Here is a 56,257-nt window from a genome sequence, read left to right as displayed (position 1 = left end):
AGAAAAACGCCACCGCCGCCGAGTTCTTCACCGGCGGCCGCGGGTTCTCCGGACCGCAGAACGGTATCGCCATCGCCGGCGACTACCTGTCGGCCGCGAGCTTCCTGGGCATCGCGGGCGCCATCGCGGTCTACGGCTATGACGGCTTCCTATACTCCATCGGGTTCCTGGTGGCCTGGCTGGTGGCACTGCTACTGGTGGCCGAATTACTGCGCAACACCGGCAAATTCACCATGGCCGACGTTCTGAGCTTCCGGCTCAAACAACGCCCGGTCCGGGTCGCCGCGGCCACTTCGACGCTCACCGTCTCGCTGTTCTACCTGCTGGCCCAGATGGCCGGTGCCGGCGGCCTGGTGGCCCTGCTGATGAACATCAACAGCCGTGCCGGGCAGTCCGTCGTCATCGCCGTCGTCGGCATCCTGATGATCGTCTATGTGCTCGTCGGCGGTATGAAGGGCACCACCTGGGTGCAGATCATCAAGGCGGTGCTGCTGATCGCCGGCGCCGGTTTCATGACGGTGATGGTGCTGACCAAGTTCGGGCTGAACTTCTCCGAGATCCTGACCTCGGCGCAGACCGCCATCTCCGGCGCCACCACCGAGGGCGTGGCCGGCCGTGACGTGCTCGCCCCCGGTGCGCAGTACGGCGGTTCGTTGACCAGCCAGATCAACTTCATCTCGCTGGCCCTGGCGCTGGTACTCGGCACCGCGGGCCTGCCGCACGTGCTGATGCGGTTCTACACGGTGCCGACCGCCAAGGAGGCCCGGCGCAGCGTGGTCTGGGCCATCGCCCTGATCGGCGCCTTCTACCTGTTCACCCTGGTGCTCGGGTACGGCGCGGCGGCCCTGGTCGGCCCGGACCGCATCCTCGGCGCCGCCGGCGGCGTGAACTCGGCGGCCCCACTGCTGGCCCTGGAGCTGGGTGGCGTGGTGCTGCTGGGCATCATCTCCGCGGTCGCCTTCGCCACCATCCTCGCCGTGGTCGCCGGCCTGACCATCACCGCCTCGGCCTCGTTCGCGCACGATATCTACGCCTCGGTGCTGAAGTCGCACGAGGTGACCGAGGCCGAGCAGGTGCGGGTCTCGCGCATCACCGCGGTGGTGCTGGGTGTGCTGGCGATCGGCCTGGGCATCCTGGCCAACGGCCAGAACGTCGCGTTCCTGGTGGCGCTGGCCTTCGCCGTCGCCGCGGCCGCCAACCTGCCGACGATCGTGTACTCGCTGTACTGGAAGCGGTTCAACACCCGAGGCGCGCTGTGGAGCATGTACGGCGGCCTGATCTCCACCATCGTGCTGATCATCTTCTCGCCGGCGGTGTCCGGTACGAAGACGGCGATGATCCCCGGCGCGGACTTCGCCTGGTTCCCGCTGGCCAACCCGGGCATCGTGTCCATCCCGCTGGCGTTCGCACTGGGCATCATCGGCACGCTGACCTCCAAGGACACCGGTGACCCGGCGGTCAACGCGGAGATGGAGGTCCGGTCGCTGACCGGTGTGGGTGCGGAGAAGGCGGTGGCGCACTAGGCGACCCGGAATCGCCGGGATCGGCGGCGGTGGTTCACACCCCTGTGAACTACCGCCGCCGGTTCGTGTTCCGCTGCTGTCCTCAGGTGAGGGTGGCAGACAACGCGCCCCGCACCGATTCCAGTGCGGCATCGGGGTTGTCCCAGAACACCATGTGGCCGGCGGACGGCACCTCGACCAGTTCCGCATGCGGGTTGGTCTGCTCGACCTCCCGCACGCTCGCGGCCGGTACCACCGGACTCTGTGCGCCGTACACGAAGACAGTGGGCGCCGGCACCGCGGGCCACGTCGCGAAGAAGTCCTCGGTCTCGAAGCCTCGATGGGTGGCGACGATGGCGTCTTCGGAGCAACTGGCCAGCCACCTGGCACGCAATTCCTGTTCGCGCCGGGGCCACCGCGGCCACGACTGTGCCACCTCGTCGGCCGTCGTCCCGTTCCGGGCCTGCGCCAGTTGGGCGAGGAACATGTCCAGCGTCGTGGGATAGGGATCTCGACCGGGTCCGCTCGTCGGCGGATCGACCAACACCGTCCCCCGCAGCGGGACCTTGGCCCGCGCCGCTGTCAGCGCGGCTATCCGGGCACCCATGGAATGCCCCAGCAGCACGGGGCGATCCAGCGCAAGTCCACCGATGACGGCTTCGGTGTCCTCGGCGTACGCGTCGAGGTCGTAGTCGTCACCGTCATCGGACAGTCCGCGCCCGCGGACGTCGACGACTATGGGTCGCACCAGATCGGTGAGCCGCCGCGCCACGAAGTCCATGCAGATCGCCGGGCTGGTGATACCCGGCAGTATCACGGCCGGAGGAAGTTCTCCGCCATAGTCCAGCACATGCAGACGAAGTTCTGCCGAGCGCACCCACCTGCTGACCGCGGGGACATCTGCCAGGTCTGCCAACGCGTCCTGGCGTATGCACCGACCGACCGCCCTGCCGGTCACGACGGACTCACCGTGGCAGCGGACGCCAACTCGCCCAGATAGCCGATCGCATCGTCCAAAGTGATGACGTCACCGTACTTCTCCTGGATATCGAACAAGTTCGCCTCGTGCGGTCCTGGGGCGCGGTCACCGACACATTCGCGAATCACCAGGACCGAGAATCCCGACTGCACGGCGTCGACCACGGTCGCACGGACGCAGCCGCTGGTGGTAGCTCCGCAGATCAGCACCGTATCGCACCCATGAGCGACCAGCGCCGACGCCAGCGGGGTGCCGAAGAACGCGGAGGCACCCTTCTTCACGATCTGCTGATCCTCTTCGCGCAGCGGCAATCTGGGATCGAGGGTCGATTCCGGACTGCCGACTCGGAGGTTTCGCATGCCGGTAGCCTTGCCCAGCCAAGTCACCACCGACCCGTTGATCTCGGCGGGCGTGTAGGCAATCGTGGTGAACACCACCGGCACACCCGCCGCCCGACCCGACTCGATCAGTTGCCCGGTGCTCGTGACGACGTCGGTGAGGTCGGTGCCGGTCGGGAATCCAGCCTCGGTGAATCCGCAGCTGAGGTCGACGACAACGATCACCGGTCGCCGGCCACGGCGCACCGCGGCACCGAAACCGGCCTGCTCATAGGTGTCGTCGGTCGCTGCTCCATACCGGCCGGTCATGGCGCGACGCCTTCGGTGTCGAATGCGCCGCTGAGCAGACGCCCCGCGTTGGGAACCAGCGGCCGAAGCCCCAGGCGGCTCAGAATCGAGTACGTCGTCGCGACCGCTGCCGTCAGCACCGGCAATCCCGCCTCGTCCTCGACGGGCTGCACCGCGGCCAGCGAGGGCATCTGGACACAGGCCGAGAGGACCAGCGCGTCGGCATTGCTGAGGTCCAGCTTCTTGTAGTGCTCACGCAGGTCCGCCGGGTCGAGTCGGGCGACTGCCAGGTTGTCCGATACCTCAAGGCTGTGCGCGCTGACCACCTCGACCCCGGCGTCCTCGATGTAGTCCACGACGAGTTTCGTGAGCGGCTTGAGGTAGGGCGTCAGGATCGCCACCCGACGCGCTTTGAGGGTCTCGATTCCCTCCAGAAGCGCTCCGGCACTGGAAATCACCGGCGCGTCGGCGCCCTCGCTCCGCAACGTCGCAGTGATCTGATCCTCCGCGACACAGTGGTGACCGGGTCCCTGCGCCATGATCGCGACCAGACAGGCGGTGCTCACGACGTCCGGGCGGGCGTCCGCCATTTCCAGCGCAGCTCGCTCGGTCTGAGAATTCATGGCACGCAACCCCTCTGGCGTCACGTGCTGCATGCGCATCCGGCTGGTGTGGAAGACGAAATCGTCCTCGGGGATGACGCCTTGCCGGGACCGCAACATGCGTGGCAGCTCGGTCTCCATCGTCAGGTTCGAACTCGGCACGATCATGCCGATGTGGTGCACAGTCATGTGTCAAGCGCCTTTCGAGGCCTGCGCCAGCGTCGCCTTGTTATAGCCCGCTGCGGATTTGTAACTGTCCAGGATGGCGTGGATCTCCTCGGTCGTGATCACGTCTTCCACCCGCTCGAAACGTTGGTAGTCCGTGCGCGTCTCCACGACCTCGATGAGGTGGTCCGGTGGGGTGGAGCGGTTCTTCAGGACCAGCGCGTTGGCAGCGTCCCGGCGGGCCAGCTCATACCGGACCAGTGCCGCAGCCACATCGGACTCCTCGGCAATCGCGTCGGCAAGGGCGACCGTGTCGAGAATCGCCTGCATCGCGCCGTTGGATCCCCGAGGAATCATCGCGTGCGCGGCATCGCCGACAAGCGTGACGTGCCCGAAGGTCCAACGGTCCACCGGATCTCGGTCCGACATCGGGTACTCGAGGATGGCCTCGGCATTCCTGATCAAGGCCGGCACATCGAGCCAGTCGAACGTCCAGTCCGCAAACGCGGGCAGCACATCCTCGACCCGTCCCGCGACACTCCAGTCGACCGGCCCCGACTCCTCTTGGCGAATCTCGGCGACCCAGTTCACCAGCTGATTGCCGTCGGGCAGATTACGGATCGGGTAGATCACCATCTTGCCGCGGTCGACGGTGCCGATCCGGAGATGTGAACCGCCCGAGGCGATCGGCGGGTGAATCGTGGTCCCCCGCCACATGTTCACACCGGTGAAGACGGGTGCGCCCTCGTCGGGATAGAACTGCGCACGGATGCTGGAATGGATTCCATCGCAGGCGATCACCGCCCGGCCCGATTGCGACGGTAGGGGTTCCTGACTCTGCGAGTCGACGAAGTGCACGACGGCGCCCTCCGCGGTCTCCTCCACACCGGTGCTGGTGTGTCCCAGTGTCACGGCGTCGGCGCCGAGCCGCTCCACCACGGCGTTGTAGAGCACTTCGTGCAGATCGGCACGGTGGATCAGGAACTGCGGGTACTCAGAGGCAGCGGGGTCGGTGTGGACGAACTGCCCCTTGCTGGTGACGAAGCAGGATTCCTGGAAAACGACGGCGCGCTTGCGCAATTCTTCCAGCAGGCCGAGCTCCACCAATGCCTTCGTGCCGTGTGGCAGCAGCGAGATCCCCACTCCGAGCGGCCGGAGCGCGGGGGCCGCCTCGTACACGTGGCACGCAACACCCCGCTGATAGAGGTGCAGGGCGAGGCTGAGTCCAGCGATCCCGCCGCCGACGATCACAATTCGGTCATCGAGCATCGATGTTGACACCTTTCTTGGATACAAAACGAGATCAGAGGCGCCCGAATAGCCGGAGCGCGTTCTCGCCGAGCACACCGTCGAGGTGTTCGGCAGAAACGTTCGCCCGAACGAACTCCAGGGCCTTGCGTGAGGAGAAGTACGGGAAGTCGGTCGAGAACAGGATCTGCTCTGCCGGCACGATCTTCATCAGCAACTCCAGCGTCTCGGGCTCATTGCAGACCGTGTCGAAGTAGAGGGTCTGCAGATACTCCCGGAAGGAGCGCTTCATGTCGGGCCACCATCCCTTGGTCCGGTACACCTCCAGGCGACCGTGCAGGTAGGGCAAGGTGCCACCGGCATGTGGATGCACGATCTTGAGGTTCGGGAACCGATCGAGCACGCCACCGACGATCAACCCCATCGTCGCGAAGCTGGTGTCGAACATGTAGCCGAGCGACACCTCCATCCGGTACGGAAGCGCCTTGGGTGACCGGAATGTTCGGGTTGGATGCAGCAGCAGCGGCACACCGAGGGCTTCGACCATCTCGTACAACGGGTAAAGACGTTCGGTGGCAATGGTTTCCCCAGCCACATTGCCGGGCACCATGATCCCGCTGAGGTTCAGCCTGCCAGTGGCGTCCTCCAGAACCTTCATGGCCGCGGTGACGTCGCCGAACGGAAGATGGGCGAGCCCGATGAAGCGATCGGGGTAGGTGACCTCCGCTCGGCGCATCTCCTCGTTGAGCAATGTGCATAGTTCGGCGGCTTCACCGTGGTCGCGGTCGCTCAGGTCGCCCGCGATCGACGCGCTGACGACCGCGGTGTCGATACCCGAACTGTCGAGCACCTTGACCTGGAAATCCAGATCCGTGTGACGCGCATCGTACTTCCAGATCTCGTCTTCGGAGACCTCGTACAGGTAGCCCTCGTCGGTCCGCGAGGCGCGCGGGTAGTCGGTGCGTCCCAGGTGCAGATCGATCAGCGCGGGCGGGTGCCAATGCCATTGGCAATCAACGATCATGGAGCCGGGGCTTCCTCTCTTCCGGTGGGACTCGGGTCACTGCTGGTCGTTGAGCAGTTCGACGGCCTTCTCGGCAGGCTTGATGTCGACGATGTCCTCATAGCTGAGTTCCAGCGCGGACGGGTCGAGCTGACCGGCGCGCACAGCGACCTCGAGGTCCGTCTTGACCGTCTCGGGTGAGAGCGTCGAGATGTCGGTGGGCCACACACCGAATTCGTTGGCGCGGTTCCAGTTCACCTCCAGGGTCTCCTTGGCTGGAGCAGGATCCATCGCTTCGTTGGACCACTCGGTGTAGGCCTCGAAATCCTCCAGGCCCACCTTGTTGGCCTCGAGTACCGAGGCGCAGAATGCCGCGGCACGATCCTGGTTGTTGTCCAGCCATTCCTTGGTGGCGGCATATACGAAGCCCACCGAGTTCATGTCCTCGGCAACGACGCTGAGGGTGTTGACGTCATCGCGCTGCGCCTTGAGTTGGGCGATCTCGAACGGATCGAGCACGGCGACCTGAGCTTCCCCGGAGGCCAACGCCGCGAGCCGGAGGCCGCCGTCCTCGAGGATCTGCACGTTGGGCAGGTCGGCAACCACGATGTCCAGACCGTTCGCCTCGAACACATGGTTGAACACGTGGTCCACCAGACCGCCTGGACTATCGACGGCGACAGAGACATTCGGGTCGGTGAGCTGCTCGATGCTGGTAACGTCGCCGATTCCCACCACCTCATCGGTAAGCGCCCCCTGAATGGGGCAGAACAGCCGCAGGTCGTGCCCCTGCTGGATGGTCTTGACGAAGGCGGTGAACGATCCCGTCACGACCTCCGCGCGGTCCGAGAGCAGCAGTTGCACCGCGGTGGCATGGGAGGACAGCTCCGTGATGTCGTCCTTCTTCTGGTCGAGACCGAACTGTTCGCCAAACCGCCAGGGGCCCTGTGCCTGGGGCACGTAGGCATCTCCCGAGGTGCTCCAGGCGACCTGCACCGAACGCAGCTTCCCGCTGGCGTCCGCTTGCTCCTGTGAGGTGGGGCTCGAACAAGCGGCCAGGGAGGCCGCGGCGCACGCGGCAGCGACGATGGTCCACGGACGGGAATTGAAAGTACGGGTTACTGACGTCATGACGATTCCTAATCGATTGGAGGGGTTGGGTTTTCCAGATGTGGGCCCGACGTCGTCGAACAGGCCCGTTGCCTTATTGGTTCAGGCTGTTTTCCACGCGAGCAGCCGGTTCTCTCCTGCTTTCGCCATGGACATGACGAGCGCCCCCAGCACCGTCAACACCAGTACGGCCGCATACAGGTGGTCCAATTCGAACGAACTCCCCGCCTTGATCATGTAGAGACCCAGGCCCTCCGCCCGCAGGAACAGATCCGCGATCAGCGCACCCTGAATGCTGCGTCCCACAGACATCCGGATGCCGGTCAGGATGTACGGTCCGGCCCAGGGGATCAGGATGCGCGCCATCATCGCCCGCGGAGTCACCTCGAAGGCCCGCGCCATCTCCATTACCTCGTCGGGTACCTCGCGCAATCCCGCTGCGGTGTTGATGATTACGATGAAAATGCAGAACAGTACGGTGAACGCGATCTTCGCCGTGGTGCCCATCCCGAAATAGATCGAGATCACCGGGACCAGCATCACCAGTGGTGCCGCGAAGCCGATCTTTACCAGCGGATCGAGCACAGCGTTCCACGCGTCGTAGTAGCCCATCAGCGCGCCGACCGCCACGCCGAGCACGGAGCCCACCACGACACCGATCAGGGCGATCAATAGTGTCTGTGCCGCAGCGGCGGGTAACGCTCCGTTGATGCTCTCCGACCAGGTAGCGGCCAGTATCTCCGACGGCGGCAGCAGCCAGAAGAGGTCGCCGTAGGTTCCGGCGATCTGCCAGATCGTCAGTGCCGCCAGCACCGCAGTCACCGAGACGGCCATCAGCCCGTACTTCGTATCCAGCTTGTTCATCACTGGCCTCCGGCCTTCGTCGTCCCACGGAGCAGACGGGTCTCGATCAGATAGAGGATCTTGTCCGCGAACAACGCGATGGCAATCACCAGGATGGCCAGGGCGAAGTAAAGATCGAGCTCACGCAGCGCGCCGAACTGCCGCAGCAGGTGGCCTGTTCCGATGGAGATCCACAACTCGGCGATCACCATCCCCTTGATCGCCATGCCCAGACCCAGGCGCACGCCGGCCACCACGAACGGCGCGGCCGCTGGCAGGTATATCCGGGTGTACATGCGCCACCTGCTGGTGCAGAAGGCATTCGCCATCTCCGACAGCGAGCCCTCCACGTACCGGACGCCGGCCGCGGTGTTCATGATCGGGAAGAACACCGCGAAGAAGACCACTACCGACACCAGGTAACCGAGCTGTGCACCGAAGATGATGATCAGCAGGGGCAGCAGCGACTCCTTGCTGGTCACGTACAGCGCGTTGACGAACGGGGTGAGCGCCGCGTCCACCACTTTGGAGGCACCCATCAAGGCGCCCAACGGGATGGCGATCGCCAGCGACAGTACGAAGCCGATGATCAGCTGCTGGATGCTGACCGCCAGCGTGGCGGTGTAACCCGCGCTGACCAGTTCGGGCATCGCAGCCAATACCTCGGGGATGGTCGGCAGGAAGAACGGCCCCTGGATCATGGCCGTGATCTGCCACACCGCGAGTATCCCGCCATATGCCACGACGCGCATCCAGAAATGCTTGCGCTTCTTCGACATCGACGGGCGCTTGCCCTCGGTGCCCGGCTCACCGGATGGGCGCTGCGACTCCTCGACCGCAGTGATGGTCACTGGCGGTCCTCTCCGGCAGAACCCGTCAGGTGCAGGCAGCGCAGGACCTCACCCTTGAGCTTGGCGAAATCGGGCAGCGCCCGAATCTCCGGATTCCGCGGCCGGGGCAGGTCGACATCGAAGACCTCGCTGATCCGACCGGGCCGAGCGCTCATGACGATCACCTTGTCGGCAAGATAGAGCGCCTCTTCGATGTCGTGGGTGACGAACACGACGGTCTTGTTGTCGCGCTCCCACAGATTGAGCAATTCTTCCTGCAGTTTCATCCGGGTGAGGTCATCGACCGCACCGAACGGCTCGTCCATCAACAGGATCTTGGGATCGATCGCCAGCGCCCGGATCAGACCGACCCGCTGCTGCATACCGCCGGAAAGCTGCCCCGGATAGTGCTGCTCGAAGCCCTCCAGTCCCACCACTTTCATCCAGTGGGTGGCCGTCTCGCGGCGTTTCTCCTTGGGTACGCCCAGGTTCTCCAGGCCGAACTCGACATTCGCCAGCACCGAGCGCCACGGCAACAGGTTATAGCGCTGGAACACGAATCCGATGTCCAGGGTTGGCTTTTCGATGGCCGTGCCGTTGAGCAAGACCCGGCCTGAGTCCGGCTTCTGCAAGCCGTCGATGATTCTGAGCAGAGTGGACTTTCCGCAGCCACTGGGGCCTACGATGCAACAGAAGGTGCCTGGCTCGATGGTGAGACTGAAGTCCTCCAGCGCCTGCACCCGCCCCGACCGCTTGGTCTCGAACGTCAGACTCACGTTCTGGATGTCGACCTGAGCCGCGTGATTGATTCCTTCGCCAGGCCGGTTTGTGTCGAGTTGTATTGTCATAGCGAACCTTTCCGAGCGAAGTAGAGTGCCGTTGGTTTGGTCATGGGTTAGACCGCTCATCGTCGATCAGGTATCCGTTGACGACAACTGGCGCCCCGTCGAGCTCAATGGTGCAGCCGCGCATGGCGATATCGAGGTGCGCGTAGGAATCCCGCCCGAGATATGGATGCGGGCCGGTCGACCAGAGGAAGTTGCCCGCGTAAGCGCGGGCGTCCATTCCCATTATTTCGTGCTTGGAGTACATCGCGGTGGCGAACCAGTCGGCCGATCGCATAAGACCCCAGCCCATGTGACTGAGGTAGCGCGCCCACTTGTCATTCGAATCGATGAAGTATTGCTCCAGCATCGCCGCTTCACCACCGCCGCTGACTTTTTCGATCTGACCGGCCACCACCGACAGCCGGACCGCGTCGCGTACGTACTCCTTGAACGGCAGCAGGATATCTCCGGGCGCCAACACAACTGTGCCCTCGCTGATCTGGGGCCAGCACAGCATCATCGTCGACGGCCAGTGGTCCCACCGGCCCGGATCATCGGCGAAGCCGGTCTGGAATCCTGGGTGCGCGTTGGCCATGTCCACCGTCAACTCGGTGCCGTGCGACGACCTGACCACCATGGTCGCGGCGGCCTCGGCCGCGGCGACGGCCGCCAGTGCGCGGTCTTTGTCCCCGGGCGTCGGCATGTTGCGGATGAGCACTTCCGGCGCGTCGCACACGAAGATGATGCGCGTACCGGCGGCGAGGATGGACTGCTGCGCCGGGGCGTGGATGAAGCCCTCACGGGTGAGGTCCACTACCAGATCGGCGTTCTTCAACAGTTCCTGGGCAACGTTGTCCTGGAGCACGGAGACCAGACCGGGTCCGGAACCGGTGTGGGTCGAGGGTGTGGGGGCTGCCGATCCCCCGGGCACCACCGCTGAGATAACGTGTGCTCCCAAGGATTTGGCTGCTGCGAAGGTGGCGGACACATAGTCGGATCTACTGCTGGGTTCGGAGAGAATCACCACGTGCTCGCCGTCATGCACCTTGCACAGCTCGAGTTCGGCGCGAAACGTCGATACAAGGTCGACGCTTTCGAAGTCGATCATCAAGATTCCTCAGTTCATTACGTTTTCAGGCGATTCGGACGTCAGTACTGCGGGGGCGAGCTGTGCGGCCGTGGCGTTCTTGACCGAACGACGCATGGCAAGCGAGCGCAGGTAGGGGATTTCGGACCGCGCCACGTCCATATCCGCGAGATCGACCTCGCAGGTCACCATCCCCTCTTCCCGGCCGAGGCCGGCCATCACTTCGCCCCGGGGGCCGACGATCCGACTGTGGCCGGCGAACTCGCCGCCTCGGCCGTCACTTCCGGTAAGTCCGGCAGCAACCAGGAAGCACCCGTTCTCCAGCGCTCGCGAGCGGGTCATCAGCTCCCAGGCATGTAACCGAGTGAGTCCGAAAGCGGCTGGTACCGCGATGAGCTCAGCACCTCGGAGTACCAGTTCACGAACCATCTCGGGGAAGCCCGCCTCGTAGCAGATGGCGACACCGATAGTCCCGACATGCGTCTTCACCACGACGCCTGTGCGGTCGCTCGCGGTCAGCACTTCCACTTCAGGCCCCCAAAGGTAGCCCTTGTCCGCTGTTCCCAGCACCCCGGACGGGCCGATCACATAGGCACGATCGGTGAAGTCACCGGATTCCGTCCGCACATACACGGCCGTGGCGATCACCAGGTCGAGCTCAGCTGCGAGCGCGATGAGTCTGCGCACGGTAGGCCCCAGCGGCGGTTCGGCGTATGCGGTGTCGAAGACGTATCCGTTGCCGAACAGCTCGGGCAACACCACCAGCTGCCCTTTCCCGCTCCTGCCGGCCCGTAGTTCCTGTTCCACCCGCGCCAGGTTGCGGTCCCAATGACCGATTTCGGCATTTACCTGCACACCGCCCACAGTGATCTGTCGCCCACCTGCGAGATGCATCAGGACCCTTTCCATGCTGTTGCGCAACCGATCCTGCAAGCGGTTGCACAGCCGATTGACCCCAAGACTGACAGCAGTCGGAACCCTCGTCAAGCGCTACGGGCAAATTGTTGCAACAGGAAATGACCGGGGGAATCGCGCAACACGGACGTAACATCTCGCCATCGAGCCAGTTAGAGACCTTTGAGACATGGATCACGTCGCCGCTACAGCAAACATCAGCCACGTCAATTAGAAGGAGGCCTGGCCACGCGATCAGACGCACTACCCAGGACTCTTGTCGAGGTACATGCCAGTATTGCGCTACCTTTGCGCGAACGGTTGCCTGCGCTTATCCGGACGTGGGACGGGAGATGGGAGGAGATCTGGTGGCGGAGCGAGAAACGCCCAGCGGACCGGTCACCCTGCGTACCGTCGCCGAGGCCGCGGGCGTTCATATATCCACCGTCTCGCGGGCCCTGCGGCGCGCCGCCATGCCGGGAGCAGATGTCAGCGCCGCCGACGCGCGAATCGCAGCGCTGGCCAAGGAACTGCGCTATGTCCCGAATCCGAACGCCGCCAGCCTGACCACCAACCGATCAACGACGATCGGCGTGCTGGTGCCGCACCTGACCGATATCGTGCTGTCTCTGGTTTACGACGCGATCGAAGGCGAAGCGGATCGTGCCGGATATGAGACGTTCGTCGCCAACACCCACGATGAACCCATGGAGCAGATGCGCCGGTTCGAGCTGTTGATCGGGCGGCGCGTCGATGGACTGATCCTCGGCGATGCCCATCTCGATGGGACGAATCTCGCAGAGCTACAACGGCGAAAGGTTCGATTCGTCCTGGTTTCCCGGCGCAGCCCAGGCCATTTGTCAGTATGCGGCGATGACTACCGTGGCGGCAGGCAGATCGGCGAACACCTTGCAGCACTTGGACACACCGACGTGGGAATCATTGCGGGGCCGGCTTGGGCGAGCACGAGTGTCGATCGCGTCGCCGGGTGCGTCGATGCGCTCGCCGAGGCCGGAACGATTGTGCCGCGATCCAACATCCTCGAACTCGGCTTCGATGCGGAGCACGGTCATCGCGGCACCCTCGAATTGTTGGAGCGGCAGCGCCCCCCGACTGCGATCTTTGCGGTGAACGACTTTTCAGCCATCGGGGTGATGGGCGCCCTACGGGCGGCGAAGCGACGTCCGGGCGCGGACGTCGCCGTCGCCGGGTACAACGATGTGCCGGTGGCTGCCGAACTCATGACGCCACTGACCACCATCAGAAGTCCGCTGGCCGAAATGGGTGTTCGTGCGGTTCAGACGTTGCTGACCGTCCTGCACGGCCTGCCGACACTATCGACGACGCTGCCGACCGAACTGATCGTTCGCGAGTCCACCACCGGCTGACAGCCAAGTTGCGTCGCCTGGGCGACCTCCGCCGACATCTCGCACCACAAGCGCTCACACCACGAGGTGAGAAATTGTGCCACGAACAGCGTCCAAGGCGCTTGGCGGCACACCAGATCAGCGACTTATCGAGGTGCCGTGAACGAAAACGCAGGTCGACGGCCCGGAGCAGGTAATAGCGGGACTACCGGGACATCGCGCGATCGCTAACCGCTCTTACGACGGAACTCCCGGCGGTTCTCCACCGCGCCGTGGGCCTTCGACTGCTTGCGGCCGCCGTCAGCGTGCGATGTCCCCGCGGCGGCCTGCGACTTCTTCCGTTCCAGCGCCTCCCGGAACTTACGCTTGTTGTCGTCTTCCGGTGTCTCGTCGGCCATGGGTTCAGCGTAGCCCCGCGCGCCCGATAATCCTCGCGCAAGCGCTCGTCAACGCCGTCCGGGCGGCATCCCGTACAGATGCGAGATCGGCAGGGTCATCAGTACCCGGCGGTCATCGACCATCGCCCGGCGGTAGTCGTCCCAGTCCGGATGCTCCCCGGCGATGTTGCGGTACAACGCGATCAGCGCCTCGACGGTGTCATCATCGGGTGCCCCTGCGGGCGCGGTCAGCACCGCGTCGCCCTCGGCGACGGCGTAGGCCCACCCGTCGTCGGAGGACACGTGGATGGAGGCGCGGGGGTCGCGGCGCAGATTGCGGGTCTTGGCCCGTGGTTCGGTGATCGAGACCTGGATCGCCATGTGGGGCGCGTCGAAGTAGTAGGACACGTTGGACAACTGCGGCCGGCCGTCCCTCTTGATGGTGGCCAGCACTCCCAGCGAGTTCCCGCTGATCAGTGCCAACAGCTTGTCATCGAAAACCAGGCGCCCCATGCCACGAGCGTACGACTCTACGATCGGTGACATGAGTGGTCTGACCGGGATCGACGGGACGAGTTTGGAGGGCGTGTCCGCGACCACGCTCTGGACCTTGCACAATCGCGGCACCGAGGCCAAGCGCTCCGACGGGGTGATCCGGGATCCGTGGGCAGTCGCCCTGCTCGATGCCATCGCCTACGACTACCGCAAGTTCGGGAAACCCAATCAGTCCCACGCGTTGCGCGCCCGCGCCTTCGACGCCGCGACCACCGAGTACCTGACCGCGCATCCGAAGGCGTCGGTGGTGGCCCTGGCCGAAGGCCTGCAGACCAGTTTCTGGCGGCTGGCCCGGGCCGGCGTCGCCGACGAATTGACCTGGTACTCCGTGGATCTGGAACCGGTGATGGAACTTCGCCGACAGTTGCTGCCACGCAATGACCGGATCGTCGAGCTGGCGCAGTCCGCCCTGGACCGTAGCTGGATGGACCGGGTGAACACCGACAACGGGGTGTTCATCACCGCCGAGGGCCTGCTGATGTACCTGGAGCCGGAGGACTCGCTGAGCCTGATCGCCGATTGCGCGGCCAGATTCCCGGGCGGGCGGATGATGTTCGACTCGATCCCGCACTGGCTCAGCAAGCGCACGTTGGCCGGGCTGAAGCTCTCGGACCGCTACCTGACCCCGGCGATGCCGTTCGCGATGACCGCCGATGAGGGCCTGGCCCTGGCCGGCACCGTCGACGGGGTGCGCAGCGCACGCGACATCATCCTGCCGCCGGGCCGCGGCGCGTGGCGGCTCGCCGGCAGCACCGCTGTGGACCGGATCGGCGCGTTCCGCCGGAACCGACCGAGCATCACGCTGCTGGAGTTCGGCCGATGACCCGCTACGCGGCGTTCCTGCGCGGGGTGAACGTCGGTGGGGTGTCGCTCAAGATGGCCGATGTGGCGGCGGTGTTCACCGACGCCGGGTTCACCGAGGTGAAGACGATCCTGGCCAGCGGCAACGTGCTGCTGAACAGTTCCGGGTCGACGGCGGCGGTACGCCGCACCGCCGAGGCCGCACTGCGCGACGCATTCGGGTACGACGCCTGGGTGCTGGCCTACGACATCGACACCGTCGCCCGGATCTCGGCGGACTATCCGTTCGAGCGCGAGGTGCCCGAACACCATTCGTATGTCACCTTCGTCAGCGATCCGCCCGTTCTCGACGAGCTGGTGACGCTGGCCGCCGACGCCGGTGAGACCGCGGCCCGCGGTGACGGGGTGCTGTACTGGCAGGTGGCCCGATCGGCGACGCTGACCTCCGCGATCGGCAAGACGATGGGCAAGAAGCGCTACAAATCCTCGACCACCACCCGCAACCTGCGGACGCTGGAGAAAGTGCTGCGCTGAGCCCGCCGGTACATTCGCCTCCATGAGTAAATCCCCCACCAGCAAGGCCGACGGCACCGTGTTGACCGGAGTCTCCGAGACCGCCCTGCTCACGCTGCTGGTCCGGGCGACCGAGGCCCGCAGGCCGGATGCGATCCTGCGCGACCCGGTGGCCATCGAACTGGTCGACGCCATCGACTTCGACTTCGCCAAGTTCGGTCACGTCCGCCGCCAGGACATGGCCCTGCGCGCACTGGCCTTCGACCGCGAGTCCTCGAAGTACCTGCGTGATCACCCCAAGGCGACGGTGGTGGCGCTCGCCGAGGGACTGCAGACCAGCTTCTACCGCCTCGACGCATCCGGCATCGGCAACGAATTCCGTTGGCACACGGTCGACCTCCCGCCGATCGTGGCCCTGCGCGAGAAGTTGCTGCCGCCTTCGGACCGGATCTCGGTCAGCGCCCAGTCCGCCCTGGACTACAGCTGGATGGACGAGATCGACACCGAGCACGGGGTGTTCATCACCGCCGAAGGTCTGCTGATGTATCTGCAGCCCAGCGAGTCACTCGGCCTGATCACCGAATGCGCCAAGCGCTTCCCCGGCGCGCAGATGATGTTCGATCTCCCGCCGTACTGGTTCGCGTGGTGGGCGCGCAAGGGTCTGTTGCGTCCCTCGCTGCGCTACCAGGTGCCGCCGATGCCGTTCAGCCTGTCGGTGGCCCAGGCCGCTGACCTGGTCAACACCATCCCCGGCGTCCGGGCCGCCCATGATGTGCCGCTGCCGCCCGGCCGTGGCGCGGTGCTCAACGCGCTGATCTGGGCCGCGCACCGGTTGCCGGTGCTGGATCCGGTGCGCGGGGTGACCACCCGACTGGAGTTCGCTTAGACCGCCACCGGTACCGCGCTGAAAAACCGCAGACCGGGATCGGCGACCGGGCCGTTGCGCAATACCTGGGCGTCGATGGTGTAGTTCATCGTCATCCGCCACGGACCGCGGACCCCTTGGCGCGGGATCTCGTCGACGGCGCGTTGCACGTACCCGGCGGCGAAGTCCAGCAGCGGCTTGGTGGGCATGCCCGGATCCTCGGGTTCCGGCCGGACGTGGGTGAATCCGCGCTCGTCCATATGGGTGAGCAGCCGGCAGAAGTGCTCGCAGAGCAGCCCGACCTTCAGCGTCCAGGACGAGTTGGTGTAGCCGAACGCGAAGGCGAAGTTCGGCACCCCGCTGAGCATGATGCCCTTGTAGGCGACCGTCCGCGCGAAGTCGACCGGCTCGCCGTCCACGGTGAGCGTGATGCCACCGAACAGCTGGACGTTCAAACCCGTTGCGGTGACGATGATGTCGGCGTCGAGTTCGCGACCGGACTCCAGCAGCACACCGGTCTCGGTGAAGGTCGCGATCCGGTCGGTGACCACCGAGGCGCTGCCGTTGCTGATCGCGTCGAACAGATCGGCGTCGGGTACCGCGCACAACCGCTGATCCCATGGGTTGTACCGCGGGCTGAAGTGCTCGTCGACCGGGTACCCGTCGGGCAGCTTGGCGGCGTTGATGCGGCGGATCAGCCGACGCGCCGCGGTCGGATACCTCTGGCAGAACGTGTACACCGCACGCTGTTTGGCGATGTTCTTGCGGCGGGCCAGGGCGTATCCGCGGTCCTCACCGAACAGTCGGCGGGCGGTGTTCGCGAAGCTGTCCTTGGCCGGCACCGGCATCACGTAGGTGGGTGAACGCTGCAGCATGGTCACGTGCCCGGCGGTCTCGGCCATCGCGGGCACCAGCGTCACCGCGGTGGCGCCGCTGCCGATGACCACCACCTTCTTACCGGTGTAGTCGAGGTCCTCGGGCCAGTGCTGCGGGTGCACGATCTGCCCGGTGAACCGGTCGCGCCCGGCGAACTCCGGTGTGAACCCCTGGTCGTAGCGGTAGTAGCCGCCGGCGCAGAACAGCCAGTTGGCGCTGAAGCGCAGCAGTTTCCCGTCGTGCTCGACGTCGACGACCCAGCGGGCGTCGGCGCTGCTCCAGGCCGCGTCGACGACCCGGTGGTGAAAGCGGATGTGGGACTCGATGCCGTTCTCGTCCACGGTCTCGCGCAAATAGGCGAGGATCTTGTCCGCGGTGGCGATGGCGTGGTCGTCGCGCCAGGGTTTGAACTCGTAGCCGAACGTGTGCAGATCGGAGTCGGATCGAAGTCCGGGATAGCGGAACAGATCCCAGGTGCCTCCGGTGCTGCCCCGGGATTCCAGGATGGTGTAGCTGCGATCCGGGTGATCGCGCTGCAGGTAGTAGGCGGCCCCGATCCCGGAGATTCCGGCACCGACGATCAACACGTCAACTGATTGCATGGCCTGCTCCTGTCCGCAAGGGCGATCGATGTATCGATCGTCGCGCCCCGCGGCTCCGCCGACCAGGTCAGAACACACCTGTTCACCGGTTTCATAGTGCACAGTGCACCACCAACCTAGGGTGGGGTGATGGCCGAAGAACTGCCGTCGCCGCGGGTCCGGGAGTTGATCCGGCAATGTGCGCAGATCGTGGTCAACGCCCGGCCGGAATGGCTGGACGAACTCGACCGGGCGGTGCTCTCGGCGAACCCCGCGCTCGCCGCCGATCCCGAGCTCGCCGCGGCGGTGAGCCGCAGCAACCGGGCCAACCTGTTCTTCTGGGCGACCGCCAACGTCCGCGACCCGGGTGCACCGGTACCACCGAACACCGGGCCCGAGCCGCTGACCATCGCCCGGGAGCTGGTGCGCCGCGGCATCGACGCGTTTCCCCTCGACGCCTACCGGGTGGGCGAGGGCGTGGCCTGGCGCCGGCTGATGGAGATCGCCTTCGAGCTGACCTCCGAGCCCGCCGAGCTGCACGACATGTTGCAGGCTTGCTCGCGTTCCATCAGCGCGTTCGTCGATACGACGCTGGCCGGTATCGCCGCCCAGATCGAACTGGAGCGCGACGAGCTGACCCGCGGCAGCCTCGCCGAGCGGCGCGAGACCGTCAACCTGTTGCTGGAGGGCGCCCCGATCCCCCGGGACCGCGCCGAGCACCGGCTCGGGTACGCGCTGACCGGCCGTCACACCGCCGCGGTCGTCTGGACCGATCATCCGACCGGGGACCCGGCGCGGCTGGATCGCGCCGCCGAGGCGGTCGGCCGGTCCGGCGGCGCGCGGCCGTTGAGTGTGCTGGCCAGCACCGCGACCCGCTGGGTGTGGACGCCGGGTGGTGTCGACGCCGGCGCGGTGGCCGACTCGATCGCGGGGTCCCCCGATGTCCGGGTCGCCATCGGTACCACCGGCGACGGGGTGGGCGGATTCCGGCGCAGTCATGTCGAGGCCATCACCACCCAGCAGATGATGGCCCGGCTGCATTCACCACAGCAGGTCGCGCAGTTCACCGAGGTCGAGCTGGTCTCGCTGATCACCGCAGACCCCGACCGGGCAGCCGAGTTCGTCGGTCGTGTGCTGGGCGATTTCGTCGGCGCTGCGACCGAATTACAGGACACGGTAAGGGTTTTCGTGGCCAGTCAATGCAACGCGTCGCGTGCGGCGGCCCGGCTCTACACGCACCGCAACACCCTGCTGCGCCGGCTGGCGCGCGCCGACGAACTGCTCCCGGCTCCGCTGGCCCGGTGCAGCGTCGACGTGGCCGTCGCACTGGACGTGCTGCGCTGGACCGGTTAGCCGGTCTACAGCCACGTTCAGTCGAACGCAGCGTCCAGGTAGCGCAGCGCGTCGGCCTTGCTGAGCCCCTGGGCCCGGGCCGTTTCGGCAAAGGCGTGGGCGGCGGCGGCCATCGCATTGTCGGCGGGGTCGACGCTGGCCACGAAAGTCCCGAACCGGCCCCGGGTTTCGAGGACACCAGCGGTTTCCAGCTCCCGGTAGGCACGGGCGACGGTGTTCACCGCCAGTCCGACCTGGCCGGCGAGATCACGGACCGTCGGCAGCCGGGTCCCGGGCGTGAGACGGCCGTCGCGCACACCATCGATGATCTGCGTCCGCAGCTGATCGAACAACGGGGATCCCGCCTGGTGATCCAGCCGTACCCACTCCCCCAGACCTCCCACGTGCCCAGTATGTCGCACGCACGATATTTTGGTCAGGTGCGAGTGACGTTGCTGAGCGGTGCGGGCATGTCCGCCGAGAGCGGTGTGCCCACGTTCCGCGATGTCGAGACCGGCCTGTGGGCACACGTCGATCCCTACGAGATCTCCAGCAGTGACGGCTGGCAGCGGCACCCGGAACGGGTGTGGGCCTGGTATCTGTGGCGGCACTACATGATGGGCGCGGTCGACCCGAACGCCGGCCACCGGGCGGTGGCGGCCTGGGAGGACTACGCCGAGGTACACGTCGTCACCCAGAACGTGGACAACCTGCACGAGCGGGCCGGCAGCAGCCGGGTGTATCACCTGCACGGCAGCCTGTTCGAGTTCCGCTGTGACCGGTGCCAGACCCCGTACACCGGCGAGCTTCCCGCCATGCCGGAACCGGTCGAGGTCGTCGATCCGCCGCGCTGTTCGTGCGGTGGGCTGATCCGGCCCAATGTGGTGTGGTTCGGCGAAGGCCTGCCCGATGACGCCTGGGATGCCTCGGTGCAGGCCGTGGCCAAGGCCGATGTGGTGATCGTGGTCGGCACGTCGTCGGTGGTCTATCCGGCGGCGGGTCTGCCGGAGGCCGCGCTGGCCAATGGCATCCCGGTCATCGAGGTGAACCCGCAGGAAACCCCGCTGTCGGCGGCGGCCACCGCGGTGGTGCGGGAATCCTCGGCGACCGCGCTGCCCGACCTGCTGCAGCGCCTGCCCAAGCTGCTGGGCTGACTACGCCGGTCGGCCGGCGCGCCCGATCGCGAACTCGGTGACCGGGAGCGGCACCCAGGCCGGGAAGGTCTGTTCGCGCCGGGCCGTGGCCACTGAGAAACCGGCCGCGGCGATCGACGCTTCGGTGTTGCGGTGGGTGTGGCAGTTGCCGAGCAACCGCGGCCACACCGTCGCGTCGGCCACCTTCTGCAGCGTCCCGCGCGCTCCGACGCCGGCCACATGTTCCAGGTACCGCAGCTCGCCACCCGGCTTGAGCACCGAATACAACTGGCGCACAACGCTTTCGGGATCTTCGACCGAGCACAGCACCAGCGAGCACACCACGGCGTCGAAGGACTGGTCTTCCTCGAAATCCTCGATCGCGGCGGTACTGACAGTCACGGGCACCGGCGCGGTGCGGGCGGCCTTGCGCGCCACCTCGGCGAGTCGGCGCTCGGGTTCCAGCGCGACGACCTCGGTGACACCGGCCGGGTAGTGCGCGAAGTTCGTGCCGGTTCCGGCACCGACCTCCAGCACCCGGCCGGTCAGGCCGGCCACGTTGGCCACCCGCAGCCGGCGCAGCGATTCCGGTTCGTGCCCGGACAGCGCGATCCACAGCCGGGCGAAGAAGGGATTGTCCACGAAATCACTCATTGCAGTTCCTTGAGTTTGGCGAGTTTCTCGACGGCCGCCGCGGGCGCCAGATCGGCCCCGATGTAACCGGTGGCGATGTGGCCACAGCATATCGACCGCAACACCCGGTCGGTGAACTCTTCGGCGTCTCCCCATGGCAGGTAGGGCTTGGCGATCAGCAGCGCCGCGACGCCGTGCGCGGCGGTCCACAGTTCCAGCGCGGCGGCCGTGGAATCCCCACGCGGGTAGACGCCCTCGTCCATCAGCTGCTCGATCGTGGCGCGCATGTGTACGAATGCCGAACTGGCCAGCGTCATGTCGACGTCGCTGTCGGGCCGGCCCTCGCCCATGGTGGCGATGCGGTACAGCTCGGGGGTCTGCCGCGCGAACCGCACGTAGGCCAGCCCCTGTGCGCGCAGCACCTCGATCGTCGAGGTCTGCTCGGCGGCGACGCGCTGCATCTCCTCGTCGAGCTGCTCGAAGTACCGGGCGCAGACGGCGTCCAGCAGCGCGTCCTTGTCGGCGAAATGCAGGTAGATCGACGGTGAGGTCACCCCGACCCGTTGTGCCACGGCGCGGATCGCCACCGCCTTGGCGTGCCCGGTCTCCAGCAGCAGCTCGGTGGCCGCGTCGAGGATCTCGTCGCGCAGCTGCTCACCGGAGCCCCGCGCGGCTCTGCGGCGTCTGGGTGCTGGCTGGGACACGCTAACCAGTGTCCGCCGCCGTCACCGGCCGCTTGTCCCGGTGGTCGGCCTCGGGGTCACCGGATTCGCTGATCCCGATCCGGGCATGCAGCCGGGCCAGCGGAGCCGGCGCCCACCAGTTCCACCGGCCGAGCAGGTGCATGAAGGCCGGTACCAGCACCATCCGTACCAGGGTGGCGTCGACCAGCACCGCCAGCGTGAGCCCGACCCCGAACATCCGCATGAAGGACACTTCCGCGGCGATCAGCGCCGCGAACGAGATCGACATGACCAGCGCCGCGGCGGTGATCACCCGGCCGGTGCGGGCCAGCCCGAGGGCCACCGCCTCGTCGTTGTCGGCGTAGGCCGACGATCCGGCCCTGTCGGCCTGCGCCAGCCAATTCTCGCGGATCCGGGCCAGCAGGAACACCTCGTAGTCCATCGACAGGCCGAACGCGATGCAGAACAGCAGCACCGGCATGTTGGCCACCAGCGTGCCGGTCGGGGTGGTGCCCAGCGCCCAGAGGTGGCCTTCCTGGAAGATCCAGACCAGCGCCCCGAACGCGGCCGTCAACGAAAGAATGTTGAGGGCAATGGCTTTCACGGGGAGCACGAGGCTGCCGGTGAGCAGGAACAGCAGGCCGAAGGTGATGATGGCGATCAATCCGAGCACCCACGGCAGCCGGTCGGTGATCGCCGCGACGCTGTCCCGGTTGATCTGCGCGATCCCGGTCAGCTGCACGTCGTGCCCGCCCGGCACGGCCACCGCGTGCAGGGCGTCGAGCTGGTTTTCCGACGCGTCGGAGAACAGCGGTGCGTTGCTGCTGACGGTGAGGAAAGCGCTTCCGTCGGCGACGCCGGTCGCCGCCACCGGCGGTCCGGTCCTGGCGCCGTCGACGAAGGTGCCGGTGGGTGCCGACACGGAGGTCACGGCCGGCACCTTCGACAGGTCGGCGGCGTAGCGCTCGAGGTCGGCGGGAGTCAGGCCGTGCGCGTCGGGGACGACGACGCTCACCGCGGTCGCCGAGTTGTCCACGTAGTCGTTGCGCAGTTGGTCACCGACCTGGTGCGCCGACGCCGACGCGGGCAGCACCCGGTCGTCGGGGAAGCCCCATTTGACGCCGAGGAACGGCGCGCCCAGCAACAGCAGCAGGGTCACCACGGCCAGCCCGAGCGGGACGGCGCGGCGCATCACCCGATGCGTCCAGCGGTACCAGAACTGCTGCTCGACGGGTTTGGGTTCCTCGTCGGCCTTGCGGAACAGCCGGCGCACGTTGAGCGCGTCCATCCGGTCGCCGAGTAACCAGATGGCCGCCGGGGTGACGACGATGGCGGCCAGCGCCGCGAAGCCGACGGTGGCCACCCCGGCGTAGGCGAAGGATTTCAGGAAGTACATCGGGAACAGCAGCATCGCCACCATGGACAGCGCGACAGTGGTGGCGGAGAACACCACGGTCCGCCCGGCGGTGGCCATGGTGCGGATCAGGGCCCGTTCCCGCGGGACGCCGTCGGCGAGTTCGTCGCGGTAGCGGCTGATGATCAGCAGGGTGTAGTCGATGGCCAGGGCCAGCCCCATCGCGATGGACAGGTTCAGCGCGAAGATCGAGACGTCGGTGGTGAAGGTGATGAGCCGCAGCACCGACATCGACCCGAGGATGGCCATCCCACCGACCGCCATCGGTACGGCCGCGGCGACCAGACCGCCGAACACCCACACCAGCACCAGGAAGCTGAGCGGGATGGCGATGGCCTCCATGCGCAGCAGGTCCTTCTCGGTCTGGGCGTTGATCTGCGCGTAGACCATCGCCGTCCCGCCCGAGCGGATGGTCAGGCCCGGCCGGTCGTGGACCAGTTCGTCGGAGAGCGCCTTGGCATACTTCTGCGCGTCGTTCTCGCCGCCGGTGATGCCCGCGACGATGAGGCCGGACTTCTGGTCGGTGCTGATCAGTTCGGTGGCCGCCGGTGGTGGCGCCGTCCACGCCGAGACGACCTGCGCGACGTGCGGCGACTGTTGCAGCCGGTCCACGATGTCGGTGCCGGCCGCGGCAGCCGCCGGGCTGTGCACGCCGTCCGCGGAGGTGACGGTGATCAGCAGCTGCATATCGCCCTGGTCGAACTTCTCGGTGAGCAGTGCGGAGGCCTGCGCGGACTCCGATGTCGGGTCCTGGAAGCCGCCCGCGGAGAGGGTCTTGGCGACCGGGATACCGAAGATCGCCGCGGCGACCATGATGAGCGCCGCGACGGCCAGCACCCGGCGCGGGGCGGCTATCGCGAGCCGGGCGATTCGGTTCAGCACGAGCGGTTCCCCTCCGATGTCGTATCGAGGTTAAGTTAACAAGGGTAAGTCAGGCCGTCAACGCTGGGACACCGCCCTTGACACGAGCGAACCGCCCCGCCGGTTCAGTCCGCGCCGCGGTCGACACACCCGACCTCGGCCCGCCGAGCGTGCAACCCCTGCGGGAAACATCCGGCGTTCACCGCAGCGGGTTCACGCTCGCCGCGCGGCCACGACCCATAAGCACCAACAGCCCCATTGGTAACTTCCGTCACATCGGCGAACCTCGATCGACCGCTCGCCCCCTACTCGTCAGTAAGAATTTGCTGTGCGTCCGGGTGAAACCGGAGGTTCCGGCAAACTTCCGGCCGCCCGGCAACGGCCTGAAACGTGCGATAAAATCGCAGTTCAAAGGGGTAATCGCGACAGCACAGCGGCCGCTTCCCCACTGCGCCAGCAGCCTAAACCTACCCGGCGGTAAGAATTGCCACGAATTTCCGAGCCTGGGCTCAAAGATCTCTTAATCGACGGTCATACAGTTCATGGCATGTGGATCGACGACACCAGTGCAGATGTCATCAAGGTTGATTTCGACGCCCTGTACCACGGGGATGTCCTGGTCGAGGGTGACACCTCAGAACAGTTCCCGGACCTCGCCACCGCGGTCTGACCCAACCGTCCCCGAAGGCCGTTACGCGGCCTTACAGCGGCTCTGAACGAGAACCGCCCGATCGAACTCCGCGAGTTTCCTCGTGGGCTCGACCGGGCGGTCTTTGTCTCTACGGACGAATCAGGCGGTGGCCTGCTCCGGCTCGTCCAGGTTGATCATGTCCGCGAGCCGGCCGGTGATGATGTCCTCGGCCTCGTCCACGATGCGGCTGATGAGCTCGTCGCAGGTGGGGATGTCGTGGATCAGGCCCATCACGGTGCCCACGGTCCAGATGCCGGCGTCGATGTCGCCGTCGTCGAACACCTTGCGGCCACGCACGCCGGCCACCAGATCCTTGACGTCCTCGAACTGCCCGCCGTCGGCGAGGATCTGCACCACCTCACGCGAGACGACGTTGGAGGCCACCCGCGCGGTGTTGTGCAGGCTGCGGAAGATCAGCTCGGTGCCGCGCTCGTCGCCGGCCACGATGGCTTCCTTGACGTTCTGATGGATGCAGGACTCCACGGTGCACATGAAGCGGGTGCCCATGTTGATGCCGTCGGCGCCCAGCGCCAGCGCGGCGACCAGACCGCGCGCGTCACCGAAACCGCCCGAGGCGATCATCGGGATCTCGATCTCCTTGGCCGCGGCCGGGATCAACACCAGGCCCGGGACATCGTCCTCGCCGGGATGCCCGGCGCATTCGAAGCCGTCGATGCTGATGCCGTCCACCCCGAGGGTCTGGGCCTTCACCGCGTGGCGCACCGAGGTGCACTTGTGCAGCACCTTGATGCCGTTGTCATGGAACATCGGCAGATGCGGACCGGGGTTGGAGCCCGCGGTCTCGACGATCTTGATGCCAGAGTCGACGATCACCTGGCGGTACTCGTCATACGGCGGCGGGTTGATCGACGGCAGGATGGTCAGGTTGACCCCGAACGGCTTGTCGGTCAGATCCCGGGTGCGGGCGATCTCGTTGGCAAGATCGGCCGGGGTCGGCTGGGTCAGCGCGGTAATAAAACCTAAGCCCCCAGCCTCTGCGACGGCCGCAACGAGTTCGGCGCGACCGACCCACTGCATACCGCCCTGGGCGATCGGATGCTCGACACCGAAGGCCTCGGTGAACTTGGTTACCAAAGACATATCGTCTCCTTAACTGAATCTGTCGGCGCTTCGCGCAAGCGCTCAGCGCGGAGCCATACGGATAGCGCCATCCAGCCGGATGACCTCGCCGTTGAGCATCGGGTTTTCCACGATGTGCACGGCAAGTGCACCGTACTCGTCCGGGTCGCCGAGGCGGGCCGGATGTGGGACCTGCTGCCCCAGCGACTTCTGCGCCTCTTCGGGCAGCGAGCCCAGCAGCGGGGTCTTGAACAGGCCCGGGGCGATGGTGACCACGCGGATCAGGCTGCGCGACAGATCGCGCGCCACCGGCAGGGTCAACCCGACCACCCCGCCCTTGGACGCCGAGTAGGCGGCCTGGCCGATCTGGCCGTCGAACGCGGCGACCGAGGCGGTGTTGATGATGACCCCGCGCTCCTCACCCGCCAGCGGTTCGGTCTTGGCGATCCGCTCCGCGGCCAGCCGCAGCACGTTGAACGTGCCGATCAGGTTGACCTCGACCACCTTGCGGAAACCGTCCAGCGGGAACGGGCCTTCCTTGCCGAGGGTCTTGATCGCGTTGCCGATGCCGGCGCAGTTGACGTTGATGCGCACCGAGCCGAGCGACTCGGCCACATCGAGGGCCTTGCTGACCGCGTCCTCGTCGGTGACGTTGGCGGCGACGAACTTGGCACGCTCGCCCAGCTCGGCGACGGCTTCCTCACCCTTGAGGTCGATGACGACGACCGAGGCGCCCGCGTCGAGCAGGCGCTTGGTGGTCGCCAGACCGAGGCCCGAGGCCCCGCCGGTGACGACCGCTACCGAATCCTTGATTTCCACGTGCTGTGCTTCCTTTCTGGATGTTGGATCTCGGGGCTCTCAGGCCCAGTCTTTGAGGACGGCTTCGTTGTCGGCGCCGACCGACGGCGGGGCCGACGGGACATCCGGAACGCTGCGCGAGAACCGCGGGGCGGGCATCGGCTGCAGGCCGTGCGCGGTCTCGTAGAAGGTGGAGCGCTCGGTCACGTGCGGTTCGGTGAGTACCTCGCCGAAGGCGAGCACCGGTGTGGCGCACGCATCCGAGCCCGCGAAGACCTGCGCCCACTCGTCGCGGGTCTTGGTCTTGAACACCTCGGTGAAGGTGGTCCGCAGTTCTTCCCAGCGGCTGATGTCGTTCTGGGCCGGTAGCGACGCCGCGTCCAGGCCCAGTTTCTCCAGCAGTTCGGCATAGAACTGCGGTTCGATCGACCCGATCGCGAAGTACTTGCCGTCGGAGGTCTCGTAGGTGTCGTAGTAGGGCGCGCCGGTGTCGAGCATGTTGGTGCCGCGCTCGTCGGACCAGACGCCCTGGGCGCGGAACGCCCACATCATCTGGACCAGTACCGAGGATCCGTCGATCATTGCCGCGTCGACGACCTGGCCCTTGCCCGAGGTCTGCCGCTCCCACAGCGCGGAGAGGATGCCGAGCAGCAGGAACATCGACCCACCGCCGAAGTCGCCGGCCAGGTTCAGCGGCGGCACCGGCTTCTCACCCTTGCGCCCGACCGCGTGCAGCACACCGTTGAGCGAGATGTAGTTGATGTCGTGGCCGGCCTGCTGGGCGCGCGGGCCCTCCTGGCCCCAACCGGTCATCCGCGCGTAGACCAGCTTCTCGTTGACCTTGACGCAGTCCTGCGGGCCCAGCCCGAGCCGTTCGGTGACACCGGGCCGGAAGCCCTCGATGAGCACGTCGGCCTTCTCGACGAGCTTCAGCACCAGAGCCCGGCCCTCATCGGACTTCAGGTCCGCGGTCACCGAACGCCGGTTGCGCAGCATCGGGTCGCGCACCGCGCCGTCCTTGGCCGTCGGGCGCTCGATGCGCACCACGTCGGCGCCCAGATCGCCCAGGATCATCGCCGCGTGCGGGCCGGGGCCGATACCGGCCAGTTCGACGACTCGCAAACCTTGTAGAGGTCCCGCCATTGCTTCCGTCCTTCATCGTTGAACGCCGCGGTGTCGGAGAACACCAACCGGTTGACCGGTGACATAGCTTACTTGTATAACCAAGTCGACCGGCCGCGGGCCAAACTTACCCGCCGAACCTGAGGGCGTACAGATGACGTATCGCAGCATCGACCAGTTGACCGTGGAACTCTCCGATGGCGTGTTGTCGGTGACCCTGAACCGGCCGGAATCGCTGAATTCCCTGTCCGCGGCGATGTTGACCGGGATCGCCGAGGCGCTCACCCAGGCCGCCACCGACCCCGAGGTCCGCGTCGTGAAGCTCGCCGGTGCCGGCCGCGGTTTCTGCTCCGGCGCCGGCATCAGCGCCGAGGATGTCTCCGCCAAGAGCGTCAACGGCCCCGAGGTCGTGCTCGACGCCGCCAACGACGCGGTGCGCTCCATCGTCGCGCTGCCCAAGCCGATCGTGGCGGTGGTGCAGGGCCCGGCCGCCGGTGTCGGCGTGTCCCTGGCGACCGCCTGCGATGTGGTGCTCGCTTCGGAGAAGGCGTTTTTCATGCTCGCCTTCACCAAGATCGGTCTGATGCCCGACGGTGGCGCCTCGGCGTTGATCGCCGCGGCGGTCGGCCGGATCCGCGCCCAGCGGATGGCGCTGCTGGCCGAGCGGATCACCGCGGCCGAGGCCTACGACTGGGGTCTGGTCACCTCGGTTCACAAGCCCGAGGAATTGGATGAGGCCGCCGCCAAGGTGATCGGCACGCTGTCGGGCGGGCCGGCCGTGTCGCTGCGCAAGACCAAGCAGGCCATCAACGACGCCACCCTCACCGAACTCGAGGCGGCCATCGCCCGCGAGCGCGAAGGCCAGCTGATCCTGTTGACCTCCCCCGATTTCGCCGAGGGCACCAAGGCATTCCAGGAAGGCCGCCAGGCCGACTTCAGCGACCACTGACCGGATTCCCGGTCGCGGCCACGAAATTCGGTGGACTGAGCCGATCTTGTCGGCGACCATCTATCTGTGAGTACCCAAGTGGATGGTTCCGGCTGGCGGGTACTCGCGCCGTTCAAGTTTCGCGACTACCGGCTGTTGATCGCCGCGGTGGCGCTGTCGATCTTCGCCACCGGCATGTGGACCGTGGTGATGGCGCTGCAGGTCATCGCGATCAGCAACGACCCGACCGCGCTGTCGCTGGTGGCCACCTGCCTGGCCGCCGGTCTGGTCGCCTTCGTTCTGGTCGGAGGCATTGCGGCCGACCGCTTTCCGCAGCGCCGCATCATCATCGTCGTGGAGACGGTGAACACCGTCGCGGTCGGCGCGGTCGCGGTGCTCGGCCTGCTCGGGTCGCTGCAGCTGTGGCATATGGCGGCCGCCTCCGCGGCGCTCGGCATCGCGGCGGCGTTCTTCTTCCCGGCTTACAGCGCCTACCTGCCCCGGTTGTTGCCACCGGAACAGTTGTTGGCGGCCAACGGTATTGAGGGTGTGCTGCGCCCGACGCTGCAGCAGGCCGTCGGGCCGGCCGTCGCCGGTCTGCTGATCGGGGCCACCTTCCCCACCGTCGGCGCGGTCATCTGCGCAACGCTCTACGGCATCGGGCTGACACTGTTGATCGCGACCCGCCCCGTCGTGCAACGTCCGGAGACCGAGCACGTCAAGGCGCGGGTGCTCACCGATCTGCGTGAGGGATTCCGGTTCATGGTGCGCACCCCGTGGCTGCTGGCCACGTTGTTGTTCGCCAGTGGTTTCGTGCTGCTGATCATGGGGCCGATCGAAGTGCTGCTGCCCTTCATCACCAACGCGCGCTTCGAGCATGGGGAACGGACCTTCGGTTTCGTGCTGGCGGCCTTCGGCGCCGGGGGCGCGGTGGGTGCGCTGGCGGTGTCCTCCTGGCGTCTGCCGCGCCGCTACATGACGGTGCTGATGTCGTGCTGGTGTGTCGGCAATCTGCCGATCGTCACGCTCGGATACACCTCGTCGTTTCTGCTGATGGCCACGGCGTCCTTCGTCATCGGCGTGACCAGCGGTGCGGCCATGGTCATCTGGGGCACCCTGCTGCAGCGCCGGGTTCCGCCGCAGATGCTGGGCCGGGTCTCCAGCCTGGACTTCTTCGTCTCCCTGGTGTTCATGCCGGTGTCGATGGCGTTGGCCGGGCCGCTGGCCAAGGTGATCCCGATCGAGACGATCTTCCTGATCGCGGGAGTCGGGCCGGTACTGCTCGGGCTGATCGCCTATCTCGCGGCACGCATGTTCCGCGACGAGATCGAGCATCCGCTCGACGTGCGGTGACCCGACCGGTCAGACCCCGAACAGGGGCGGCAGGACCAGCACCATCGCCAGTCCCCACCAGAAGTGGGTCAACATGGGTGCCAACACCCCGCCGGTGACCCGACGTTCGTAGGCACACACCGCACCGAGCAACACCGCCGCAAAACCGAGCATCGGGTTGCCGGAGGCCAGCGTGGTGAAGATGTAGATGACCGTCGACACGATAGCCGGATAGAAGGTGCCCAGCGCGGTGTACAGCGCGCCACGGAAGAACACCTCCTCGGCGATACCGTTGATCACCGTGATGAAGACGACCAGCGACAACGCGCCCTGGTTCGCGAAAAGCAGTACATCGGTGATGTATTCACGGACGCCCGGGATCTCCCGGGCCACCAGGGCGCCGGCCACGAAGGCGGCGGCCAAGATCAGGCCGACGGCGGTGCCGGCCAGCGCCGGCGACCGCTCCTGCCCCGCGTACCGCACCGTGCCCAACTGCAATGGGCCCGAAAGGATCCCACCTCCGATCCAGACCGCGGCCATGGCCAGCGTGAGCCAGTAGAACGATGCGTCGCCCGGCGACCGGGTGAGTGAAAGGCCCAGCAGGACAGCGCCGATCACCAGAACCACCGCGACGGTGATACGGCGTCTGCGTACCACCGACGGAGGTTCGGACACGCCGACGGCCTGGGTCCGCCACCACGGCTGCGTCAACACCGGATCACTCAACGTGGATCCACCTTCGCTGCCAGATCGGCCAACACATCGAGCCCGGTGCGCACCGCCGCCTTGGCCGGCCCCGGAAGGGGTGCGAGCATGCCCAGCGCGGGGCGGGCGATCCACGGTGTGAGCTGGCGGATCCTGGCCACGTCACCGCCCGCCCAGTCCGGGTCGGTATCGGCGAGATGATGCGAGTCGGCGAGCTTGTTCACCGGCCGGCGCGGATGCATGGCGAGTGCACGCAGCATGGCATCCTGCACCGTGAGCAACCCGCCCTCGGGGTCCGGCACCAAACCGCGCAGGCCGTCATCGTTGGCGGTCATCGGATAGTCCAGGGAGGCAGTCAGATCCGCGGTCAGCCCGCCGGGCACCGGCAGCACGGCCGCCGACAGGAGGCTCACCAGCGCGGTCGGCACTCCACCGACCGGGACCTCGAACTGCCGGTTGCCGCTGAGCCGGGCATATGTCAGCAGCAGGTCGCGGTAGGTGGTGGTCTCCGGCCCGCTGATGTCGTACGAACCGGCGGGCACCAGCTCGGGATCGGCCGCGGCGACCAGATAGTGCAGGACATCGCGGATCGATATCGGGTCGATCGGATTGGACATCCATGAGGGCAGCGGCAGGACCGGGAAGCGGTCGCTGACGTAGCGGAGGATCTCGAAGGAGGTCGATCCCGCACCGATGATCAGCGCCGCGCCCAGCCAGACGACCTCCGGTCCGCCGTCGACGTGCAGCGCCTCGGCCACCTCGGCACGACCGGCCAGATGATCGGACAAGGTGTCGGCGCCGGGCACGAACCCGCCAAGGTAGACGATGCGCCGCACCCCGCCGGCACGTGCCGCCTCCGCGACATTGCGCGCGGCGCGGTTGTCCGATTCCCGGAAACCCGGGTCCCCGATTCCGTGCAGTAGGTAGTACACCACGTCGACCTGACCTGCCGCCTCGAAAGCGGCTGCGGTGGAATCGCTTTCGCGGGCATCCATCGACACGGCGGTGACGTCGCCGAACCAGCCGTAGTCGGCGAGCCGCCCCGGATCCCGGCTGGTCACCACCACCTGATGACCTGCTGCGAGGAGTTCGGTGACCAGCCGCGAGCCGATATAGCCGGTGGCACCGGTCAACAGGATTCGCATAGCGCATGCGTACCCAGCAGTCAGCCGCTGAAACCGGGCTACCGGTGCAGTTCGATGAGCCCCTGGTAGACCTGCGCATTCACGATGTTGTGGGCTTTCTCTTCGTCGCTCAACTCGCGACGGACCTTGCCCGGCACCCCGGCCACCAGCGATCCGGGTGGGATGACCGCGCCCTGCGGGACCACCGCACCGGCCCCGACCAGCGAACCCGCGCCGATCACCGCGCCGTTGAGCACGACCGCGCCCATGCCGATCAGGCAACCGTCCTCGATGGTGCAGCCGTGCAGCACCGCGTTGTGCCCGACGCTGACGTTGGATCCCACGCGCAACGGGAAACCCGGATCGACGTGCGCGGTGACCCCGTCCTGCAGGTTGGAGCCGACACCGATCTCGATGGGTTCGAACTCCGCCCGCAGGGTGGCGCCGTACCAGACACTGGCTTTCGCGGCGAGGGTGACCTGACCGATCACGCCGGCGTTGGGCGCAACCCAGGATTCGGCGTGCAGTGCGGGAGCGCGGCCCTGGATGGGGATGATCAGCGGTTCAGGCATGGCCGTCATCGTAGTCAGACCCGACGCTGAACACCCTGATACACCTTGCGGTAACTCGTCGGCGACATCCCGACCCCGCGACGCAGGTGGTGCCGCAGGTTCCCGCCGGTCCCCAATCCGGACAACCGGGCCACCTCGTCGATGGACAGATCCCGCGATTCGAGCAACTCTCTGGCCCGGTCCAGACGGCGGTTGCGGATCCAACTTCCCGGCGCCTCACCGGTTTCCGCGCGGAACCGACGGTTGAAGGTGCGCACGCTCAGGTGGGCGTGCCGGGCCAGCGCCTGCACCGTCAGTTCCTCGTCGAGATGAGCCAGGGCCCACTGCCGGGTGGCGGCGGTGGAGGCCAGGTCGGCCACCGGCACGTGATGGTCGATGAACTGGGCCTGCCCGCCCTCCCGCCACGGCGGCACCACGCAGTACCGGGCCACGTCGTTGGCCACCTGGGCACCGTGGTCGGACCGGATGATGTGCAGGCACAGATCGATCCCGGCCGCCAGACCCGCCGAGGTGAGCACGTCACCGTCGTCGACGAACAGCACGTTCTCGTCGACGCGGACGCGCGGGTACATCGTTCGCAGCGCCTCGGCATGCCGCCAGTGGGTGGTGGCCGGGCGGCCGTCCAGCACCCCGGCGGCCGCGAGCACGAACGCCCCGGTGCAGATGGACACCAGCCGGGTGCCGGGCCGGATCGTCTCCAGAGCCGCGATCACCTCGGGTTCCAGGACCCCGTCCACGCGGGCCGGCGGATAGCGGGTGCCCGGGATGACGACGGTGTCGGCGTGCGCCAGCGCCTGCGCCCCGGCGACCGGGAGCATCGCGAAACCGGTGGTGGCCGGCACCGGTCCGGCCGTCACGGCACAGGTGCTCACCTCGTACAGCGCTGTGCCGTGCTCGTCGGCGGCACTGCCGAACAGCATCGGCGCGATGGTGGCGTCGAACCCCACCACCGGCGGCAGGAGCAGGACGGCCACCCGATGCATACCCCAGTTTGGCATGTTTTTGACGAGTGCTGTCATTCATGCCACTTGGCGTGGCCCAGGGACGGCCGCAAGACTCCACGCATGACAGTTCTGCGCGCCCCCGGACGACTGCACTGGGCCTGGGTGATCGCCGGCGTCAGCTTCGTGGCGATCCTCGGCGCGGCCGCGTTCCGGTCGGTGCCCGGCGTCATGATGAATCCCCTGCACCAGGAGTTCGGCTGGTCGCACGGCACGGTCGGTCTCGCGATGGCCGTCAACATGACGCTCTACGGCGTCACCGCGCCGTTCGCCGCCGCGCTGATGGACCGGTTCGGCGTGCGGCCGGTGCTGTCCGGTGCGTTGCTGCTGATCGCTTCCGGATCGGCGCTGAGCGTCGTGATGACCGCCGACTGGCAGCTGATCCTGCTGTGGGGCGTACTGGTCGGCGTCGGCACCGGGGCCATCTCGATGGGGTTCGTCGCGACGGTGGCCACCCGGTGGTTCGAGTCGCGTCGCGGCCTGGTCACCGGGGTACTGACGGCGGCGAGCGCCACCGGCCAGCTGATTTTCCTGCCGGTGGTGGCCGAGGTGACCACCCGGCACGGCTGGCGTTGGGCGTCGCTCATCGTGGCGGCCGCGGCGCTGGCGGTGGTGCCGCTGGTCGCAGCATTCATGCGCAACCATCCCCGCGACCTCGGCTTGACCGCGTATGGCGCCGACACCGATGTGGTGGCCGAGCTGCCGACCGGAACTTTCCGGGCCGCCTTCGACGGGCTGCTCATCGGGCTGCGTTCGCGGCCGTTCTGGCTGCTCGCGGCGAGCTTCGCGATCTGCGGGATGACCACCAACGGCCTGATCGGCACGCATTTCATCCCGGCGGCCAACGACCACGGCATGCCGACCACACTGGCCGCCGGGCTGCTGGCAACCATCGGGATTCTCGATGTGGCCGGCACGGTGTTCTCCGGCTGGCTCACCGACCGGGTCGATCCCCGGCTGCTGCTGTGCGTCTACTACGCCGGGCGCGGCATCTCGCTGCTGCTGTTGCCCGCACTGCTGTCCCCGCACGCCGAGCCGGGCACCTGGGTGTTCATCATCTTCTACGGGCTGGACTGGGTGGCCACCGTGCCGCCGACGATCGTGCTGTGCCGGGACTTCTTCGGCACCCGCTCGCCGGTCGTGTTCGGCTGGGTCTTCGCGTCCCACCAGCTCGGCGCCGCGGTCGCGGCTGCCGGCGCCGGCTGGATCCGGGACCTGCAGGGCAGCTATGACCTGGCGTTTTACCTCGCGGCCGGGCTGTGCTTCGGAGCCGCGCTGCTGTGCGCGGGCGTCCGCCGGCCGGCACCCGCGCCGGTCGGGTGACCAGGCCGACATTTGGCTGGGCTCACCAGGCCGCATACGATTCAACCGGCGCCGCGGGGACGCCGAGGCATCAACAGGCTTGAACACATCGGTCAGCCGCGTCCCCGCTGATGCGCGCCGACCAGCTGAGGTAACCATCACCCAGTCATGAGCGGGAGGAAAACAAGTGCACGCTCGCACCGGCAAACTCTTCGGCGTCGCGGTCGCGTCCGCGGCCATCATGGTCGCAGGGACGACCGTCGTGGCCCACGCCGAACCCGAAACGCCGACGTCGCCGATCGCCGAACCCCAGGGCCCGGCCTGTGACGCCACCGTGAAGGCCGTGCCCTCGGGCCCGGGTTCACTGGCCGGCCTGCAGAAGGCCCAGTCGTCGGTCGCGCTGGCGAGCATCCCGGAGATCTCGACCTTCTCGCAGGCCGTCTCCGGCCAGCTCAACCCGGCGGTGAACGTCGCCGCGGTGCTCGACAACGGGCCGTATGTGGTGTTCGCGCCGACCAACGAGGCGTTCGCGAAGCTGTCGCCCGAAGAGCTGGAGACGCTCAAGACCGATCCGGTCGCGATGACCGCGCTGGTCTACTACCACATGGCGCTGGGCATCCTGGGTCCCGATGACATCGAGGGCACCTTCAACACCCAGCAGGGCAAGCCGGTCGCGGTGAAGGGCAGCGGCGGCGACATCACCGTCAACGACGCCAAGGTCGTCTGCGGCGGCATCGCCTCCGACCACATGCGGATCTACATGCTGGACACGGTGCTCGACCCCAACAACGCGCCGGACCCCATCTCGGCGACCGGCACCAGCACCAGCGCCACGGCCACCGAGACGACCGAGCCCTCCGAGGCCTCGGAGACCGTGACCGTCACCGAGACCGCCGAGCCCGGAGCGGCGGCCGCCGAGAGCCCCGTCACCACGACGGCGCCGGCCCCGGCGGGCTGATCCTTTCGTCCGAATACGAAAACGGCGCCCACTCCTCGCGGAGTGGGCGCCGTTCTCTTGTCGGTGGGGCTGGACGCCACGTCGGCGGCGCCGACTGGACGCCACGTCGGCGGTGCCGACTAGATGTTGTGACCTGACACGTTGTTGTCAGGCGGCGAGTCTGGTGATGGGTGGTTTCCCGCCGAGGGCGGAGTGGCCTCGTTGAGTGTTGTATCGGCGCAGGAATCGGTCAAGTGCTCGTTTGCGGACGCTGCTGGAGGTCCAGGGTCGGGCGTAGGCCCATTCATTGAGCAGGGTCCGGTTGAAACGCTCGGCTTTCCCGTTGGTCCAGGGGCAGCCGGGCTTGATGAACCTGCGTCGCAGTCCCCAGGCCGTGCACACCCAGCCCCAATTGGTGCCGCGCCGGTAGACCAAAGCGTTGTCCGTCAGCAGCCGCCGCACCCGCACACCGTGGCCGGCGAACCACACCATCGCTCGGTGCAAGAATCCTGCGCACGTGAGGTCTTTCTCGTCGGGCAGTACTTCGCTGTATGCCAGCCTGGTGCGGTCATCGATCGCGGTGTGCACATAGTCATAGCCGATCTTGGTCTTCTTGTGCCGGTTGGCAACTGACACCTTCGCGTCGCGGCCGTGCAGGCGCCACCCGCCACCTTTGGGGATGCGTCCCAACTTTTTGACATCGACGTGGACCATTGCTCCTGGGGTGCGGTACTCATAGCGGTTGGGGCTGCGCCGCGACGAGCGCACCGGCTGCCCCGTGATCGGGTCGATCGCACTCAAGTGCGGCACCTGATGGCGCGCCAAGATCCGGCCTACCGTCGAGGCGTGCATCCCGAGCTCGGCGGCCAGCACGACCGCGCCGCGCTTGCGGCGTTGCCGAGCTCTGAGCACTGTGCGCTCGACGTGTGCACTGGTGCGCGTCGGCATCCGGTGCGGACGCGAGGACCGGTCGGCCAACGCCTCCTCACCGCCCTCTCGATGGCGGCGCAGCCACTTATAGACCGTGGCCCGCGAAATGCCCAGTTGTTCAGCGACATGAGCTGGCGGCCAGCCCGCGGCGACACGCTCCACGATCAAGCGACGTGCGAACAGGTTGGTGCGGGCGTTAACGTGAGACACGAGGACCTCCTACGGATAGATGCCAGACACATCCACTCCGTCAGGAGGTCCTCCCCATTTCAAGCCGCCACGCCGTCAACAACCTCCAAGGTCACAACACCTAGACGCCCAGGTTGCGCCCGATGATCTCCTTCATGATCTCGGTGGTGCCACCGAAGATCGTCTGGATGCGGCCGTCGACGTAGGCGCGCGCCACGCGGTACTCCAGCATGTAGCCGTAGCCGCCGTGCAGCTGCACGCACTGGTCGATGATCTTCTTGGCGGTCTCGGTGGCGAACCACTTGGCCTTGGCCGCCTCGACGGCGGTCAGCTCACCGTCGACCACGCCCTGCAGGCAGCGGTCAATGTAGTTCTCGGTGACGTCCAGCTCGGTCTCCATCTCGGCGAGCAGGAACCGGTTGTGCTGGAAGCTGCCGATCGGCTGGCCGAAGGCCTTGCGGTCCTTGGCGTACTGCAGCGTCTCTTCCCACACGGCGCGGGCACCGGCGATCGCCGAGATGGCGATCGACAGCCGCTCCGAGGGCAGGTTGGTCATCAGGTGGTAGAACCCGCGACCTTCCTTGCCGAGCAGGTTCTTGTTCGGCACCCGGACGTTCTCGAAGTGCAACTCGGAGGTGTCCTGGCTGTGCAGGCCCATCTTGTCGAGCTTGCGGCCCCGGGTGAAGCCCTCCATACCGCGCTCCACCACGAACAGGGTGAAGCCCTTGTGGCCGGCTTCCGGGTCCGTGCGGGCCACCACGACGCACAGGTCGCAGTTGATGCCCGAGGAGATGAAGGTCTTGGACCCGTTGATGATCCAGTCGTCACCGTCGCGCACCGCCGAGGTGCGGATGCCCGCCAGGTCGCTACCGGCGCCGGGCTCGGTCATCGCGATCGCGATGATCAGCTCGCCGCTGGTGATGCCCGGCATCCAGCGCTGCTTCTGCTCGTCGTTGGACAGCTCGTTGAAGTACGGAGCGACGACGTCGTTGTGCAGGCTGAGCGCCGGGCCGTGCACACCGGCCTTGGCGATCTCCTCGTCGATGATGGCGTTGAACCGGAAGTCGTCCGAGCCGCCGCCGCCGAACTCCTCGGGCATGTTGAAGCCGATGAGCCCGTACTTGCCGGCCGCGGTGTACGCGGACCGGTCGACCAGGCGCTCGGTCTCCCACTTCTCCGAGTTGGGCACGAGCTCACGCTCGATGTAGTCCTTGACGGTCTGGCGGAACGCCTCGTGCTCCGCTTCGTAGATCGTTCTCTTCATTGACTGCTTGGTTCCTTACTTTGCTTTCCAGACCGGTTCGCGCTTCTGCGCGAAGGCCAGTGGCCCTTCCATGGCGTCCTCGGTCTTCAGCAGCGTCGAGAACTCGCTGAAGGTCTGCTTCCAGAACGGCTCGTCGGCGGCGACGACGCCGTCGATCGCACCGTAGGACACCCGCTTGCTGGCGCGAACGGCCAACGGCGCGTTGACCGCAATGCGTTCGGCAAGCTCCAGGGCCGCGTCCAGGACGGTGCCGTCCGGCACCACCTTGTTGATCAGGCCCCATTTGAGCGCGTCCGCCGAGGACAGCGGTTCGCCGGTGTACACCAGCTCCAGGGCCAGCTTCTGCGGCAGCTGCTGCACGATGCGGAACACCCCGCCCGCGCCGGCGATCAGCCCGCGCTTCACTTCGGGCAGACCGAATTTCGCGCGCTCCTCGGCGACCACCAGGTCACTGGCCAACGCCAGTTCGGTACCGCCACCGAGGGCGGTGCCGTTGACCGCGGCGATCGTCGGCTTGTCGACGAAATGCCGCACGTAGCCGGCGAAACCCCACTCCGGGTGGTCCGGGTGAAAGAGGTTCTCGCCGCGGGAGATCGCCTTGAGGTCGGCGCCCGCGCAGAATGACTTGTCCCCGGCTCCGGTCAGCACGATGGCCCGGATGTCCGGGTCGTCCTGCGCGGCCGCCAATGCGTCACCGACACCGATGGACACCGACGCGTTGACCGCGTTGCGGGCCTCGGGCCGGTTGATCGTGATGACCAGTACGCCACCGTCCCTGCCCCGGCGCTCGGTGAGAGCGCCGACCGAAGACGACGACGGGGGAGGAGTCGAGCCGTCGGGCACAGGGGTTACCGCCTCGGTGCTCACAGAAGCTCGAGGATGGTCGCGTTGGCCTGGCCGCCACCTTCACACATGGTCTGCAGGCCGTACTGAATGTTGTTGTCCCGCATGTGGTACAGCAGCGTGGTCAGGATGCGCGCACCGGAGCCGCCGAGCGGGTGGCCCAGGGCGATCGCGCCGCCGTTGGGGTTCAGCTTGGCCTCGTCGGCGCCGATGTCCTTCAGCCACGCCATCGGGACCGGGGCGAAGGCCTCGTTGACCTCGAAGGCACCGATCTGGTCGACGCTCAGGCCGGACTTGGCCAGGGCCTTCTGGGTGGCCGGGATCGGCGCGGTCAGCATGATGACCGGGTCGGCGCCGGCGAGCACCGCGGTGTGCACCTTGGCCAGCGGCTTGAGGCCCAGGTCCTTGGCCTTCTCGGCGGACATGATCAGCAGCGCGGCCGAACCGTCGGAGATCTGGCTGGAGTTGCCGGCGTGGATCACACCGTCTTCCTTGAAGGCCGGCTTGATCTTGGCCATCGACTCCACGGTGCCGCCACGGCGGATGCCACCGTCTTCGAGCACGACGGTGTCGTTGCCGTCGGCGTCCTGGGTCTTGATGCCCACGATCTGATCCTTGAAGGCGCCCGAATCCTGTGCGGCGGCGGCCTTCTCATGCGAACGCAGGGAGAACTCGTCGAGCTGGGTCCGGGACAGGCCCCACTGCTCGGCGATCATCTCCGCACCCACGCCCTGGTTCGGGGTCTGCGCGTAGCGGGCCTTGAACGACTCACCGTAGGGGTTGCCGCCGTTGGCCAGCGAGGAGCCCATCGGGGTGCGCGACATCGACTCGACGCCACCGGCCACGACGACGTCGTAGTGGCCGGCCACCACGCCGGCGACCGCGAAGTGCAGCGACTGCTGGCTGGAACCGCACTGGCGGTCCACGGTCACACCCGGGACGGTCTCGGGCCAGCCGGCCGACAGCACTGCGGTGCGGGCGATGTCGAGCGCCTGCTCCCCGGCCTGCATGACGCAGCCCCAGATGACGTCGTCGACGAGGGCGGGGTCGACGCCGGCGCGCTCGACCAGGCCGTTGAGGACCTGCGCCGACAGCTCGGCCGGGTGGATACCCGCCAGGGCGCCGTTGCGCTTGCCTACGGCCGAGCGCACTGCCTCGACGATGACCGCTTCAGCCATGAACTTCTCCTTCGAAGGTGTATTGGCGTACTGCTGATGTCGCTTTATCGATGTGAACGATCCGAGAGAACGATATAAGTGAAGGTAGAACAGAAGGTTTACTAGGTCAACCTACTGGTTGGTGGAGAGAAGAGCATCGCAGGTGCACGCGCCGGGTACCCCCACATGGTTTACTGAGTTGAATACCTAAGTCAGATTATTCACGAGGAGTCGCACGGTGGCCGGCAGTACCCCGCTCTCGCCGATGATCGGACGCAGTGCCGTCCCGGCGGCTGCCGGAGCGCCCATCCGGTCTCCCAAGACCGCGGAACTGGTGGCCGGCACCCTGCGCCGGATGGTGGTCGACGGCCAACTCAAGGAGGGCGACTTCCTGCCCAACGAGGCCGAGTTGATGGCGCACTTCGGTGTGAGCCGGCCGACGCTGCGCGAGGCCGTGCGGGTGCTGGAGTCCGAACGCCTGGTCGAGGTGCGCCGCGGTTCCCGCACCGGCGCGCGGGTGCGGGTGCCGGGGCCGGAGATCGTGGCCCGCCCGGCCGGCCTGCTGCTGGAACTGTCCGGGGCGACCATCGCCGACGTGATGACCGCACGCTCGGGTATCGAGCCGATGGCCGTCCGGCTGCTCACCGAGTCCGGCAACACCGAAGCCTATGACGAACTCGACGCGATGATCGCCGACTATGTGCCGTCCGGGCGGGAGACCGGCCGGATGGCCGAGACCACCGGCGATTTCCACCAGCGCATGGTCGAGCTGTCGGGCAATGCGACGCTGACCATCATGGCCGGCATGCTGCACGAGATCACGGTGCGGCACACCGCCTTCGCCATGAAGGAGAACCGGCCGCTGTCCAAGTCCGACTACGAACTGCTCATGCGGTCCTACAAGCGACTCATGACGTTGATGCGCTCGGGGGACGGCGCGGCGGCCGAGGCGCACTGGCGCAAGCACCTGGACACCGCACGCGAACTGCTGCTGAAGGGCCTGGAGACCGTCAAGGTCCGCGACGTCATGCTCTGACGCCGCCGTTTTTCCGTTGACTCTGCGCCGGCGGCGTCAGCCACTCGCACTTTCCCGCCCGGGACGCAGCGTCGACGACGTCTGGACGTCGTGCACCGGCACCGTGTCATCCCACGGCTGGCGGGTCACCATATCGGCCACCTTCACATGGCCGCGCTCGAACTCCCCGGTCGCGGCGTCGACCAACCGGTACTGCTGGGTCTGCCGGTGGATCGGCTGCGCGTCGAGCATCACGATGCGCACCTCCCCCGGTTCGAAATGGCAGCGCGACTGCAGCGCGGCGACCAGCTGCTCGTTGCTCATGTGCCCGTCGCCGAAGTTCCATCCGATCGCGGTGGACACGATGCGCTCCCCGTCGGTGAGGGTGTAGTCGTCCTCGTTCTGCCCGGCCATCGCCCGGTGCGCCAGGGTGAACAACGCCCGGCCGTGGGTGTTGAAGGACCGGAACGCGTATCCCATGTACATCGGGATCTGTGCGGCCTCCTTGCTGCCGTAGAACTTCTCCAGCTGCGCGGCAGGCATGCTCGCGATCGCCACGATGCCCTCGGCGATCTTGGCCTCCGCGGACGGCTTGATGCACCACAGCGAGGTGTCCCAGTTCCCGGCGTAGTACCGCATGCCGGGCAGGAAGGAGATCTTGCGCGGGAAGAGGTTTCCCAGCACGACGGTGCCGGCGAGCACCACCAGCAGCAGCACCGGCCACGGACTGGACAGGTCCCCGAGGCCGATGCCGGGGTGCCCGACGAACAGCGCCAGCACGCTGAACATCATGAACACGTTCCATTCCAGCGGGACGCCCATCGGGATGGAGCTCAAGATGCCGAAATGGAAGATCAGCATGATGGCGGCCGCAATGGCGCCGACGGTGCCGCCGTGACTGAAGAACAGCACCAGCGGCACCAGACCCTCGACGGCGGTGGAGAAGTGCCCGATGAACCGGGACGGGCGGCCGGGGCGCAGATCCTCGGGGAAGCGTTCGAAGAACTTTCGCTTGATGGCCGGCGACCGGAAGACCGGGTTGTTGCTCATCATGGTGGAGATGACGAACGGGAAGTGCTTGTTCAGCTTGGACGTCGCCGCCCCCAGCCAGATCACCAGGCAGACGAACTTCGCGGCGAGGATGATGTCGGCGCCGCTGAACAGGAAGCAGACCGCCAGCGAGCCGTACACCTCGCCGCGCGCGGCCAGGAAGATCACCTTGTCCCGCAGACCGGCCAGCGCCAGCAGCCCGAGGATGGTGGCGGTCTGCCAGACCGGCAGCACGCCGACCTCGGTGCCGAGCGCCGGGATGGGTCCGGCCCCCTGGGAGAACAGGGCGACGACCAGCATGACCAGCAGTGCGCCGTAGAGCGCCACGTCAACCGGGCCGCGGGTGTCACCCTTGGTCAGCGGTATCCGGTTGGGCCAGGGCGGCAGCCGAATCGTCTTGGGCCGCAACCAGTACAGGATGGAGCCCATCGGCGGGAAGAACCGGTTGTTGAGCGGACCGAAGCCGCAGCCCAGACCGACGACCTCGAACAGCATCGTGTAGAACACGACCTTCTGGTAGAAAATCGGTTCGTTGTACCAGGCGGTGACCTCGGTGAACCCGCCCAGGCCGTCGGTGGTGGCCAGCACCAACACCCATGCCACCGCGATGTAGGCAAGGATCTTCGCGACGTAGAACAGGTGCAGTGCGACCGGGGTGCCGAAGCCGACCTCGGCCCAGTGCCGCGCCATCGGAACGATCTTCTCGGCGCGGGTGCCCTTGCTCCACTCCTCGAAATCGATCACCGGAGTGTTCTGCTTGAGGAAGCCCATGACGTAAGACTAGAACGTGTTCCAGTTCCGCTGTGACGAACAGTCGCGAATGGCCGCATTTCGGAGTGGAAATGCGTCGCGGGCTGGGGTCACGAGGTCTTGACCGGTGGGCGGAAGAAGATGACCAGCTGCCCGATACCGCCGAGCAGGCCCAGGCCCGCCGCGATCGCCAGCCCGCACCAGCCCGACAGCCACTGCGCCGCATCGGTTCCGGAGAACAGCAGGTGATCCAGGCTGTATCTGCCGGCGCCGGTCCCGGCGATCGCCACCGCGGCCACCGCCAGCACGAGGTTGTACTCCCAGCCCTCCTTGACGATGAAGAAGCCGTTGTGCCGGTGCACCGTCCAGGCGGCGACCAGCATCAGCGCCACGAATCCGGCGGCCGGGACGGGCGTCAGCAGGCCGAGGGCCAGCCCGAGTCCGGCGGCGATCTCGGTGCTCGCCGCGACGCGGGCGTGGAACAGACCCGGCTTCATGCCGATGCTGTCGAACCAACCCGCGGTTCCCGGGATACGCCCGCCGCCGAAGAACTTGTTGTAGCCGTGCGCGGCCATGGTCAGGCCGAGGACGACACGCAATATCAGGATCGCAGTATCAGAAGCCACGTAACAGAATCTAGGGCATCTGTTACGTCGCTGCCCACCCCCCGTCCACGCTGAGCACCGCGCCGTGGATGTTTGCCGCTTCGTCGGAGGCCAGGAACAGCACCGCCGCAGCGACCTCCTCGGGCGTGCTCATCCGCCGCGACGGGATGCGGGCCAGCACCGGAGCGACATGGTCGGCAGATTCGGCGGCGCGCTCGGTGGCGATCGGGCCCGGCGCGACGGCGTTCACACGGACGCCGGACGGGCCGAACTCGGCCGCCCATGATTTCGTCAGCGAATGCACGGCCGCCTTCGTCGAGTTGTACAACGCCGACTTGTCTCCGCCGATCAGGCCGGTGATGGACCCGATGTTGACGATGGCGCCGTGGCCGCGGCGGGCCATACCCGGCGCCAGCGCACCGGTCAGCAGGAACGGGCCGACCACGTTGGCCCGGTAGGACGCCAGCAGGGTCGCCTCCGATATGTCCTCGGTCGGCTCCGGCGTGGACCAGATGCCGGCGTTGTTGACCAGGATGTCGACCTCCCCGGCGGATGCGGCCAACACGCGGACCGCGCTCTCGCCCGCCGCCAGGTCGGCCGCGACGAACCTCGCGCTCCCGCCTCTCGCGCGGATGTCGGCGACGACGGCGTCACCTCGTTCGGCGCTGCGGCCGGTGACGATGACGTGCGCCCCCTCGGCGGCCAGGGCGTGGGCGACGGCGACGCCGAGACCGCCGGTGGATCCGGTGACCAGTGCTGTGCGGCCTGCGAACCGCGTAATGTTTGGACTCATGAGTCCATATGTAGGCCGATAAAAATGGACCCGCAAGTCCAAAATCTGACGCGCAAGGGTGCCGCCACCCGACAGCGCATCGTCGAGGGCGCCGCCGCCGAGATCCGTGAACGCGGCATCGCGCTGACCACCCTCGACGACATCCGGGCCCGCACCGCGACCTCGAAAAGTCAGCTGTTCCATTATTTCCCCGGCGGCAAGGAGGAACTGCTGTTGGAGGTGGCCCGCCACGAGGCCGAACAGGTACTTGCCGATCAGCAGCCGCATCTGGGCGCGTTGAATTCCTGGGCTGCGTGGCAGCGTTGGCGCGACGCCGTCGTGGAGCGGTACCGCCGTCAGGGGCAGAGCTGCCCGCTCAGCACCTTGATGTCCGAGATCGGACGCAGCACGCCCGGTGCGCAGGCCGTCACCGAAGCGCTGATGCGCCGCTGGCATGACGAAATCACCGCGGGGGTGCGCGTCATGCAGGAACAGGAAAAGATCGACGCCCGCGTCGACGCCGACCGGGCCGCGGCCGCACTGCTGGCCGGCGTGCAGGGCGGGGTCGGAATCCTCGTGGCGACCGGCGACATCGGTTATCTGGAGGCCGCGCTCGACGTCGGCATTCGCAACCTGCGGGGTGCCGCATGACCGAGATCCACCGCTCGGTCCCCGATATCGGCTATCTGAGCGCCGAGTTGTTCGCCGACCTCGGCATCGTGCAGACCGTCGTGGCCGGCGACACCGTGTACGTCTCCGGGATCGCCCCGCTGACCGATGCCGGCGGCGAGGTCGACGTGGTGAGCACCGACCTGACCGAACAGCTGAAGTACGTGCTGGAGATGCTCGACCGCTCACTGACCGCGGCGGGCACCGACCGCAGCAGGCTGGTGGCCTGGACCATCTACACCACCGATATGCCCGGATTGGCCCGGTGCGTGCCGCTCCTGCGGGACTGGACCGGCCAACACCGCCCCACCAGCACCTGGATCGGCTGCGCGAGCTTCATCCACCCGCAGCAGCTGCTGGAACTCACCGCCACCGCGGTCCGCTAGCCCTGCGACTGTGGCATCAACCGTCATGGTGACGGACGAGACTCCACAGATCACGAGAGGGCGGCCTCCAGCCGGTCCACATAGGTGTCGATGTCCTCGATCGCCGATTCGGCCGCGAAGACGCTGAGGGTGATGGTGTCCCCCACCCCGGTCACGCAGTGCGTGATCCCGACCATCGGGGACAGCCCGGGGAACGCCGCGGCCAGCCGGACCGGCGCTCCGGCGAAGCTGAAATCGGCTGCCCCGCAGTTAACGCTGGACACCACGGTGTTGCCGGTGACCGTCACCGATCGTGTTTCGGGGTTGAAATGGCTTATCCCCCAGCGCAACAGCCGGGCCGGAGTCGCGTCGAAGGCGCGTTCGGAGGCACGCATGGCCGGATGGGCGGCGCGTTGCTTGCGGGCCGCCAGTTCGGTGGCGATCGCGGCGCGCCGTTCCTCCCGCGGCAGTTCCGGACGCAGCCCGACCCCGACGGTGCCGAAATGGTTGTACGCCCGGCGCGGACCGGCCTTGGCCATGGTGACCTCGGCGCCGAGCGCGCCGAGCATGGTGGGATCGGTGCCGAGGTCGCGCAACTGGTCGGCCAGCGCCTCGGAGATGGCGGCCAGCGCGGCGACGGTGACGGTGGCCCCGGCCAGCTGGGCACGGTCGCGCACGACGGTGCGCATGCCCCGCGGCCCCTCCGGCCGGTCATTGGTCCGCAGCGGCGTGCACTGCGCGGCGGCCGGCGGCACGCTGCCGGCCAGCGTGTCGCGCATCAGCTGCTGATGGGTGCGCGCCGCCTGCAGACTGCGCCAGGGCAGCGTGAGCGGATTCCCGTACACCGGTGTCACGGCGGGCACCTCGGCGTCACGCCCGAACATCACCGCGGCCGGGCCGCAGGTCCGGCCCCCACCGCCGAGCACGTGGGTGATCTGCAGGACCGCGACGGTGGCGCAGCCATCGATCTGCGGGACCCCGCGCACTCCCGGAAAGACATGCAGCCGCCAGGGCGTCACGGTGGCGTCGAGCTGGTCGTCGACCAGGGTGACCACGGCAGCCAGGCAGTCCGACCAGGAACCGTCTTCGAGGTCGTGCACCCGGAACTGCCCCGGGTCGACCTGATGCGGCACCCAACTCGGGTAGCGCCACGGTTCCGCGTCGCTCACCCGCCGGGTCAAATCCGGGCTGCGTCCGGCCGCGACCGCCAGCTGTGCCAGCGCGGCATCCAGATCTGTTGGTACACCCTCGAACCCGTACAACAAGAAGGTGTCGTTGGGCATCCTGGAGGACATCCAGAACATCTGCGCGTCGACCGCGGTGAGCCGGTTAGCTGCCACGCCCGATGAAATCCAGGATGCGGGCGGCGGTGCCGGCGGGTTGGTCGAGCTGCAGGAAATGCCCACCGCCGTCGACCACGTGCGCCGCGCTTTCCGCCGGCAGCACCCGCCGCACCCATTCGATGTAGTCCGGTGACGCACAACCGTCGTCACTGCCGTGCAGGTACAGCATCGGCAACACCGGCGCCTCCAGCCAGCGCTGGTGCAGCGCGGCGTACCGCGCGGGCGGCCCCGAGCCCCGCACCATCGCCCGGTAATAGCCCAGTGCGGCACGCCAATTCGCCGGTTCACCGATCGCGGCGAGCACCGTCCGGGCATCCTCGGCGCCGTCGTAGCCCGGGGACCAGTCCCGCCACAGCTTGGGCACCACCCGCGTGGCCGAACGCTCCGGCAGCCCGGGCAGCTGGAAGAACAGGATGTACCAGCTGCGCAGCAGCTGGCGGGGCAACTGCGCGGCCAGCTTGGCCCCGCCCGGCACCCGGCCCAGCGGACGGAACGCCGCCGGCATCGGCACCGACATGATGACCGCTTTGTCGAACGGGCTGTCCGGCATCGCGGCCAGGCCGGCGCCGGTGATCGCGCCCCAGTCGTGGCCGATGACGATGTCACGGCCGGTGGGTCCGGCCGCCTCCAGCACCCGCAGCGCGTCATCCATCAGGGCACCGACGTGATAACTGCCATCGGCGGACAACGAGGACGGTGCGTAGCCGCGCATGAACGGGGCGACCACCCGCCAGCCGGCGTCGGCCAGCTGTGGGGCCACGGCCCGCCAGCCGTGCGCAGTGTCCGGAAATCCGTGCAGGCACACCGCAACCGGCGCGTCCGGGTTGTCCCAGTCACCCCACGTCAGCGTGCGCAGGGTGACATCGTCGGTGACGACCTCGACGGAGCCGGTCATGCCGCTATACCGGATCGAATGCGGAGATCAGCCAGCGGTCGTCGTGCTTTTCCAGCGTCACCCGGACGCTGGATGCGGTGTCGGTCGGGGCGTCGGCTCCGACCACGACGGTCTGGTTGACGAACACCAGCACCACCGCGCGGTCCGGCTCGGCCGACACCGAGGCCGCCGCCGGAACCGTTGCCACCGCGGAGATCTGCTTCTCCTTGGCGCCCGGGATCACGACGTCGGTGGTCAGGTCGGTGTAGGCCTGCGCGAAGTCACCGGTGAGCAGGGAGCGAGCGTCGGTGAGCTGCTGCTCGACGGTGTCCGGCTTGTAGGACAGCAGCGCGATGGTGCTGTCCTTGGCCGCCTGGACGGACTCGATGCGGGCGGTGTCCCCGTCGCGCACCGAATTGTCCTGCCATTTCAGGTAACCGGCGGCAACGGCCAGGATCAGCGCCAGGGCGGGCAGGATCCCGTAGGCAAGCACCCGCGACCAGTCGGTGGACCGCTTCTTCGGGGCGTCGGCGACGACCGCATCGCCCGATTCTGCCGATTCGGCGGGTTCGGTCGTCTCGACGGTCTCGCCTGCCTTGTCCAGCTCGACGGCGGTGGACTCGGCGTCGGCGGTGGGCTCGACGGCGTCGGGTTCGGTGTTCTTCTCGGTCACGGTACGAACTCCACGTTGGAAACCTTCACCTGGTCGTCGCCCATGTCCTGAACGGTGACGCGCATCCGCCACAGTCGCGGCTGTTGTTCCTGCGCACCGGCATTGGACGTCTTGACCGTCACCGCGAGCAGTACCTGCCCTTCGGAGTCGGACTCGGATTCCAGGCCCGCCTCGGTGACGGTGCCGACCGACTTCGACTGCGCCTGCTTGACCACCTCGACGAACGGGGCCGCGCGCTGCTGGAAGTCGTCGTAGAACGCGCCGGTCGCCGAATCCAGGATGCGCTGCACGTCGGCTTCGGCATGCTCCCAGTCGATGGTGGTCAGATTGATCGCGCCCTGCCGGCCGACCTGGAGGAACAGCTCGCGCTTGGCCTCCAGGTTCTGCGACTCGTAGGTGCGAAACCCGAGCCAGCCGACCAGACCCGCCAGCGCAAGGACCACCGCCAGTCCGACAATGGTGGCCAGCCGGACATGCGACATGGGCGGCTTGACGGTGGCTACCGCCTCTGCCTCGTCGAAATCCTCGGCGCCCTCGGCGCCCTCGGCGCCCTCGGCTTCCTCGACGGAGGCCTCGGGGGTCTCGGTGGTCTCCTCGACGGCGGCGGTGTCGGCTACTGCGTCAGCTCGGGATGCGGACTCGCTCACTTCCCCGGAGGGGGTAGCAGCATCGTCTGCCATGTTTGCTCCTCGTTCGCGGTACGGGCCAGGTTCGATTGCGTGTACACCTGGCCGTCCGGTCCAACGTACGTGCCGCTCTGCTGGTCGTACTCAGCGGATGCGATCGGCGGCGGGGCCGGAGCCGGGGCTGGAGCCATTTCCGCTGGCTGTGAGCCCGGCCACAACTGCGGGACGGATTGACCCGACAACGTCGCGTTCGGATCGCCCTTCCAGTTGAAGCCGTCGTTGAGCGGGATGTAGTTCTCGTCGCTCTCGCACATCTTCCAGTTCGGGGCGCGTTTGCCGGGCACCGTGATGCACGGCAGGTTACGGGCGCCGCGCACATTGAACGCCGAATCCTGCGGGACACGGCAGTAGATGTCGCCGGGCGGCCGGTCCGGGTAATCCTCCAGCGCCGGGGCGCGCACCTGCTGGGCGGGCAGGAAGCCGGTGTTGCATGGCGGCGGCAGATTCAGATTCAGGTTGAAGTTCAGATAGGCACCCTTGTAGTTCTGCCTGGTGTGCCGGCTCGCCAGGCCGGTCGCCTGGTTGACCGCGGTGCCCTGCGGGAACAGCACCAACAGCTGCTCCAGTGACGGCTTGTAGGCCAGCGCGACCTCACCGACGCTGACCAGGTTGGCCAGCACGACGGGCAGCGTCGGCTGCAGTCGATCGAACAGGGCGCGCACCTCTTCGGCGGCACCGGGGCCGCGCTCCAGCAGACCGCGCACCGCGTCGTCGTGGTCGCGTAGTTCATCGGTGATGGTCGCCAGGTTCGAGGCCCAGGCCCGCACCGAGTCGCCGGTGTCGATCTGGGTGTCCAGCACCGGTTTTGACTGGTCGATCAGGTTGACCAGCGGATCGAGGTTGGCCCGCGCGTCGATGGCCAGCTGGGTTGAACCCTTCACCAGCCGGGACAGATCCGGTCCCAGCCCGCCGACGGCGAGGTAGGCCTCATCGACGGCGGTTCGCAGGTTGTCGTTCGGGATGGCCGCCAGACCCCGGTTGGTGGCGTCCAGCAGGCTGTTGACGTCCGTCGGCACCGTCGTGTCCTCGATCGAGATGACGTCGCCGTCGCGCAGCGCCGGGCCGCCGCCGCTGCGCGGCAGCAGTTCCACGAACTGCTCGCCGACCGCGGAGCGGCTGTGCACCTGGGCCTGCAGGTCGGCCGGGATGTCCACCTTGTCGTCGAGCGACAGCTCGGCGACGACGGTGCCCCGCTCGGTGAGGCCGACGCTTTCCACGCGGCCCACCTGGGTGCCGCGGTAGGTGACGTTGCTGCGCGGGTACAGACCACCGGTCTCGGGCAGCTCCAGGCTGACCCGGTAGTGCCCGGCGCCGAAGAGCAGGTTCGGCAGCCGCATGTAGCCGAACGCCATGATGCCGATCGCGACGATCGAGATGGCGATGAAGATCGCCAGCTGGGTGAGGATCCGTCTGGTCAGAATCATGTCAGCGCCCCTGATCCCAGCGGTACGGAACGAGCAGCGGGTTCGCCCCCGTGTAGGGGCTGGGCAGCTGCCCGATGGTGCGGCCCCACTGCATCTCCAATTCGGTCAGGTCGCCCTCCCACCGGGTGCCGGTGAAGATGCCCTGGTCGATCCGGCTCAGGGTCAGGTCCACCACCAGGGTGAGGTTGGCGTAGTCGCCGCGCATCCAGTTGGTGAGCGTCTCCTTGGGGAACGGGTAGGTGGTCAGGATGCTCAGGCCACGGGTCAGCGCGGGCCCGGCGTTGGCCAGCTCCTGCAGCGTCGGCCCGAGCGCCTTGAGCTGCGCGACGAGCGATTCCTTGGTCTGGTTCACCGAGTCGGCCGCCAGTGCGCTGAACCGGCCCAGCTGAACCAGGGCCTCGGACAGCTGATTTCGCTGATCCTTGAGCACCTGCAACGCCTCGGGAATGGTCTCCAGCGCCCGATCCACCACCGGCTTCTGCTCGGCGACCTGGCCGACGAGGGAGTTCAGGCTCTCCGCCGCGGCGATGATGTCGCCCTTCTGATCGTTGGTGTAGGCGATGAACTTGTCCAACTCGGTGATCAGACTGCGCAGGTCGGCCTCGCGGCCGGTGAAGGCGGTGCTGAACGCCTGGGTGATGTCCTGCACCTGGCCGACACCACCGCCGTTGAGCAGCAACGAAATTGCGGCCAGCGTCTGTTCGGTGGTCGGGTACGCGCCGGCGGATTCCAGCGGGATCACCGACCCCTGCTTCAGCCGTCCGGTGGGTTCGGCGTCGGTGGGCACCGCGAGTTCGATGTGCTGCGAGCCCAGCAGGCTGGTCTGCCCGAGGGTGGCGGTGGCGTTCGCGGGCAGCACCACGTCGCCGTTGAGGCTCATGGTGACCAGTGCGTTCCAGCCCTGACGCTCGATGCCGGTCACGTTGCCGACGGTGACGTCGTTGACCCGGACCCGGGAGTTCTGGTCGAGGTTGTCGACGTCGGGCATCTGCGCCTGAATCGTGTAGGCGCCCGGGCCCTTTCCTTCCACGCCGGGCAGCGCCACCGAGTTGATGCCCTTCCATGAGCATCCGGTGGCGGCCAGCGCCACGGCGAGCACGCCGATTCCGAGACGGGTCTTGTTCACGATCCCGCTCCCGTCTGCACCATCATGCCGGGCAGGCCGTCGGCCGGGTTGGTTGCCGCGACCGATTCGGCGGCCAGCGGCGGCCCGCCCGGAACGGGCGTCGCAGGTGCCGGTGCGGCGGGCGGTGCCGCGGGTGCCGGGCCCGGCGGCGGAATGTAATCCGGGCGCAACCAGTCCTCGCTGTAGGTGATCTCGTTCGGCCGGGCGAAGGCGCCGACGGCGAGGTTCTGCCCGATCGGCGGGAAGTTGTACTGGCGGTTCTTGATGATCGGCGCCAGGTACTGCACGCACAGCTTGGACGACTGCTCGGCACCGAGACGCGAGGCCGCCTGCACCGCACCGCACAGGAAGGTGATCGGGTTGGCGAAGTTGTTGATCACCGGCACGGTGGACATCGCGCCCTGGGCCGGCTGGTAGGCGTTGATGTAGTTCTGCAGCGTCGTCGGCGCCACGTGCAGGAATTGCTTGACGTCGTCGAGACTGTCGTTGAGCGCCTGGCTCACCCCGGCCAGCTTGTCCGATGTGGTGCCCAGGGTTTCGCGGTTGTCGGCCACGAAGTTCTGCACCAGCCCGACGGTGTCGGCGAGGTCCTGCACCGCGTTGCCGACCTCGTCGGGGTTGTCGGCCAGCGTGCCCGACACCGAGGCCAGGTTCTGGTTGAGCTGCCGCATCACGGTGGTGCTGTCCTGCAGCGCGGACACCAGGATGGACAGGTTCTTCACCGTGGAGAACACGTCGGTGCTGTGGTCGCCGACGGCCGAAAAGGCCTGGGACAGTTTGACCAGCGTCGCGCGGATGTCCGCACCCTGACCGCGCAGGTTGTCCGCGGCGGTGTTGATCACCGAGCCCAGCGTGCTGACGCCGCCGGGTTCGGTGGGCTGCAGATTCTCGGTGATGCGTTCCAGCTGTGCCCGGAAGTCGTCGTACTCCACCGGGACGACGGTGCGCTCCTGCGGGATGACGGCGTCGTTCTCCAGCACCGGGCCGCTGCCGGTGTACGTCGGGGTCAGCTGAATTGCCCGCGACGTCACCAGCATCGGCGACAGGATCGCGGCGTTGGCCCCGGCGGGCACCTTGTACTTGCTGTCGTACCAGAACGAGATCCGCACCCGCTCGGGCTCTGGCTCGATCTTGGCGATCCGCCCGACCGGCACACCGAGGATGACGACGTCGTCACCCTCGAAGATGCCGTTGCTGTTGTCGAAGTAGGCCACCACGTTGGTGCGGTTGAGCGTGTCGGTGACCCGGGTGACCGCGAAGATGCCTGCGGCCAGGATCAGCACCAGCACCACCAGCAGCGAGATCCGCTTGGTGCTCTGTTTCGATGGTGTGCTCATTGTCCTGCCCCCGGTTCGGTACCGGATCCGGCGCCGTGCGGCACCGGTTCACCCGGAGCGGGCACCAGTACGGGCTGCGGACCGACCGGCGCCGACTCCATGCCCGGCGGCGCGATGGCCGGCGGTCCGGGCGGCGGCCCACCGGGCGGACCCGGCGGAATCGGCTCGCGATACGGGTAGCAACCGGTCGGGCCCGGCAGCGGGATGCCCGGAGGCCCACAGCCCAAATCGCCCGGGTTGCCGGTGATCGCATCGGGCAGCGTCATGCGCGGCTCGCCGCCCTGGCCGGTGCGCGGGAACGGGATCGGCATGGCGGGGGTGCCTGCCTGTCCGACGCCCGGGTCGTGGCGTTCGGACGGCAGCAGCACGTTCGGATCCAGGCCCAGGTCGGAGAATGCGGCGTCGACGAACGGCTGCACGAACTGACCGGGCAGCAGGTTGGCGACGTAGGACTTGAAGAACGGCCCCGATGCCGCGGACTCGCCGAGCGACATGGCGTAGGCGTGCATCAGTTTCAGCGACTTCTGCAGTCGTTCCTTGCGGTTGTCCAGGATGGTGAGCACGCCGTTGAGCTTCTCCAGCGCCGGCTTCATCGTCTCGTCGTTCTCGTTGATGAAGCCCTGCAGCTGACGGCTCAACGCCGAGATGTTGCCCGAGATCGCGTCCAGCGCAGCGGTTTGGCTGCGCAGTTCGGCCAGTAGCGCATTGCTGCTTCGGACCAGTGTGACGATCTGGTCGCTGCGCTCGGCGAGCACCGTGGTGGCCTTGTTGGCGTTGCTCAGCAGGCCGCGCAGTTCGGCGTCACGCTCGTTGAGGGTCTCGGAGAACCGGGCCACGCCCTCGATGGCGACCTTGAGATCGGGCGGGGTGTCGGCGAACGTCTCGGAGATCACCCGCAGCGAATCCGAGAGCTGGTCGGTGTTCAGACCGCTGATGGTGGTCGCGAGATCGCCGAGGGCATCCGGCAATTGGTAGGCGGGCGTGGTGCGGTCGGCCGGGATGGTGCCGCGCTGCGAGCCCTCACCGCGCGGGGTGACCTCCAGGATCTTGGTGCCCAGCAGGCTCTTGGTCCGCACCGCGGCCTCGCTGCGGTCACCGATGCGCACATTGCTGTCGACGGTGAATTTCACCAGCACCTGCTGGCCGTCGAGTTCCACGGAGTCGACGTGGCCGACCCGCATACCGGACACCTGCACCGAGGCGCCGCTGCGGATCCCGCCGGCCTCGACGAAGTACGCCGAATAATCCTTACCGCGGTTGAGGAACGGCAGCTTGTCGTAGTTCAGCGCGCCGAGGATGATCGCGGCGATGACGGTCAGGCCGACCGCGCCGACGACCAGTTGGTTGCGTTCTGCGAAGGACTTCACTTCGGCGTGCACCTCCCGGTGCTCTGCCCGGCCGCCTTCACGTACACCGGCTGGCCGCCCTTGCCGTTCAGCTTGAGCACGATGTCGCAGAGATAGAAGCTGAAGAAGTCACCGTAGATTCCCTGCCGCGCCAACGCCTGATAGGCGTCGGGCAGCGTGTTGATCAGGTTGTCGAAGTACTCGTGGTCGGCGAGCACCACACCCGCGGTCCGGTCGGTCTCTTGGATCGTCTTGGCGAACGGCGGGCGGGCCTCGGCGAGCAGATCTGCGATGCTGCCGGCCGCGGCGTTGGTGTAGGCGAGGCCGTCGGCGATGTCGGTGCGCCGCTCGGCCAGCCCGTCGATCAGTTCGGAGAGCCCGTCGACGCCCTTGGCGAACTGTTCGTTCTGGTCGCCCAGGGAACCCATCACGGTGTTGAGATTGACGATGACCTCCCCGATCAACTGGTCACGGTCGGCCAGCGTGTTGGTCAGCGCGGCGGTCTGGGTGAGGAAGGACCCGATGGTGGCGCCCTGACCCTGCAGCGCGCTGATCAACTGGCCGGACAGCGCGTTGATCTGGTCGGGATCCAACGCCTTGAACAACGGCCGGAAACCACCGATCAGCGAATCGAGATCCAGCGCGGGTGCGGTGCGCGCGAACGGGATCGTGGCGCCGGGCTGCAGGCGGCTGGTGTCCCCGGTGCCCTCCTCCAACGCCAGGTAGCGGCCGCCGATGAGGTCGTCGTACCGGATGATGGCGCGGGTGCCCTCGGTGAGCACCACCGACTCGTCGACGGTGAAATCGACCAGGACGCTGCCGTCGTCACGCATCGCCAGCTTGCCGACCTTGCCGACCTCGACGCCCGCGATCCGGACGAAGTCGTCGGGTTCCATGCCACTGACATTGGTGAACTCGGCGCGGTATTGCGACTCTCCCTCGCCGAATCGCAGCTGGGAGAAGATCGCGAACAGGCCGAAGACACCCAGCAGACACACTGCCAGGAAGATGGTGAGGCGCCAGATGGCGCCCCCCAGATTGTCTTTCATGGCTTGCTGGTTCTCCTCAACGGTGTCTGTCGATAGCGGTCAGGGGCCGGGTGCTGCCGGTACGGGCAGCGGTGTCGGGGGCAGCGGTGTGGGTTGCACACCGGGTGCGACGACGGTGAACGGTTCCGAGCCCGGGGTCGGCCCGGGTTCGCGCGGCGCGCCCGGCGGCGGGGCGGGCGGCAGACCCGGCCACAGCGGGGTGCCGTCCGGTGCGTACAGCTGGGCGCCGTAGGCGGGTGCACCCGGGTACGGGATCGGTCCGATCGCCGGTCCGCCCCAGGTGTTTCGGATACTCGGCGGTTCGGGCACCGCACGGGTGACCGGAAGGTAGTTGCCGTAGGCCGGGAACGAGATACCCGGGTTGGGCCGCAGGTCGATTCCGGTGCCGAAGCCGGTGTTGGTGACCAGCTGACGCACCGGCCAGTTGTCGTCGACGATCGGCAGCGAACCGCAGCTGGGCTTGCCGCCCGGCCCGCCCTTGGCGCCGACCACGGTCAGGTGATGCGGGTAGCGGTACGGGTCGTCACCGAGGGCGATGGCCGCGTCCAGGATGAGGGACTTGCCGTTGCCGCCGGTGGCCTCATAGCCGCCGTGGTCCAGCAGGTACTTCGCGCCGGTGAACAGACAGGTGTAGGTCGGGCTGTACTTGTGCAGCAGGTCCACGGTGGGCCGCAGCGTGTTGACGGCCTTGATCAGGTTGTCCTTGTTCGGGGCGAGCAGCTCGATGCCCTTGTTGGACAGACCCGTGGTGGCCAACAACAGCGCATCGAGTTGGCGGGCGCGCTCGGACACCGTCACCGAGGTGGTGGCAGCGGCGTCCAGCGTGGTCAGGATGTTCTGTGCCGCATCGCTGTACACGTCGGCGGCGCCCTGCAGTGCCTGCCAGTCCGCGCGGACGGTCTCGGCGCGCGGGTTCAGGGCCAGCAGCACCTGGTTGGCGTCGGTGGTGGCCTGCCCGATGCGCTCACCCTGGCCGCGGACACCTTCGGCCAGTGCCGTCAGCGTGCTGTTCAGCTTCGCGGTGTCGATCTGATTGAGGACGCCGACCAGGTTCTGGAAGACGGTGTTGACCTCTGTGGTGACGTTCTGCGATTCGAGCACCTGATTGGCCTGCAGGCGCTCGGTTACCGGGTTCTCCGGGAACACGAGGTCGACGAACTTGGCGCCGAAGATGGTGGTGGCCCGGATCCGGGCCTGAACGTTGGCCGGGATGTACTGGATCTGGTCCGGGTAGATGTCCAGCCGCAACTGGACCGGGTGGGCGCTCTCGGAGTTGCCGCCGCTGATCGCGACGACCTTGCCGACCTGCACGCCGTTGAGCTTGACCTTGGCGTTGGTCTCCATCACCAGGCCGGACCGGTCGGCGGTCAGCGTGACCGGGACGTAGCTGCGCAGCGTCCCGGTGAACAGCGAGTAGGACAGCCAGATGGCGAAGATGATGAGCAGCACCAGCAGCAGCGTCCACCAGCCCGGGGCCAGTCCCTTGCGTTT

Annotated in this window: 57 protein-coding genes (2 of these 57 running past the window's edge); 15 read left to right on the top strand and 42 right to left on the bottom strand. The window is 67.2% G+C overall.

Going from position 1 to position 56,257, the window contains the following annotated elements:
- Positions 1–1,523, top strand: the 3' portion of a protein-coding gene (locus tag V4U86_RS06170; RefSeq protein WP_395311925.1) for a solute symporter family protein. The gene continues 58 nt to the left of window position 1, outside the view; 1,523 of the gene's 1,581 nt are visible here — the last part of the coding sequence; its start codon lies off the left edge, out of view; its stop codon occupies positions 1,521–1,523.
- A gap of 82 nt (positions 1,524–1,605) precedes the next feature.
- Here V4U86_RS06170 and V4U86_RS06165 read toward each other — a convergent pair whose 3' ends face one another.
- From V4U86_RS06165 to V4U86_RS06115, 11 genes are all read right to left on the bottom strand, one after another.
- The gene (locus V4U86_RS06165) at positions 1,606–2,460 is read right to left on the bottom strand and encodes an alpha/beta fold hydrolase (protein WP_395310405.1); all 855 of its coding nucleotides are present in this window, start codon (positions 2,458–2,460) and stop codon (positions 1,606–1,608) included.
- A complete protein-coding gene (locus V4U86_RS06160; RefSeq protein ID WP_395310404.1) occupies positions 2,457–3,128 on the bottom strand; it encodes an isochorismatase family protein in 672 nt (223 codons plus the stop codon). Before V4U86_RS06160 ends, V4U86_RS06165 begins: the two co-directional genes overlap by 4 nt.
- Entirely contained in the window at positions 3,125–3,898 is a 774-nt protein-coding gene (locus tag V4U86_RS06155; RefSeq protein WP_395310403.1) for a maleate cis-trans isomerase family protein, read from the bottom strand. Before V4U86_RS06155 ends, V4U86_RS06160 begins: the two co-directional genes overlap by 4 nt.
- A 3-nt stretch (positions 3,899–3,901) precedes the next feature.
- Positions 3,902–5,143, bottom strand: a complete 1,242-nt coding sequence (locus V4U86_RS06150; protein ID WP_395310402.1) for an FAD-dependent monooxygenase — start codon at positions 5,141–5,143, stop codon at positions 3,902–3,904.
- Between the two features lie 34 nt (positions 5,144–5,177).
- Entirely contained in the window at positions 5,178–6,146 is a 969-nt protein-coding gene (locus V4U86_RS06145) for an amidohydrolase family protein (RefSeq protein ID WP_395310401.1), read from the bottom strand.
- Positions 6,147–6,182: 36 nt separating this feature from the next.
- On the bottom strand, positions 6,183–7,256 hold the full coding sequence (locus V4U86_RS06140; protein WP_395310400.1) for an ABC transporter substrate-binding protein: 1,074 nt from the start codon (positions 7,254–7,256) through the stop codon (positions 6,183–6,185).
- Between the two features lie 81 nt (positions 7,257–7,337).
- A complete protein-coding gene (locus V4U86_RS06135) occupies positions 7,338–8,048 on the bottom strand; it encodes an ABC transporter permease (RefSeq protein WP_395310399.1) in 711 nt (236 codons plus the stop codon).
- Between the two features lie 50 nt (positions 8,049–8,098).
- The gene (locus tag V4U86_RS06130) at positions 8,099–8,929 is read right to left on the bottom strand and encodes an ABC transporter permease (protein WP_395310398.1); all 831 of its coding nucleotides are present in this window, start codon (positions 8,927–8,929) and stop codon (positions 8,099–8,101) included.
- Positions 8,926–9,816, bottom strand: coding sequence for an ABC transporter ATP-binding protein (locus V4U86_RS06125; RefSeq protein ID WP_395310397.1), 891 nt, complete (start codon positions 9,814–9,816; stop codon positions 8,926–8,928). The genes V4U86_RS06130 and V4U86_RS06125 overlap by 4 nt, the downstream gene beginning before the upstream one ends.
- Positions 9,797–10,843 (bottom strand): hypothetical protein, encoded by a 1,047-nt coding sequence (locus tag V4U86_RS06120; protein WP_395310396.1) that lies wholly within the window; start codon positions 10,841–10,843, stop codon positions 9,797–9,799. Before V4U86_RS06120 ends, V4U86_RS06125 begins: the two co-directional genes overlap by 20 nt.
- 9 nt (positions 10,844–10,852) lie before the next feature.
- The gene (locus tag V4U86_RS06115) at positions 10,853–11,716 is read right to left on the bottom strand and encodes a carbon-nitrogen hydrolase family protein (RefSeq protein WP_395310395.1); all 864 of its coding nucleotides are present in this window, start codon (positions 11,714–11,716) and stop codon (positions 10,853–10,855) included.
- A 368-nt stretch (positions 11,717–12,084) separates the two neighbouring features.
- Here V4U86_RS06115 and V4U86_RS06110 point away from each other — a divergent pair, with 368 nt between their 5' ends.
- A complete protein-coding gene (locus V4U86_RS06110; protein ID WP_395310394.1) occupies positions 12,085–13,104 on the top strand; it encodes a LacI family DNA-binding transcriptional regulator in 1,020 nt (339 codons plus the stop codon).
- Between the two features lie 206 nt (positions 13,105–13,310).
- On the opposite strand, the gene V4U86_RS06105 is transcribed toward V4U86_RS06110, so the two are convergent.
- Together V4U86_RS06105 and V4U86_RS06100 are read right to left on the bottom strand one after the other, a co-directional pair.
- Positions 13,311–13,481 carry a DUF5302 domain-containing protein gene (locus V4U86_RS06105; protein WP_395310393.1) on the bottom strand — a complete coding sequence of 57 codons (171 nt, stop codon included), beginning with the start codon at positions 13,479–13,481 and terminating at the stop codon, positions 13,311–13,313.
- 48 nt (positions 13,482–13,529) lie between these two features.
- Complete coding sequence (locus V4U86_RS06100; protein WP_395310392.1) at positions 13,530–13,973, bottom strand: PPOX class F420-dependent oxidoreductase; 444 nt, start codon at positions 13,971–13,973, stop codon at positions 13,530–13,532.
- Between the two features lie 31 nt (positions 13,974–14,004).
- On the opposite strand from V4U86_RS06100, the gene V4U86_RS06095 reads away from it, so the two are divergent.
- From V4U86_RS06095 to V4U86_RS06085, 3 genes are read left to right on the top strand one after another with little or no spacing between them, the layout of a single operon-like run.
- Positions 14,005–14,838, top strand: a complete 834-nt coding sequence (locus tag V4U86_RS06095; protein WP_395310391.1) for a class I SAM-dependent methyltransferase — start codon at positions 14,005–14,007, stop codon at positions 14,836–14,838.
- A complete protein-coding gene (locus V4U86_RS06090; RefSeq protein ID WP_395310390.1) occupies positions 14,835–15,350 on the top strand; it encodes a DUF1697 domain-containing protein in 516 nt (171 codons plus the stop codon). The genes V4U86_RS06095 and V4U86_RS06090 overlap by 4 nt, the downstream gene beginning before the upstream one ends.
- 22 nt (positions 15,351–15,372) lie before the next feature.
- Positions 15,373–16,215 carry a class I SAM-dependent methyltransferase gene (locus V4U86_RS06085; protein ID WP_395310389.1) on the top strand — a complete coding sequence of 281 codons (843 nt, stop codon included), beginning with the start codon at positions 15,373–15,375 and terminating at the stop codon, positions 16,213–16,215.
- On the opposite strand, the gene V4U86_RS06080 is transcribed toward V4U86_RS06085, so the two are convergent.
- Complete coding sequence (locus V4U86_RS06080) at positions 16,212–17,672, bottom strand: flavin-containing monooxygenase (protein ID WP_395310388.1); 1,461 nt, start codon at positions 17,670–17,672, stop codon at positions 16,212–16,214. The two genes, V4U86_RS06085 and V4U86_RS06080, sit on opposite strands and share 4 nt — an antisense overlap.
- Positions 17,673–17,801: 129 nt before the next feature.
- On the opposite strand from V4U86_RS06080, the gene V4U86_RS06075 reads away from it, so the two are divergent.
- Positions 17,802–19,004 (top strand): PucR family transcriptional regulator, encoded by a 1,203-nt coding sequence (locus V4U86_RS06075; protein ID WP_395310387.1) that lies wholly within the window; start codon positions 17,802–17,804, stop codon positions 19,002–19,004.
- Positions 19,005–19,021: 17 nt separating this feature from the next.
- Here V4U86_RS06075 and V4U86_RS06070 read toward each other — a convergent pair whose 3' ends face one another.
- A complete protein-coding gene (locus V4U86_RS06070) occupies positions 19,022–19,387 on the bottom strand; it encodes a GntR family transcriptional regulator (protein ID WP_395310386.1) in 366 nt (121 codons plus the stop codon).
- Positions 19,388–19,423: 36 nt separating this feature from the next.
- Here V4U86_RS06070 and V4U86_RS06065 point away from each other — a divergent pair, with 36 nt between their 5' ends.
- Positions 19,424–20,137, top strand: coding sequence for an NAD-dependent deacylase (locus tag V4U86_RS06065; protein ID WP_395310385.1), 714 nt, complete (start codon positions 19,424–19,426; stop codon positions 20,135–20,137).
- Here V4U86_RS06065 and V4U86_RS06060 read toward each other — a convergent pair whose 3' ends face one another.
- From V4U86_RS06060 to V4U86_RS06050, 3 genes are read right to left on the bottom strand one after another with little or no spacing between them, the layout of a single operon-like run.
- Positions 20,138–20,770 (bottom strand): class I SAM-dependent methyltransferase, encoded by a 633-nt coding sequence (locus V4U86_RS06060; RefSeq protein WP_395310384.1) that lies wholly within the window; start codon positions 20,768–20,770, stop codon positions 20,138–20,140. It lies immediately after the preceding gene.
- Positions 20,767–21,453, bottom strand: coding sequence for a TetR/AcrR family transcriptional regulator (locus V4U86_RS06055; protein WP_395310383.1), 687 nt, complete (start codon positions 21,451–21,453; stop codon positions 20,767–20,769). Before V4U86_RS06055 ends, V4U86_RS06060 begins: the two co-directional genes overlap by 4 nt.
- A 1-nt stretch (position 21,454) precedes the next feature.
- A complete protein-coding gene (locus V4U86_RS06050; RefSeq protein ID WP_395310382.1) occupies positions 21,455–23,728 on the bottom strand; it encodes an MMPL family transporter in 2,274 nt (757 codons plus the stop codon).
- 526 nt (positions 23,729–24,254) lie between these two features.
- On the opposite strand from V4U86_RS06050, the gene V4U86_RS06045 reads away from it, so the two are divergent.
- A complete protein-coding gene (locus V4U86_RS06045; protein WP_087026186.1) occupies positions 24,255–24,377 on the top strand; it encodes a hypothetical protein in 123 nt (40 codons plus the stop codon).
- Between the two features lie 120 nt (positions 24,378–24,497).
- On the opposite strand, the gene V4U86_RS06040 is transcribed toward V4U86_RS06045, so the two are convergent.
- The 3 genes from V4U86_RS06040 to V4U86_RS06030 are packed head-to-tail and all read right to left on the bottom strand — an operon-like array spanning position 24,498 to position 27,419.
- Positions 24,498–25,499 carry an NAD(P)H-dependent flavin oxidoreductase gene (locus tag V4U86_RS06040; protein ID WP_395310381.1) on the bottom strand — a complete coding sequence of 334 codons (1,002 nt, stop codon included), beginning with the start codon at positions 25,497–25,499 and terminating at the stop codon, positions 24,498–24,500.
- Positions 25,500–25,541: 42 nt separating this feature from the next.
- On the bottom strand, positions 25,542–26,297 hold the full coding sequence (locus V4U86_RS06035; RefSeq protein WP_395310380.1) for a 3-hydroxyacyl-CoA dehydrogenase: 756 nt from the start codon (positions 26,295–26,297) through the stop codon (positions 25,542–25,544).
- A gap of 39 nt (positions 26,298–26,336) precedes the next feature.
- Positions 26,337–27,419 carry a CaiB/BaiF CoA transferase family protein gene (locus V4U86_RS06030; RefSeq protein ID WP_395310379.1) on the bottom strand — a complete coding sequence of 361 codons (1,083 nt, stop codon included), beginning with the start codon at positions 27,417–27,419 and terminating at the stop codon, positions 26,337–26,339.
- 133 nt (positions 27,420–27,552) lie between these two features.
- Between V4U86_RS06030 and V4U86_RS06025 the strand changes: the two genes are divergently transcribed.
- Positions 27,553–28,347, top strand: a complete 795-nt coding sequence (locus tag V4U86_RS06025; RefSeq protein ID WP_395310378.1) for an enoyl-CoA hydratase — start codon at positions 27,553–27,555, stop codon at positions 28,345–28,347.
- Between the two features lie 66 nt (positions 28,348–28,413).
- Positions 28,414–29,679: a tetracycline efflux MFS transporter Tet(V) gene (tet(V), locus tag V4U86_RS06020; RefSeq protein ID WP_395310377.1), complete on the top strand. Its 1,266-nt coding sequence runs from the start codon at positions 28,414–28,416 to the stop codon at positions 29,677–29,679.
- 9 nt (positions 29,680–29,688) lie between these two features.
- Here the strand turns inward: tet(V) and V4U86_RS06015 are convergent, their stop codons facing one another.
- The 4 genes from V4U86_RS06015 to V4U86_RS06000 are packed head-to-tail and all read right to left on the bottom strand — an operon-like array spanning position 29,689 to position 33,042.
- Entirely contained in the window at positions 29,689–30,384 is a 696-nt protein-coding gene (locus tag V4U86_RS06015) for a CPBP family intramembrane glutamic endopeptidase (protein WP_395310376.1), read from the bottom strand.
- A complete protein-coding gene (locus V4U86_RS06010) occupies positions 30,381–31,508 on the bottom strand; it encodes an NAD(P)H-binding protein (RefSeq protein ID WP_395310375.1) in 1,128 nt (375 codons plus the stop codon). Before V4U86_RS06010 ends, V4U86_RS06015 begins: the two co-directional genes overlap by 4 nt.
- Before the next feature lie 38 nt (positions 31,509–31,546).
- Positions 31,547–32,068: a gamma carbonic anhydrase family protein gene (locus V4U86_RS06005; protein WP_395310374.1), complete on the bottom strand. Its 522-nt coding sequence runs from the start codon at positions 32,066–32,068 to the stop codon at positions 31,547–31,549.
- A gap of 5 nt (positions 32,069–32,073) precedes the next feature.
- Complete coding sequence (locus V4U86_RS06000) at positions 32,074–33,042, bottom strand: GlxA family transcriptional regulator (protein ID WP_395311924.1); 969 nt, start codon at positions 33,040–33,042, stop codon at positions 32,074–32,076.
- An 81-nt stretch (positions 33,043–33,123) separates the two neighbouring features.
- Here V4U86_RS06000 and V4U86_RS05995 point away from each other — a divergent pair, with 81 nt between their 5' ends.
- Positions 33,124–34,383, top strand: a complete 1,260-nt coding sequence (locus V4U86_RS05995) for an MFS transporter (RefSeq protein ID WP_395310373.1) — start codon at positions 33,124–33,126, stop codon at positions 34,381–34,383.
- 166 nt (positions 34,384–34,549) lie between these two features.
- Entirely contained in the window at positions 34,550–35,320 is a 771-nt protein-coding gene (locus V4U86_RS05990) for a fasciclin domain-containing protein (RefSeq protein ID WP_395310372.1), read from the top strand.
- Positions 35,321–35,467: 147 nt separating this feature from the next.
- Here V4U86_RS05990 and V4U86_RS05985 read toward each other — a convergent pair whose 3' ends face one another.
- The 4 genes from V4U86_RS05985 to V4U86_RS05970 form a co-directional block, all read right to left on the bottom strand.
- Positions 35,468–36,439, bottom strand: coding sequence for an IS481 family transposase (locus V4U86_RS05985; protein ID WP_395310371.1), 972 nt, complete (start codon positions 36,437–36,439; stop codon positions 35,468–35,470).
- Between the two features lie 100 nt (positions 36,440–36,539).
- The gene (locus tag V4U86_RS05980; protein WP_395310370.1) at positions 36,540–37,682 is read right to left on the bottom strand and encodes an acyl-CoA dehydrogenase family protein; all 1,143 of its coding nucleotides are present in this window, start codon (positions 37,680–37,682) and stop codon (positions 36,540–36,542) included.
- Positions 37,683–37,697: 15 nt separating this feature from the next.
- Positions 37,698–38,525: an enoyl-CoA hydratase-related protein gene (locus tag V4U86_RS05975; RefSeq protein ID WP_395310369.1), complete on the bottom strand. Its 828-nt coding sequence runs from the start codon at positions 38,523–38,525 to the stop codon at positions 37,698–37,700.
- 20 nt (positions 38,526–38,545) lie between these two features.
- Positions 38,546–39,703 (bottom strand): thiolase family protein, encoded by a 1,158-nt coding sequence (locus tag V4U86_RS05970; RefSeq protein WP_395310368.1) that lies wholly within the window; start codon positions 39,701–39,703, stop codon positions 38,546–38,548.
- 217 nt (positions 39,704–39,920) lie between these two features.
- Here V4U86_RS05970 and V4U86_RS05965 point away from each other — a divergent pair, with 217 nt between their 5' ends.
- The gene (locus V4U86_RS05965; protein WP_395310367.1) at positions 39,921–40,718 is read left to right on the top strand and encodes a FadR/GntR family transcriptional regulator; all 798 of its coding nucleotides are present in this window, start codon (positions 39,921–39,923) and stop codon (positions 40,716–40,718) included.
- Positions 40,719–40,754: 36 nt separating this feature from the next.
- Here V4U86_RS05965 and V4U86_RS05960 read toward each other — a convergent pair whose 3' ends face one another.
- The 3 genes from V4U86_RS05960 to V4U86_RS05950 form a co-directional block, all read right to left on the bottom strand.
- Positions 40,755–42,518, bottom strand: coding sequence for a DUF3556 domain-containing protein (locus V4U86_RS05960; RefSeq protein ID WP_395310366.1), 1,764 nt, complete (start codon positions 42,516–42,518; stop codon positions 40,755–40,757).
- Positions 42,519–42,607: 89 nt separating this feature from the next.
- Complete coding sequence (locus V4U86_RS05955; protein ID WP_395310365.1) at positions 42,608–43,123, bottom strand: DoxX family protein; 516 nt, start codon at positions 43,121–43,123, stop codon at positions 42,608–42,610.
- A 22-nt stretch (positions 43,124–43,145) separates the two neighbouring features.
- The gene (locus tag V4U86_RS05950; RefSeq protein ID WP_395310364.1) at positions 43,146–43,895 is read right to left on the bottom strand and encodes an SDR family NAD(P)-dependent oxidoreductase; all 750 of its coding nucleotides are present in this window, start codon (positions 43,893–43,895) and stop codon (positions 43,146–43,148) included.
- 24 nt (positions 43,896–43,919) lie between these two features.
- Between V4U86_RS05950 and V4U86_RS05945 the strand changes: the two genes are divergently transcribed.
- Together V4U86_RS05945 and V4U86_RS05940 are read left to right on the top strand one after the other, a co-directional pair.
- Entirely contained in the window at positions 43,920–44,525 is a 606-nt protein-coding gene (locus V4U86_RS05945) for a TetR/AcrR family transcriptional regulator (protein ID WP_395310363.1), read from the top strand.
- Complete coding sequence (locus V4U86_RS05940) at positions 44,522–44,929, top strand: RidA family protein (RefSeq protein WP_395310362.1); 408 nt, start codon at positions 44,522–44,524, stop codon at positions 44,927–44,929. The genes V4U86_RS05945 and V4U86_RS05940 overlap by 4 nt, the downstream gene beginning before the upstream one ends.
- Before the next feature lie 50 nt (positions 44,930–44,979).
- Here V4U86_RS05940 and V4U86_RS05935 read toward each other — a convergent pair whose 3' ends face one another.
- The 10 genes in view from V4U86_RS05935 to V4U86_RS05890 are tightly spaced (at most 39 nt apart) and all read right to left on the bottom strand, a layout consistent with a single transcriptional unit that may run on beyond the window.
- On the bottom strand, positions 44,980–46,248 hold the full coding sequence (locus V4U86_RS05935; protein WP_395310361.1) for a WS/DGAT domain-containing protein: 1,269 nt from the start codon (positions 46,246–46,248) through the stop codon (positions 44,980–44,982).
- On the bottom strand, positions 46,238–47,146 hold the full coding sequence (locus V4U86_RS05930; RefSeq protein WP_395310360.1) for an alpha/beta fold hydrolase: 909 nt from the start codon (positions 47,144–47,146) through the stop codon (positions 46,238–46,240). The genes V4U86_RS05935 and V4U86_RS05930 overlap by 11 nt, the downstream gene beginning before the upstream one ends.
- Positions 47,147–47,150: 4 nt before the next feature.
- Positions 47,151–47,798, bottom strand: a complete 648-nt coding sequence (locus V4U86_RS05925) for a hypothetical protein (protein WP_395310359.1) — start codon at positions 47,796–47,798, stop codon at positions 47,151–47,153.
- Positions 47,795–48,478: an Mce protein gene (locus tag V4U86_RS05920; protein ID WP_395310358.1), complete on the bottom strand. Its 684-nt coding sequence runs from the start codon at positions 48,476–48,478 to the stop codon at positions 47,795–47,797. The genes V4U86_RS05925 and V4U86_RS05920 overlap by 4 nt, the downstream gene beginning before the upstream one ends.
- A complete protein-coding gene (locus tag V4U86_RS05915) occupies positions 48,442–49,908 on the bottom strand; it encodes an MCE family protein (RefSeq protein ID WP_395310357.1) in 1,467 nt (488 codons plus the stop codon). Before V4U86_RS05915 ends, V4U86_RS05920 begins: the two co-directional genes overlap by 37 nt.
- Position 49,909: 1 nt before the next feature.
- Complete coding sequence (locus tag V4U86_RS05910; protein WP_395310356.1) at positions 49,910–51,034, bottom strand: MCE family protein; 1,125 nt, start codon at positions 51,032–51,034, stop codon at positions 49,910–49,912.
- Positions 51,031–52,371 carry an MCE family protein gene (locus V4U86_RS05905; protein ID WP_395310355.1) on the bottom strand — a complete coding sequence of 447 codons (1,341 nt, stop codon included), beginning with the start codon at positions 52,369–52,371 and terminating at the stop codon, positions 51,031–51,033. Before V4U86_RS05905 ends, V4U86_RS05910 begins: the two co-directional genes overlap by 4 nt.
- Complete coding sequence (locus V4U86_RS05900; RefSeq protein WP_395310354.1) at positions 52,368–53,738, bottom strand: MCE family protein; 1,371 nt, start codon at positions 53,736–53,738, stop codon at positions 52,368–52,370. The genes V4U86_RS05905 and V4U86_RS05900 overlap by 4 nt, the downstream gene beginning before the upstream one ends.
- The gene (locus tag V4U86_RS05895; protein ID WP_395310353.1) at positions 53,735–54,766 is read right to left on the bottom strand and encodes a virulence factor Mce family protein; all 1,032 of its coding nucleotides are present in this window, start codon (positions 54,764–54,766) and stop codon (positions 53,735–53,737) included. The genes V4U86_RS05900 and V4U86_RS05895 overlap by 4 nt, the downstream gene beginning before the upstream one ends.
- 39 nt (positions 54,767–54,805) lie before the next feature.
- Positions 54,806–56,257, bottom strand: partial view of an MCE family protein gene (locus V4U86_RS05890; RefSeq protein WP_395310352.1) — the 3' portion only. It continues 15 nt past the right edge of the window; the window shows 1,452 of its 1,467 coding nt (coding positions 16–1,467); its start codon lies beyond the right edge, outside the window; it ends in the stop codon at positions 54,806–54,808.

This window comes from Mycobacterium sp. AMU20-3851 (assembly GCF_043974665.1).
Classification (GTDB): domain Bacteria; phylum Actinomycetota; class Actinomycetes; order Mycobacteriales; family Mycobacteriaceae; genus Mycobacterium.
This window is presented reverse-complemented; position numbering and strand designations above follow the sequence as displayed.

Excerpts from the sequence above, each read along its gene's own strand:
- V4U86_RS06160 (WP_395310404.1), bottom strand. The coding sequence starts at position 3,128 with ATGACCGGCCGGTATGGAGCAGCGACCGACGACACCTATGAGCAGGCC.
- V4U86_RS06155 (WP_395310403.1), bottom strand. The coding sequence starts at position 3,898 with ATGACTGTGCACCACATCGGCATGATCGTGCCGAGTTCGAACCTGACG.
- V4U86_RS06150 (WP_395310402.1), bottom strand. The coding sequence starts at position 5,143 with ATGCTCGATGACCGAATTGTGATCGTCGGCGGCGGGATCGCTGGACTC.
- V4U86_RS06145 (WP_395310401.1), bottom strand. The coding sequence starts at position 6,146 with ATGATCGTTGATTGCCAATGGCATTGGCACCCGCCCGCGCTGATCGAT.
- V4U86_RS06140 (WP_395310400.1), bottom strand. The coding sequence starts at position 7,256 with ATGACGTCAGTAACCCGTACTTTCAATTCCCGTCCGTGGACCATCGTC.
- V4U86_RS06125 (WP_395310397.1), bottom strand. The coding sequence starts at position 9,816 with ATGAGCGGTCTAACCCATGACCAAACCAACGGCACTCTACTTCGCTCG.
- V4U86_RS06120 (WP_395310396.1), bottom strand. The coding sequence starts at position 10,843 with ATGATCGACTTCGAAAGCGTCGACCTTGTATCGACGTTTCGCGCCGAA.
- V4U86_RS06115 (WP_395310395.1), bottom strand. The coding sequence starts at position 11,716 with ATGCATCTCGCAGGTGGGCGACAGATCACTGTGGGCGGTGTGCAGGTA.
- V4U86_RS06105 (WP_395310393.1), bottom strand. The coding sequence starts at position 13,481 with ATGGCCGACGAGACACCGGAAGACGACAACAAGCGTAAGTTCCGGGAG.
- V4U86_RS06100 (WP_395310392.1), bottom strand. The coding sequence starts at position 13,973 with ATGGGGCGCCTGGTTTTCGATGACAAGCTGTTGGCACTGATCAGCGGG.
- V4U86_RS06095 (WP_395310391.1), top strand. The coding sequence starts at position 14,005 with ATGAGTGGTCTGACCGGGATCGACGGGACGAGTTTGGAGGGCGTGTCC.
- V4U86_RS06090 (WP_395310390.1), top strand. The coding sequence starts at position 14,835 with ATGACCCGCTACGCGGCGTTCCTGCGCGGGGTGAACGTCGGTGGGGTG.
- V4U86_RS06085 (WP_395310389.1), top strand. The coding sequence starts at position 15,373 with ATGAGTAAATCCCCCACCAGCAAGGCCGACGGCACCGTGTTGACCGGA.
- V4U86_RS06080 (WP_395310388.1), bottom strand. The coding sequence starts at position 17,672 with ATGCAATCAGTTGACGTGTTGATCGTCGGTGCCGGAATCTCCGGGATC.
- V4U86_RS06075 (WP_395310387.1), top strand. The coding sequence starts at position 17,802 with ATGGCCGAAGAACTGCCGTCGCCGCGGGTCCGGGAGTTGATCCGGCAA.
- V4U86_RS06060 (WP_395310384.1), bottom strand. The coding sequence starts at position 20,770 with ATGAGTGATTTCGTGGACAATCCCTTCTTCGCCCGGCTGTGGATCGCG.
- V4U86_RS06045 (WP_087026186.1), top strand. The coding sequence starts at position 24,255 with ATGTGGATCGACGACACCAGTGCAGATGTCATCAAGGTTGATTTCGAC.
- V4U86_RS06040 (WP_395310381.1), bottom strand. The coding sequence starts at position 25,499 with ATGTCTTTGGTAACCAAGTTCACCGAGGCCTTCGGTGTCGAGCATCCG.
- V4U86_RS06030 (WP_395310379.1), bottom strand. The coding sequence starts at position 27,419 with ATGGCGGGACCTCTACAAGGTTTGCGAGTCGTCGAACTGGCCGGTATC.
- V4U86_RS06025 (WP_395310378.1), top strand. The coding sequence starts at position 27,553 with ATGACGTATCGCAGCATCGACCAGTTGACCGTGGAACTCTCCGATGGC.
- V4U86_RS06010 (WP_395310375.1), bottom strand. The coding sequence starts at position 31,508 with ATGCGAATCCTGTTGACCGGTGCCACCGGCTATATCGGCTCGCGGCTG.
- V4U86_RS06005 (WP_395310374.1), bottom strand. The coding sequence starts at position 32,068 with ATGACGGCCATGCCTGAACCGCTGATCATCCCCATCCAGGGCCGCGCT.
- V4U86_RS06000 (WP_395311924.1), bottom strand. The coding sequence starts at position 33,042 with ATGCATCGGGTGGCCGTCCTGCTCCTGCCGCCGGTGGTGGGGTTCGAC.
- V4U86_RS05995 (WP_395310373.1), top strand. The coding sequence starts at position 33,124 with ATGACAGTTCTGCGCGCCCCCGGACGACTGCACTGGGCCTGGGTGATC.
- V4U86_RS05980 (WP_395310370.1), bottom strand. The coding sequence starts at position 37,682 with ATGAAGAGAACGATCTACGAAGCGGAGCACGAGGCGTTCCGCCAGACC.
- V4U86_RS05970 (WP_395310368.1), bottom strand. The coding sequence starts at position 39,703 with ATGGCTGAAGCGGTCATCGTCGAGGCAGTGCGCTCGGCCGTAGGCAAG.
- V4U86_RS05960 (WP_395310366.1), bottom strand. The coding sequence starts at position 42,518 with ATGGGCTTCCTCAAGCAGAACACTCCGGTGATCGATTTCGAGGAGTGG.
- V4U86_RS05950 (WP_395310364.1), bottom strand. The coding sequence starts at position 43,895 with ATGAGTCCAAACATTACGCGGTTCGCAGGCCGCACAGCACTGGTCACC.
- V4U86_RS05945 (WP_395310363.1), top strand. The coding sequence starts at position 43,920 with ATGGACCCGCAAGTCCAAAATCTGACGCGCAAGGGTGCCGCCACCCGA.
- V4U86_RS05940 (WP_395310362.1), top strand. The coding sequence starts at position 44,522 with ATGACCGAGATCCACCGCTCGGTCCCCGATATCGGCTATCTGAGCGCC.
- V4U86_RS05930 (WP_395310360.1), bottom strand. The coding sequence starts at position 47,146 with ATGACCGGCTCCGTCGAGGTCGTCACCGACGATGTCACCCTGCGCACG.
- V4U86_RS05920 (WP_395310358.1), bottom strand. The coding sequence starts at position 48,478 with ATGGCAGACGATGCTGCTACCCCCTCCGGGGAAGTGAGCGAGTCCGCA.
- V4U86_RS05915 (WP_395310357.1), bottom strand. The coding sequence starts at position 49,908 with ATGATTCTGACCAGACGGATCCTCACCCAGCTGGCGATCTTCATCGCC.
- V4U86_RS05905 (WP_395310355.1), bottom strand. The coding sequence starts at position 52,371 with ATGAGCACACCATCGAAACAGAGCACCAAGCGGATCTCGCTGCTGGTG.
- V4U86_RS05895 (WP_395310353.1), bottom strand. The coding sequence starts at position 54,766 with ATGAAAGACAATCTGGGGGGCGCCATCTGGCGCCTCACCATCTTCCTG.